The 55490-nt window shown below is 72.7% G+C and carries 53 protein-coding genes and 1 pseudogene (2 of these 54 only partly in view); 16 read left to right on the plus strand and 38 right to left on the minus strand.

Features of this window, described 5'->3' with window-relative positions; all coding sequences use genetic code 11:
* Positions 1-427 carry the 5' end (the start) of a DNA polymerase III subunit alpha gene (locus OG392_RS08420; RefSeq protein ID WP_329277185.1) on the minus strand. Its footprint begins 3113 nt before the window's first position, so only the first 427 of its 3540 coding nucleotides appear in the window; it begins with the start codon at positions 425-427; its stop codon lies beyond the left edge, outside the window.
* 171 nt (positions 428-598) lie between these two features.
* Between OG392_RS08420 and OG392_RS08425 the strand changes: the two genes are divergently transcribed.
* Positions 599-1648 carry a DUF3533 domain-containing protein gene (locus tag OG392_RS08425; protein WP_329277187.1) on the plus strand — a complete coding sequence of 350 codons (1050 nt, stop codon included), beginning with the start codon at positions 599-601 and terminating at the stop codon, positions 1646-1648.
* Between the two features lie 104 nt (positions 1649-1752).
* Entirely contained in the window at positions 1753-2694 is a 942-nt protein-coding gene (locus OG392_RS08430) for a GNAT family N-acetyltransferase (RefSeq protein WP_329277189.1), read from the plus strand.
* A 92-nt stretch (positions 2695-2786) separates the two neighbouring features.
* Here the strand turns inward: OG392_RS08430 and OG392_RS08435 are convergent, their stop codons facing one another.
* From OG392_RS08435 to OG392_RS08475, 9 genes and pseudogenes are all read right to left on the minus strand, one after another.
* Positions 2787-3686, minus strand: coding sequence for a S1 family peptidase (locus OG392_RS08435; protein WP_329277191.1), 900 nt, complete (start codon positions 3684-3686; stop codon positions 2787-2789).
* A gap of 178 nt (positions 3687-3864) precedes the next feature.
* Positions 3865-4688, minus strand: a pseudogene (locus OG392_RS08440) (DUF1684 domain-containing protein).
* A 5-nt stretch (positions 4689-4693) separates the two neighbouring features.
* On the minus strand, positions 4694-6001 hold the full coding sequence (locus tag OG392_RS08445; RefSeq protein WP_329277193.1) for an NtaA/DmoA family FMN-dependent monooxygenase: 1308 nt from the start codon (positions 5999-6001) through the stop codon (positions 4694-4696).
* A complete protein-coding gene (locus tag OG392_RS08450; RefSeq protein WP_329277195.1) occupies positions 5998-7071 on the minus strand; it encodes an LLM class flavin-dependent oxidoreductase in 1074 nt (357 codons plus the stop codon). The genes OG392_RS08445 and OG392_RS08450 overlap by 4 nt, the downstream gene beginning before the upstream one ends.
* A 40-nt stretch (positions 7072-7111) precedes the next feature.
* Positions 7112-8089: an ABC transporter substrate-binding protein gene (locus OG392_RS08455; protein ID WP_329277196.1), complete on the minus strand. Its 978-nt coding sequence runs from the start codon at positions 8087-8089 to the stop codon at positions 7112-7114.
* A gap of 32 nt (positions 8090-8121) precedes the next feature.
* Positions 8122-8928 carry an amino acid ABC transporter ATP-binding protein gene (locus tag OG392_RS08460; protein ID WP_329277198.1) on the minus strand — a complete coding sequence of 269 codons (807 nt, stop codon included), beginning with the start codon at positions 8926-8928 and terminating at the stop codon, positions 8122-8124.
* Complete coding sequence (locus OG392_RS08465) at positions 8925-9809, minus strand: amino acid ABC transporter permease (RefSeq protein WP_329277200.1); 885 nt, start codon at positions 9807-9809, stop codon at positions 8925-8927. Before OG392_RS08465 ends, OG392_RS08460 begins: the two co-directional genes overlap by 4 nt.
* A gap of 44 nt (positions 9810-9853) precedes the next feature.
* Positions 9854-11668, minus strand: coding sequence for an FAD/NAD(P)-binding protein (locus OG392_RS08470; protein WP_329277202.1), 1815 nt, complete (start codon positions 11666-11668; stop codon positions 9854-9856).
* Positions 11665-12513 carry an amino acid ABC transporter permease gene (locus tag OG392_RS08475; RefSeq protein ID WP_329277204.1) on the minus strand — a complete coding sequence of 283 codons (849 nt, stop codon included), beginning with the start codon at positions 12511-12513 and terminating at the stop codon, positions 11665-11667. The genes OG392_RS08470 and OG392_RS08475 overlap by 4 nt, the downstream gene beginning before the upstream one ends.
* A gap of 443 nt (positions 12514-12956) precedes the next feature.
* On the opposite strand from OG392_RS08475, the gene OG392_RS08480 reads away from it, so the two are divergent.
* Both OG392_RS08480 and OG392_RS08485 read left to right on the plus strand, forming a co-directional pair.
* Entirely contained in the window at positions 12957-13436 is a 480-nt protein-coding gene (locus OG392_RS08480; protein WP_329277206.1) for a GNAT family N-acetyltransferase, read from the plus strand.
* The gene (locus OG392_RS08485) at positions 13433-14410 is read left to right on the plus strand and encodes an ABC transporter substrate-binding protein (protein WP_329277208.1); all 978 of its coding nucleotides are present in this window, start codon (positions 13433-13435) and stop codon (positions 14408-14410) included. Before OG392_RS08480 ends, OG392_RS08485 begins: the two co-directional genes overlap by 4 nt.
* Positions 14411-14454: 44 nt before the next feature.
* On the opposite strand, the gene OG392_RS08490 is transcribed toward OG392_RS08485, so the two are convergent.
* A complete protein-coding gene (locus OG392_RS08490; RefSeq protein WP_329277210.1) occupies positions 14455-15732 on the minus strand; it encodes a DUF5685 family protein in 1278 nt (425 codons plus the stop codon).
* A gap of 323 nt (positions 15733-16055) precedes the next feature.
* Here OG392_RS08490 and OG392_RS08495 point away from each other — a divergent pair, with 323 nt between their 5' ends.
* The gene (locus OG392_RS08495; protein WP_329277212.1) at positions 16056-16490 is read left to right on the plus strand and encodes a cell division protein SepF; all 435 of its coding nucleotides are present in this window, start codon (positions 16056-16058) and stop codon (positions 16488-16490) included.
* Between the two features lie 36 nt (positions 16491-16526).
* On the opposite strand, the gene OG392_RS08500 is transcribed toward OG392_RS08495, so the two are convergent.
* Positions 16527-18269, minus strand: a complete 1743-nt coding sequence (locus tag OG392_RS08500) for an MFS transporter (protein WP_329277214.1) — start codon at positions 18267-18269, stop codon at positions 16527-16529.
* Positions 18270-18673: 404 nt separating this feature from the next.
* Here OG392_RS08500 and OG392_RS08505 point away from each other — a divergent pair, with 404 nt between their 5' ends.
* Complete coding sequence (locus tag OG392_RS08505; protein ID WP_319318701.1) at positions 18674-19591, plus strand: phosphatase PAP2 family protein; 918 nt, start codon at positions 18674-18676, stop codon at positions 19589-19591.
* Positions 19592-19707: 116 nt separating this feature from the next.
* On the opposite strand, the gene OG392_RS08510 is transcribed toward OG392_RS08505, so the two are convergent.
* The gene (locus OG392_RS08510; RefSeq protein WP_187622872.1) at positions 19708-19923 is read right to left on the minus strand and encodes an I78 family peptidase inhibitor; all 216 of its coding nucleotides are present in this window, start codon (positions 19921-19923) and stop codon (positions 19708-19710) included.
* Positions 19924-20233: 310 nt separating this feature from the next.
* On the opposite strand from OG392_RS08510, the gene ctaD reads away from it, so the two are divergent.
* Complete coding sequence (ctaD, locus tag OG392_RS08515) at positions 20234-21946, plus strand: aa3-type cytochrome oxidase subunit I (RefSeq protein ID WP_329277218.1); 1713 nt, start codon at positions 20234-20236, stop codon at positions 21944-21946.
* Here the strand turns inward: ctaD and OG392_RS08520 are convergent.
* The 4 genes from OG392_RS08520 to OG392_RS08535 form a co-directional block, all read right to left on the minus strand.
* Positions 21885-22871 carry a helix-turn-helix transcriptional regulator gene (locus OG392_RS08520; RefSeq protein WP_329277220.1) on the minus strand — a complete coding sequence of 329 codons (987 nt, stop codon included), beginning with the start codon at positions 22869-22871 and terminating at the stop codon, positions 21885-21887. The genes ctaD and OG392_RS08520 overlap by 62 nt on opposite strands.
* Before the next feature lie 130 nt (positions 22872-23001).
* Positions 23002-24276: a glycosyltransferase gene (locus tag OG392_RS08525; protein ID WP_329277221.1), complete on the minus strand. Its 1275-nt coding sequence runs from the start codon at positions 24274-24276 to the stop codon at positions 23002-23004.
* Between the two features lie 157 nt (positions 24277-24433).
* Positions 24434-25825 (minus strand): ABC transporter substrate-binding protein, encoded by a 1392-nt coding sequence (locus OG392_RS08530; protein ID WP_329277223.1) that lies wholly within the window; start codon positions 25823-25825, stop codon positions 24434-24436.
* Positions 25803-26327, minus strand: a complete 525-nt coding sequence (locus tag OG392_RS08535) for a hypothetical protein (RefSeq protein ID WP_329287138.1) — start codon at positions 26325-26327, stop codon at positions 25803-25805. The genes OG392_RS08530 and OG392_RS08535 overlap by 23 nt, the downstream gene beginning before the upstream one ends.
* 117 nt (positions 26328-26444) lie before the next feature.
* Between OG392_RS08535 and OG392_RS08540 the strand changes: the two genes are divergently transcribed.
* Genes OG392_RS08540 through OG392_RS08550 form a run of 3 tightly spaced genes read left to right on the plus strand, consistent with a single transcriptional unit; the run spans position 26445 to position 30150 of the window.
* Positions 26445-26936, plus strand: a complete 492-nt coding sequence (locus OG392_RS08540) for a hypothetical protein (protein WP_329277225.1) — start codon at positions 26445-26447, stop codon at positions 26934-26936.
* Positions 26936-29509 (plus strand): ABC transporter permease subunit, encoded by a 2574-nt coding sequence (locus OG392_RS08545; protein WP_329287139.1) that lies wholly within the window; start codon positions 26936-26938, stop codon positions 29507-29509. The genes OG392_RS08540 and OG392_RS08545 overlap by 1 nt, the downstream gene beginning before the upstream one ends.
* Complete coding sequence (locus tag OG392_RS08550) at positions 29506-30150, plus strand: ATP-binding cassette domain-containing protein (RefSeq protein ID WP_329277227.1); 645 nt, start codon at positions 29506-29508, stop codon at positions 30148-30150. Before OG392_RS08545 ends, OG392_RS08550 begins: the two co-directional genes overlap by 4 nt.
* 15 nt (positions 30151-30165) lie before the next feature.
* On the opposite strand, the gene OG392_RS08555 is transcribed toward OG392_RS08550, so the two are convergent.
* Positions 30166-30768 carry a LysM peptidoglycan-binding domain-containing protein gene (locus tag OG392_RS08555; RefSeq protein WP_329277229.1) on the minus strand — a complete coding sequence of 201 codons (603 nt, stop codon included), beginning with the start codon at positions 30766-30768 and terminating at the stop codon, positions 30166-30168.
* A gap of 247 nt (positions 30769-31015) precedes the next feature.
* Here OG392_RS08555 and OG392_RS08560 point away from each other — a divergent pair, with 247 nt between their 5' ends.
* Together OG392_RS08560 and OG392_RS08565 are read left to right on the plus strand one after the other, a co-directional pair.
* Positions 31016-31798, plus strand: coding sequence for a hypothetical protein (locus OG392_RS08560; protein WP_329277231.1), 783 nt, complete (start codon positions 31016-31018; stop codon positions 31796-31798).
* Positions 31799-32013: 215 nt separating this feature from the next.
* Positions 32014-32298, plus strand: coding sequence for a hypothetical protein (locus tag OG392_RS08565; RefSeq protein WP_443054717.1), 285 nt, complete (start codon positions 32014-32016; stop codon positions 32296-32298).
* Between the two features lie 88 nt (positions 32299-32386).
* On the opposite strand, the gene der is transcribed toward OG392_RS08565, so the two are convergent.
* The 6 genes from der to OG392_RS08595 form a co-directional block, all read right to left on the minus strand.
* Positions 32387-33835 (minus strand): ribosome biogenesis GTPase Der, encoded by a 1449-nt coding sequence (gene der, locus OG392_RS08570; protein WP_329277235.1) that lies wholly within the window; start codon positions 33833-33835, stop codon positions 32387-32389.
* Positions 33836-33905: 70 nt separating this feature from the next.
* Positions 33906-34493: a lysophospholipid acyltransferase family protein gene (locus OG392_RS08575; RefSeq protein WP_329287141.1), complete on the minus strand. Its 588-nt coding sequence runs from the start codon at positions 34491-34493 to the stop codon at positions 33906-33908.
* A gap of 53 nt (positions 34494-34546) precedes the next feature.
* On the minus strand, positions 34547-35221 hold the full coding sequence (gene cmk, locus OG392_RS08580; RefSeq protein WP_329277237.1) for a (d)CMP kinase: 675 nt from the start codon (positions 35219-35221) through the stop codon (positions 34547-34549).
* Positions 35222-35441: 220 nt separating this feature from the next.
* Positions 35442-36530 carry a prephenate dehydrogenase gene (locus tag OG392_RS08585; protein ID WP_329277238.1) on the minus strand — a complete coding sequence of 363 codons (1089 nt, stop codon included), beginning with the start codon at positions 36528-36530 and terminating at the stop codon, positions 35442-35444.
* Complete coding sequence (gene aroH, locus OG392_RS08590) at positions 36527-36889, minus strand: chorismate mutase (RefSeq protein WP_030315684.1); 363 nt, start codon at positions 36887-36889, stop codon at positions 36527-36529. The genes OG392_RS08585 and aroH overlap by 4 nt, the downstream gene beginning before the upstream one ends.
* A 135-nt stretch (positions 36890-37024) precedes the next feature.
* A complete protein-coding gene (locus OG392_RS08595) occupies positions 37025-37531 on the minus strand; it encodes a YidB family protein (protein WP_443054719.1) in 507 nt (168 codons plus the stop codon).
* Positions 37532-37578: 47 nt separating this feature from the next.
* Between OG392_RS08595 and OG392_RS08600 the strand changes: the two genes are divergently transcribed.
* From OG392_RS08600 to OG392_RS08610, 3 genes are all read left to right on the plus strand, one after another.
* A complete protein-coding gene (locus tag OG392_RS08600) occupies positions 37579-37914 on the plus strand; it encodes a DUF952 domain-containing protein (RefSeq protein ID WP_329277241.1) in 336 nt (111 codons plus the stop codon).
* Between the two features lie 44 nt (positions 37915-37958).
* The gene (locus OG392_RS08605; protein WP_329277243.1) at positions 37959-38423 is read left to right on the plus strand and encodes a Rieske (2Fe-2S) protein; all 465 of its coding nucleotides are present in this window, start codon (positions 37959-37961) and stop codon (positions 38421-38423) included.
* Between the two features lie 65 nt (positions 38424-38488).
* Positions 38489-39178 carry a nucleotidyltransferase domain-containing protein gene (locus OG392_RS08610; protein ID WP_329277246.1) on the plus strand — a complete coding sequence of 230 codons (690 nt, stop codon included), beginning with the start codon at positions 38489-38491 and terminating at the stop codon, positions 39176-39178.
* Between the two features lie 14 nt (positions 39179-39192).
* Here OG392_RS08610 and OG392_RS08615 read toward each other — a convergent pair whose 3' ends face one another.
* The 14 genes from OG392_RS08615 to OG392_RS08680 form a co-directional block, all read right to left on the minus strand.
* Positions 39193-39963: a nucleotidyltransferase domain-containing protein gene (locus OG392_RS08615; RefSeq protein ID WP_329277248.1), complete on the minus strand. Its 771-nt coding sequence runs from the start codon at positions 39961-39963 to the stop codon at positions 39193-39195.
* Positions 39964-39966: 3 nt separating this feature from the next.
* Entirely contained in the window at positions 39967-40989 is a 1023-nt protein-coding gene (locus OG392_RS08620) for an ADP-ribosylglycohydrolase family protein (RefSeq protein ID WP_329277249.1), read from the minus strand.
* A complete protein-coding gene (locus OG392_RS08625) occupies positions 40986-41756 on the minus strand; it encodes an NUDIX hydrolase (protein WP_329287142.1) in 771 nt (256 codons plus the stop codon). The genes OG392_RS08620 and OG392_RS08625 overlap by 4 nt, the downstream gene beginning before the upstream one ends.
* 59 nt (positions 41757-41815) lie before the next feature.
* Complete coding sequence (locus OG392_RS08630; RefSeq protein WP_329277251.1) at positions 41816-42895, minus strand: AAA family ATPase; 1080 nt, start codon at positions 42893-42895, stop codon at positions 41816-41818.
* On the minus strand, positions 42892-43545 hold the full coding sequence (pnuC, locus tag OG392_RS08635; RefSeq protein WP_329277254.1) for a nicotinamide riboside transporter PnuC: 654 nt from the start codon (positions 43543-43545) through the stop codon (positions 42892-42894). Before pnuC ends, OG392_RS08630 begins: the two co-directional genes overlap by 4 nt.
* A gap of 173 nt (positions 43546-43718) precedes the next feature.
* Complete coding sequence (locus OG392_RS08640; protein ID WP_329277256.1) at positions 43719-44969, minus strand: pseudouridine synthase; 1251 nt, start codon at positions 44967-44969, stop codon at positions 43719-43721.
* Complete coding sequence (scpB, locus tag OG392_RS08645; RefSeq protein ID WP_329277258.1) at positions 44969-45574, minus strand: SMC-Scp complex subunit ScpB; 606 nt, start codon at positions 45572-45574, stop codon at positions 44969-44971. Before scpB ends, OG392_RS08640 begins: the two co-directional genes overlap by 1 nt.
* Entirely contained in the window at positions 45571-46602 is a 1032-nt protein-coding gene (locus tag OG392_RS08650; protein WP_329277260.1) for a segregation and condensation protein A, read from the minus strand. Before OG392_RS08650 ends, scpB begins: the two co-directional genes overlap by 4 nt.
* Before the next feature lie 44 nt (positions 46603-46646).
* The gene (locus OG392_RS08655) at positions 46647-47153 is read right to left on the minus strand and encodes a hypothetical protein (RefSeq protein ID WP_329277262.1); all 507 of its coding nucleotides are present in this window, start codon (positions 47151-47153) and stop codon (positions 46647-46649) included.
* Positions 47138-48163: a ParA family protein gene (locus tag OG392_RS08660; protein WP_037637819.1), complete on the minus strand. Its 1026-nt coding sequence runs from the start codon at positions 48161-48163 to the stop codon at positions 47138-47140. Before OG392_RS08660 ends, OG392_RS08655 begins: the two co-directional genes overlap by 16 nt.
* Positions 48164-48612: 449 nt before the next feature.
* Positions 48613-49728 carry an alanine dehydrogenase gene (gene ald / locus OG392_RS08665; protein ID WP_329277265.1) on the minus strand — a complete coding sequence of 372 codons (1116 nt, stop codon included), beginning with the start codon at positions 49726-49728 and terminating at the stop codon, positions 48613-48615.
* Between the two features lie 147 nt (positions 49729-49875).
* A complete protein-coding gene (locus OG392_RS08670) occupies positions 49876-51861 on the minus strand; it encodes a tetratricopeptide repeat protein (protein ID WP_329277267.1) in 1986 nt (661 codons plus the stop codon).
* A 455-nt stretch (positions 51862-52316) separates the two neighbouring features.
* Positions 52317-52943 (minus strand): NUDIX hydrolase, encoded by a 627-nt coding sequence (locus OG392_RS08675; protein WP_329277269.1) that lies wholly within the window; start codon positions 52941-52943, stop codon positions 52317-52319.
* Positions 52944-53019: 76 nt separating this feature from the next.
* Positions 53020-54678, minus strand: a complete 1659-nt coding sequence (locus tag OG392_RS08680) for a CTP synthase (protein ID WP_329277271.1) — start codon at positions 54676-54678, stop codon at positions 53020-53022.
* A 668-nt stretch (positions 54679-55346) separates the two neighbouring features.
* On the opposite strand from OG392_RS08680, the gene OG392_RS08685 reads away from it, so the two are divergent.
* Positions 55347-55490, plus strand: the 5' portion of a protein-coding gene (locus tag OG392_RS08685) for a glycoside hydrolase family 15 protein (protein ID WP_329277273.1). 1659 nt of this gene lie beyond the right edge of the window; 144 of the gene's 1803 nt are visible here — the first part of the coding sequence; it begins with the start codon at positions 55347-55349; its stop codon lies beyond the right edge, outside the window.

Below are 55490 nucleotides of genomic sequence, written 5' to 3' on the forward strand. Positions count from 1 at the left end.
TGCGGGAGCGGGCGAGGAAGAGGGCACGGGGCGCGGACTCGTCGACGAAGGCGCCGCCGCGGACGGGGACCCGCCGGACGTCCTGCGGGCCGTCGCGGCCGGGCACCCGCCCGGCGCTCCGCGGGCCGCCACCGGACGCGGCCGTCCGCCCTGCCGCCGACGGCCGTCCCGCTTCCTGTCCGGGCCGCCCCGGCCCGGGGCCGGGTGTCGTCGCCTCATAGGCGAGGTCGACGCCGAACAGGGGGCGGACCCCCGCCTTCGCGCAGGCCTTCGCGAAGCGGATGGTGCCCGCGAGGGTGTCGCGGTCGGTCAGGGCGAGCGCGTCCATGCCGCGCTCGGCGGCACGCGAGGCCAGTCGGTCGGGGTGGGAGGCGCCGTAGCGCAGGGAGTAGCCCGACGCGGTGTGCAGATGCGTGAACCCCGGCATGGCGTGCCTCCCGGCTCCCGCATCGAAATCGTACGTATGTTCCCACCCCCTCGTTCTTCACCTTAGCTCATTTCGAACGTGCGTACGATAAGCGTGCCGGGTCGTCCCCCGGTCGACCATTCGGGCGCATCCCACCTGCGGAAACACCCCCTGCCCCGGAGCGTGGGGGGCATGAGCCTCGTCGACGAACTGAAAAGCGCCGTCACCCCCCGAGCAGCCCTCCTGGTCGTCGGCGTCCTCGCCCTCCAGCTGCTGTTCATCACCTCGTACGTCGGGGCCCTGCACCACCCCGAGCCGAGGGACGTCCCCTTCGGCGTCGTCGCCCCGCCACGGGTCTCCGCACAGCTCGTCGGACAGCTGGACCAGCTCCCCGGCGCCCCGCTCGACCCCCGCTCGGTCGCCGACGAGGCCACCGCACGGAACCAGATCCTCAACCGGGACATCGACGGCGCCCTGATCGTCGACCCCGCAGGCCGCACCGACACCCTGCTCGTCGCCTCCGGCGGCGGCACCGCACTCTCCCGCACCCTGGAAGCGCTCTTCATCACCGTGGAGAAGGCCCAGCAGCGCACCGTACGGACCGTCGACGTGGCCCCCGCCTCGCGGGAGGACTTCAACGGGCTCTCGGCCTTCTACCTCGTCGTCGGCTGGTGCGTCGGCGGCTACATCTGCGCCGCGATCCTGGCGATCAGCGCGGGCTCCCGGCCCGCGAACCGGGAACGCGCGATCATCCGCCTCGGGGTCCTCGCGCTCTACTCGGTACTCGGCGGACTCGGCGGCGCGATCGTCGTCGGCCCGATCCTGGGCGCCCTGCCGGGCAGCGTCGCCGCCCTGTGGGGGCTCGGGACGCTGGTCGTCTTCGCCGTCGGCGCCGCCACCCTCGCCCTGCAGGCGGTCTTCGGGATCGTCGGCATCGGCCTGGCGATCCTGCTCATCGTGATCGCGGGCAATCCCAGCGCGGGCGGCGCCTTCCCGCTGCCGATGCTGCCCCCGTTCTGGAACGCGATCGGCCCCGCCCTGCCACCGGGCGCCGGCACCTGGGCCGCCCGCTCGATCGCGTACTTCAAGGGCAACGACATGACCAGCTCGATGCTGGTCCTCTCGGCCTGGGCGGTCGTCGGCGTGGCCGTCACCCTGGTGATGTCCTCCCTGAAGCGCACGCCCGAGCCGGAGCCGATCGCGGACGAGGTCGACCCCGCCGGCGGCGCACCGGCCCGCTGAGGCCCGCCTCTCCGGCCCGTCGGCCCGAAATCCCCTGGCCCCGCCGCCGTTCGGCCGCTACCTTCGCGGGCATCACCGACCTTCCCCGAACGACAAGGCTCTCCGTGACCTCAGTCCGCCCCGCCCGTCCCGACGAACTCCCCACCCTGGTCGAGCATCCCGGCGACCCCGAGCGCAACGCCGCCACCCGCGCGTACCTCGTCCAGCTCCTCGACAGCACGTGCACCCGGCCCGAGTGGTGCCTGGTCGCCGAGGACGACGACGGCCGGCTCACCGGCAGCGTGGTCCTGTGGACCATGCCGGGGCACGATGTCCCGCTCGCGCTGGTGCTGTTCGAGGCCCCGGAGGACGCCCCGGGGACCGCGGCCGCACTGCTCGACGCGGCGGCCGCCACGGCCCGGGAGCTGGGCGCGACGGAGCTGGAGCACGTCGTCGACTCCCCCGCCCAGGCCCCCCAGTTCCAGCGGAACCCGGAGCACCGGGGCGAGCAGCTGCGGGCCTCCGGGTACGGCGTGATCCGCGACGGGCGCCGGTTCAGCCTCCGCACCCCCGGCACGCCGGACGAGCTGCCCGCCGACGACCCCCGGCTGACCTTCCGTTCGCTCGCCGAACTCGGCCCCGAGCCGTTCGTGGCGGTCCTCGCCGAGCTGCTCGCGGACACCGCCGACGCCCGCCTCGCCGCCGACGTACGGCAGCACGGCGCCCGGCGCGCGGCCGAGCTGCTCTTCGAGGAGACGGCCGAGCTCAAGCACGAGCCCGCGTGGTGGGAGCTCGGCTACGACGCGGACGGCACCGTCGCCGTGATCAGCCTTCCGGCCGAGAACCCCTCCGTTCCGGTCATCGGTTTCGTCGGCGTCGCCCCCGCCCACCGGGGCAAGGGGTACGCCACCTCGGTCGTGATCCGGGGCACGCGGATCCTGACCGCCAGCGGGGCCACCGAGATCCGCGGGGACTGCGACGCCTCGAACGTGGCGATGGCCAAGGCCTTCGAGCGCGCCGGATACGTGAACTTCGCCGACCGGCTGGAGTTCGCCCGCGCCCTCTGACGCGCCCCCGCGCGGGAGGCCTGCCGGGAGGGGCCGGAAGTCCCTTCGTGAGGGATTCACAAAGGGACTCCGGCCCAGATGTCCCGGGTCGGTCAGAAGACGCTGACCCCGTACGCGCTCAGCGCCTCCGTCACGGGCTGGAAGAAGGTCGTCCCGCCCGAGGAGCAGTTGCCGCTGCCGCCCGAGGTGAGGCCGACCGCGCGGCTGCCCGAGTAGAGCGGGCCGCCGGAGTCGCCGGGCTCGGCGCAGACGTTCGTGCGGATCAGGCCGGAGACGATGTCGCCGCCGCCGTAGTTCACGGTGGCGTTGAGGCCCGTCACGGAGCCGCTGTGGATGCCGGTGGTGGAACCGCGGCGGGTGACGGACATGCCGACGGTGGCGTTGACGGCGCTCGTGATGTCCACGTTGCCGACCGTGCCGGACTTGGTGACGGAGGAGTTGGTGTAGCGCACCAGGCCGTAGTCGTTGCCCGGGAAGCTGGACCCGGCGGTGGTGCCGAGGACGGTGGTCCGGGAGGAGTTGGAGTACCAGGTTCCCGCGCCGTCGGTGCAGTGCCCGGCGGTCAGGAAGTAGTAGTTGCCCGCGCCGTCCCGGACGTTGAAGCCCAGCGAGCAGCGCCAGCTGGTGGCGTAGATCGCGTCGCCGCCGGAGATCAGCTTGCTGAACTTCCCGGGGGTGCGCTCGACGCGGATGGCGTCCGCGTTCGCCCCGGCCTGCCGCTTGATCTTCGCGAGTCCGGCCTGGCTGACGGTGGAGTCGGCGGTGACCACCAGCTTGCCGGTGGCGGGGTCGGCGTACCAGGCGGTGCCGGCCACGTCCGCGGCGCGGACGGCGTCGCCGGTCGCCGAGAGGGCGGCGGCGTCGAAGGTGCGGCTGGTCCGCGCGGTGTCGGCGGTGCCCGCGCTCGCGGTGGGCGCGGCGAGCGCGGCCGCGGCGGCGAGGCCTGCCGCGACGGCGAGGAGCCGGACGGTTCTCGTGGGGGTGGTGCGCATGGTCCTCACTTCTGTTCCTCCCGAGGGGAATCGGGGGCCCGCCGTGGGGTGCCGGGCCCGTGAGGCGCGGCCTGGGGCCGGCGCTGTGGGGGAGTCTCGGGCCGTACGACTTCACGCCGCAAGGGCGCGATTCAGCCGTACGGACCTCAACTTCCCCGTGATGCACACGAGTTGACCGTCAGCGCCCGCTCAGTCGCCGCTCGCCCGCCGCGACGGCGGTGTCGAGCGTGTTCCCCGGCGGCGGGAACGGGCAGATGAAGTGGTCGGCGAAGGCGCACGGCGGCAGCAGCGCGCGGTTGAGGTCGACCGTCACCGAGCCGTCCGCCGCCGGGGCCGAAGGCCGCAGAAAGCGGAAGCGGTAGCTGTCCCGGCCGCTGGTGGCGTCCGCGAACACCGCCCACAGGGAGCCGTCGTCCTCGACGGCCACCTGGAGGGTGTGCTCGCCGCCGTGCAGTTCGAAGACCAGCTCCCCGGAGAGCCCGAGACCCCGCTCGCGGCCGTCGGCGTTCTCCACCCGTACGCTGCGCGTCCGCTCGTACGGACGGAAGACGCCGGGCACCACCCAGCGCTCGTCGTACGGGGTGGCCTCAATGCCCCGGAAGGCGGTGCGGGCCTCGGATCCGGGGTCGAAGTCCCTTACGGCCCACAGCCCTTCGCGCCGCAGCACCACGAGCCGCCGGCCCGCCGACTCGACGCGGGACTCGTGGATCGGGCCGTGGTCGGCGGTGAGCCGGACCGTCCCGGTGAAGGGCTTGCCGTCGACGGCGATCCCGTCCTCGGCGCGGGCGCTGAGCAGCACCTCGTCGCCGTCCTCCCGCCACTCCCCCGGAACGGCCGGAATTCGCCCCTCCGGGAAGTCCGAGAGCCAGTGGGTACGGTGAGGGAGAGCGGACCGTACGAGGAGGAGACCGTGGCCTCCCGCTGCTCGTGCCAGTGCTGCCACTCCTGCCGGGGGCCGGCCCCCGCGTCCGTACCCGGGGCGCCGTCGTTGTCCGTGCTCATGGTGCTCAACCTTTCCATACGGGCTCGGGAAGCCCGAGGTGCGAGCGCAGCGTCGTGCCGGAGTACTCCGTACGGAAGACCCCCCGCTCCTGGAGCAGCGGGACGACCCGGTCGACGAAGTCGTCGAGACCGCCGGGGGTGAGGTGGGGGACGAGGATGAAGCCGTCGGCGGCGTCCGTGGCGACGAACTCCTCCAGGGCCGCCGCCACCGTCGCCGGGCTGCCGACGAAGGACTGCCGGCTCGTGGACTCGACGACCGTCTGACGGATCGACAGGCCCTTGGCCTCCGAAAGCGCCCGCCACTTCCTGGCCACCCCGACCGGATCGGCGACCCGCACCCGCCCCTGGACCAGGGTCGACTCGGGATCGGGGTCGACGTCCGGCAGCGGTCCGTCGGGGTCGTAGCCGGACAGGTCGCGGCCCCAGATCTGCTCCAGGGCGAGGATCGCGTTCTGCGGGGAGACCTGCAGGCGGCGGATCTCACCGGCGCGTTCCTGTGCCTCGGCGTCGGTGTCGCCGAGGACGTACGTCACCCCGGGCATGATCTTCAGATCGCCGGGCTCCCTCCCGTACCGGGCGAGCCGGCCCTTGACGTCGGCGTAGAACTCCCGGCCCGCCTCCAGGGCCGAGTGCCGGGTGAAGATCACGTCGGCGGCCGATGCCGCGAACTCCCGGCCCTCGGCGGAGTCCCCGGCCTGGATGACGACGGGGTGTCCCTGCGGGGAGCGCGGAACGGTGAACTCCCCCTCGATCCCGAACTGCGGCCCGCTGTGGACGAAGGGCCGCTGCCGGCCCCCCGGGGTCCAGGAGTCCCACAGCTCCCGGGCCGTGGCGAGGAACTCGGCGGCCCGGGTGTACCGGTCGGCCCGGTCCAGGAAGCCGCCGCGCCGGAAGTTCTCGCCGGTGAAGGCGTCCGACGAGGTGACGACGTTCCAGGCGGCCCGGCCCGCGCTGAGGTGGTCCAGCGAGGCGAGCCGCCGGGCCAGTTCGTACGGCTCGTTGAAGGTGGCGTTGACCGTGCCGGCCAGTCCGAGCCGGTCGGTGACGGCGGCGAGCGCGTTCAGGACGGTGATCGACTCGGGCCGGCCGACGACGTCGAGGTCGTGGATGCGGCCGTTGTGCTCGCGCAGCCGCAGCCCCTCGGCCAGGAAGAAGAAGTCGAAGAGGCCGCGCTCGGCGGTCCTGGCGAGATGCTCGAAGGAGGAGAAGTCGATCTGCGAGCCCGAGCGCGGATCGGTCCAGACGGTGGTGGAGTTGACGCCGGGGAAGTGCGCGGCGAGGTGGATCTGCTTCCGGCCCCGAGTCGTGCTCATGCGCGTGCTCCCGTCGTCACCCGTGCCTCGGCGGCGTACTGGCTGACGGGGCGTTCGAGCCCCAGGTGGTCGCGGAGGGTGGTGCCCTCGTAGGCCGTACGGAAGAGCCCGCGGTCGCGCAGCCGGGCCACGGTCCCGGCGGTGAACCGCTCCAGGTCCCGCTCGGGCACGGCCGGCACCAGGTGGAAGCCGTCGATGGCGCCGCCGCCGTGCCAGCCCACGATCAGTTCGGCGAGCGCCCCGGGCCCGCCCTCGTACGTGTCGAGGCCGACGGTCGCCGAGAGCAGGACGCGCAGCTGTCCGGGGTCGCGGCCGTGGGCGCGGGCCCCCTGCCGCAGTTCGGCACGCAGGGCCGCGGCCTCCTCGGCGGAGGAGGCGCGGATCAGGGCCACGTCGGCGTGGTGGGCGGCGATGTCGCGGGCGGCGGGGCGGGTGGCGTCGACGACGGTCACCGGGTTGCCCTGCGGGGGCCGGGGGACGATCGAGGGGCCCGCGACCGAGAAGGTGGCGCCCTGGAAGTGCACGTGGTGCAGCTTGCGTCGGTCCACGAACCGCCCGGTCACCTCGTCCCGTATCTCGGCGTCGTCCTCCCAGCTGTCCCACAGTTTGCGGGAGACCTCGGCGACCTCGCCCGCCTCCTGCCAGAGCTCGGCGGTGGGCGGGACCGGGCGGCGGCCGAAGAGCCGGGCCTCGGCCCCCGTCGGGGAGACCGCGATCCGCCAGCCCGCCCGGCCCCGGCTCACCCAGTCGAGGGTGGCGACGGCGGCCTGGACGTGGAAGGGCTCGGTGTGGGTGGTGGTCACGGTCGGTACGAGGCCGACGGAGCGGGTCTCGGGGGCGACCCGGGCCAGGACGGCGAGCGCGTCGAGGCCGGGCCGGGCGAAGGAGTCGTCGTGGGTGAGGAAGTCGAGCCCGGCGGCCTCGGCGAGCCGGGCGAGCGCGACGGTACGGACGGCGGTGCCGGCGACGGCGGGTGCGGCGGTCCGGGCGGCGGAGGCGAGGGCGCCCGGGAGGTCACCGGTGCCCGGGGCGAGTTCGGCGGCGAGGTGGAGCGTTCGGGTGCTGGTCATGCGGTCTCTCTCGAAGCGACGCGGGGCGGGCGGGGCGCGGTCAGTTCTTGGTACGGGGCAGCCCGGGCGGGTTGATCTCCGACTTCGTCACGGCCTCGCTGTCGAGGCCCCACCGCTTGAGGACCTGGGCGTAGGTGCCGTTCTCGACGATGTGGTCGATCGCGGCGGCGTAGGCGGCGACGAGTCCGCTGTCCTTCTTCGTGGTGGCCGCGATCTTGCCCTGGAGTCCGGCGCCCGCGCCGGAGAACTTGCCGACGATCTCGGTCTGTCCGGCGGAGAGCACGTGGTAGGCGGCGACGGGGTTGGGCCCGAGGTAGCCGTCGATCCGGCCGGACTGGAGGGCCAGGTAGTAGTCCGAGGTGTTCTGGTAGTACTTGATGTCGACCGGCTTGCGGCCGGCCTTCTCGTTCCGCGCGGACCAGTCGACGAGGATCTTCTCCTGGTTGGTGCCGGAGCCGACGGCGATCGCCTTGCCCGCCACGTCCTCGGGGCCCTTGACCGTCCAGCCGGAGCCCTTCTTCGCCTCGAAGGCCAGGTCGTCCAGGCGGTAGGTGGCGAAGTCGTACTTGTCCTTGCGCTCCTCGGTGACGGTGACGTTGGAGAAGACGCCGTCGTACTTGCCGCTGTCGAGGCCGACGAAGAGGTTCTCCCAGGAGACCGGGTTGAACTCGGGCTTGAGTCCGAGGGCGTCGGCGACCAGGGTGGCGAGGTCGACCTCGACGCCGATCAGCGTCTTGTCGTCGGTGGCGTGGAAGGCGAGCGGCGGATTGCTCGTCGCGGAGACGCCGAGGATCAGGGTGCCTCTCTTGCGGACGGCCTCGGGCAGCTGGGCGGCGAGTGCGTCGACCTTGGGGGTGTGGACGCGGTTCTGCTCGGGGCTGAGGTTGATGCCGTCGGCGGACTTCTTCGCCTCAGGCCCGGCCGCGTCCAGGGCGGCGTCACCCGAGCCGCAGGCGGTGAGGACGCCGAGGGCGGCGAGCGAGGCGAGGGCGGTGAGGACGGTGCGACGGGTCTTCATGGCAGTGCTCCTGAGTGGGAAGGGGTGGGTGGTCAGAGGACCTTGGAGAGGAAGGCGCGGGTGCGTTCGTGACGGGGGCTGTCGAGGACCTCGGCCGGCGGTCCCTGCTCGACGATCCGGCCCTCGTCCATGAAGACCACGGTGTCGGCGACCTCGCGGGCGAAGCCGATCTCGTGGGTGACGACGATCATGGTGGTGCCGGAGGCGGCCAGGTCCTTGATGACGTCGAGGACCTCGCCGACCAGCTCGGGGTCGAGCGCGGAGGTCGGCTCGTCGAAGAGGAGCAGGCCGGGTTCGAGGGCGAGCGCGCGGGCGATGGCGACCCGCTGCTGCTGTCCGCCGGAGAGCTGCTTCGGGTACGCCTCCGCCTTGTCGGCGAGACCGACGCGTTCGAGCAGGCTCCGGGCCGCGGCCTCGGCGTCCTTGCGGGGGCGTTTCAGGGCCGAGACGGGGGCCTCGACGATGTTCTCCAGGACGGTGAGGTGCGGGAAGAGGTGGAAGTTCTGGAAGACGAAGCCGATCCGGGTGCGCTGCTTGAGGATGTCGCGCTCGCGCAGCTCGTAGAGCTTGTTGCCGGAGCGGCGGTAGCCGACGAGGGTGCCGTCGACGCTGACGGTGCCGCTGTCGACCTTCTCCAGGTGGTTGATGGTCCGCAGGAGGGTGGACTTGCCCGAGCCCGAGGGGCCGAGGACGACGGTGACCTCGCCGGCGCGGACGTCGAGATCGATGCCGCGCAGGACGTGCAGGGGGCCGAAGTTCTTGTGGACGGCGCGGATCTCGACCTTGGCGGTGGTGGCGGCCTGGCCCCCGGCGGGCGGATCGACGGTGACGGAGCTCATCGGACGCTCCCCTTCGCGTAGTGGCGTTCGACGTAGTGCTGGACGACGGAGAGCGCGGTGGTGAGCAGGACGTACCAGGCGGTGGCGACCATCAGGAGCGGGACGACCCGTCCGTTGCGGCCGTAGACGACCTGGACCTGGTAGAAGAGTTCGCCGATCGCCATCACGGAGACGATCGAGGTGCCCTTGAAGAGCGAGATGATCTCGTTGGCGGCGTTGGGCAGGATCGAGCGCATCGCCTGCGGCAGGACGATCCGCCGCACCTGCCGGAGCCGCGGGATGCCGAGCGAGGCCGCGGCCTGCACCTGGCCCTCGTCCACGGCGAGCACCCCGCCCCGGACGATCTCCGCCGCGTAGGCCGCCTGGTGCAGGGCGAGCCCGAGGACGGCGGCGCTCATCTCGCCGACCAGGCCCATCGTGTCGAAGGTGAGGAAGCTCGGCCCGAAGGGGATGCCGATGCTCAGCTCCTTGTAGAGATAGGCGAGGTTGAACCAGAAGAGCAGCTGGACGATGAGCGGGATCGAGCGGAAGGCCCAGATGTAGCCGAAGGCGACGGACCGCAGGAACGGGCTGGCCGACAGGCGCATGAAGGCCAGCACGATGCCGATCGCGAAGCCGAGCGCGGTGCCGTAGAAGGTGAGCTGGAGGGTGACCCAGACCGCCCGGAGGACCGTCTCGGTGGTGAAGAACGCGGCGAAGACGTCCCACTCCCAGCCGGGGTTGGTGACGAGCCCGTGGACGAACTGGACGAGCAGGACGGCGGTGACGGCGACGGCCGCCCAGCGCCAGGGGTGCCGCACGGGGACGACCACGAGCTCGGGGCCCGCCGCCGGTTCCTTCACGACGGCTCTGGTGGCGGGCGGATCGCTGGTGAGAGACATGGCGGTTCCTCGGAAAGGGGTCGGGCGGCGGGAGGGGAGGGAGGTCAGGCGCTCAGCGGGGCCGGGAGGCGACACGCCCGGTCGCGCAGGAACGTCAGCGCCGCCCGCGCGGTGATGTCGTTCTGCCGGAAGGCGACCCCGCCGGTACGGGGCCGGGTGAAGGCGCTGTCGGTCCGCGCCGTGGTGTGCGGTCCGAGGGCGAAACGGCGCGGGTGCGGGCGTCCGTCGTGCCCGACGACCCGGCCGTCGACGGGGTCGACGACGAGGAGTCCGCTGGCGGTGGCCCGGGCGCCCTCCTCGTGCAGGGCACGGAGGAGCGGGCTGCCGGTGAGTTCGAGGGTGGGGTCGGGCAGCCGGGCCTCGACCAGGGCGCGTGCCTCGGTCCACTCCCCCGGTACGGCGGCGGACGAGGCCCGGAAGACTCCGCGCTCCTCGTCGGCCTCGACGGTGACCTGCGGGCCGAGGAAGCGGACGACGCCGGCGCGGGAGAGGGCGAGCAGCTGGCGCAGCCGGGGTCCGGGCGGTCCTGAGGCGAGGTAGCTGAAGAAGCCGTGCCACCAGTCGCCGGTGTCGACGCGGTTCCCGAGCCGGAGGAGTTGCCCGTAGACGGAGAGCAGGCCGGCGAAGACGGCGGCGTCGGAGCTGTGGGCGGGGTCGTGACGGCGGGTCAGGTCCTCGCTGATGTAGTCGCGCAGACCGTGCTGGAGGGCCTCCGTCGAGGTGAAGCGGATGCCGTCCAGGGGGTGGTCGAGGGCGTCGAGGTCGAGCCGGTCGGCCGGGTCGGGGACGGCCGCGGCGACGACGGCGGCGAGTTCGGCGCCGCGCGGCGGCGCCGCCGCGTAGGCCCGCTCGAAGTCGCTCCACGCGAGCGTGGTCCGCTCGGGGTGGGTGGAGAAGAGCCGGTGGTAGTGGGCCCAGCCGAGCTCCTTGTCGACCAGGGGCCACACATCGCGCCGGAAGTCGAGCGGCCCGGTCCTCCGCAGCAGGGCGTCGGTCTGTTCGGGGCCGAAGAAGCGGGGCAGCGGGGGCCGTTCGCCGTCCAGGGCGTACCCGATCTTCGAGTGGTACGGGACACCCCGGCGCGATCCGACGTGCAGCACCGGTTCCCTGCCAGAGGGGAGGTAGACCAGCGCGTCGCCCTCGCCCTCGTACCGGCCGCCACGGCCCTCGGTGAGCAGCACCATCAGGTCGACGAAGGCGAGCCCGAAGCCGCGGACGAGGACGTCCTCACCGGCGGGCAGGGCGGTCAGGTCGGTGTCTGCGGTGAAGTCGGGCGGCAGGTGGACGAGACCGTGACGGGCGGCGAAGCCGGCGAGGGCCCGCTGCTCCGGGTCGGGTTCGGCGTCGAGGTGGCCGACGGTGAGGACGACGAGGTCGGCGAGGAGGGGCGTGGCGGAGTCCTCCAGCCAGACCCGCTGGCGCCCCTCGCGCGGGCCGCTGATCCGCAGGGCGGTGGTGCGGTGCTCGTGGACGGAGACGGAGGCCGGCAGCGCGGCCCTGGCCCGCTCGAACACCCAGCGGAGATAGGCGCCCTGCTGGGGACGGGTGGGGAAGCTCCGGCCCTCGATGCCGGCCCATTCGGCGACGGTGGGGCCGGGGCGGACGGGGCCCTGCAGGTCCACGGTCTCGTCGGTGAACATGGTGACGTCCTCGGCCCGCGAGTTCATCCAGAGCAGCGGGGACTGCGCGGTGCGCCAGATGCGGCCGGGGCCGGGCGGGTGCGGGTCGACGAGGTGGATGTCGAGGGGACGGTCGCCGTACAGCTCGGGCAGGTTGGCCGCGAGCCGTTCGAGGAAGCCGGTCCCCCGGGGCCCGGCGCCCACGATCACGAGCGAGACCGCCGGCGGCGGGGGGCTCATCGCGCACCCGCCGTGCCGCGGGCGTAGTGGCGCTCGACGTAGTACTGGCCGAGGCTGAGGACGGAGGTGACGGCGACGTACCAGAGGGTGGCCACGAGCAGCAGCGGGATGACCTCGTACGTGCGGTGGTAGACGAGCTGGGTCGAGTAGAGCAGGTCCTGCACGGCGATCACGGAGACGATCGAGGTGCCCTTGAGGGTGCCGATCAGCATGTTCCCGGCCGGCGGGACGATCGCCCGCATGGCCTGCGGCAGCACGATCCGGGAGAGCCGGCGCCACCGGCCCAGGCCGAGGGACTCGGCGGCCTCCAGCTGGCCGCGGTCGACGGAGAGGATGCCGCCGCGCACGACCTCGGCGGCGTAGGCGGCCTCGTGCAGGGTGAGGCCGATCACGGCGACGGACACGGGGCCGAGGAGGTTGACGGTGCTGACGCCGAGGATCTGCGGGTAGAGCGCCCCGATGTTGAACCAGAAGAGCAGCTGCACCAGGATCGGGGTGGACCGGAAGAACCAGACGTAACCCCAGCTCACCGCGCGCAGGACGGGGTTGGCGGAGAGTCTGAGCACGGCGAGCAGGGTGCCGAGGACGAAGCCGAGCGCCATGACGAGGGCGGTCAGCCACAGGGTGAGGCCCAGTCCGCGCAGGACGGACGCGGAGGTGAAGTAATCGGCGACCACGTCCCACTGGAAGGCCTTGTTGCGGACGACCGAGACCAGGCCGAGGGCGAGCAGGAGGAGGACGAGGCCGGCGGCGGTCCACTGCCCGGCGCGGCGGGCGGGGACGATACGGGGTGGTGGTTCGGCCGGCGGGGCCGTGGAGGGGGTTTTGACCAGGGTCGCGGACATACGAAGACTCCGTGGATGCCAGAGGCGGATCGAACACGGGGTGCGCCTTCACACGCGGTGAGCACGGAACCGGGCCCCTCAGCCCGATCCGCCCTTCGAGGCTATGCGGTCAACAGCCCCTACTGTCAAGGGTGTCCGCACTGTGAGCCGTACGTCTCATCGTGGTTGACGTGGGAACGGATGCCTGTTCCACTGTGGCCATGCATTCGCAGCAGCTGGTCACGCGCTCCCACATCGACTTCGGTCGCGTGTGGTCCTCTTCCTGTTGAGCCGACCCTCTGCTCGGTGAGCCGTTCTCCGGCTCCGCCCCGTCCGCGTGCTGTTCTCCGCGGCGCCTTCACATCCAGGCCCCTCGTGGTGCCTGAGTTCTCCCCTCCCCTCGCTCTGCCGCGCCGCCCTCCTCCGTTCTGAAGGGCTGCTCTCCTTCGTCCTGAAGGACCGTCATGACCTTCGCGTTGTCCGTGCACCGGACCACGACCACCGACCCCCTGGCGCGCCCGCTGCTCGACGAGCTGGCGCACGAGTACCTGACCCGGTACGGCTCCGCGCACGATCTGAGCCGCTACCCGGCGGAGGAGTTCGCCCCGCCCCATGGCGCCTTCCTGCTCCTGCTGGAGCAGGGCCGGCCCGTGGCGGGCGGCGCCTACCGCCGCTACGACGACGACACGGCCGAACTCAAGCGGATCTGGACCCACTCGGCGCACCGCAGGCGCGGTCTCGCCCGCCGGGTCCTGACCGTGCTCGAACGGGAGGCCGCCGCCCGCGGCTACTCCCGCCTCTATCTCACGACCGGACCGCGTCAGCCGGAGGCCAGGGGCCTCTACCTGGCGAGCGGCTACCGCCCGCTCTTCGACGTGTCCGCCGACCCCGAGTCGATCGGCCCGCTGCCGTTCGAGAAACTCCTGGAGAACCCGAAGCCATGACCACGCGCACGCGTCCCGGCACCGCACGCACCGCTCTCGTCTTCGCCCTGATCACCGGCGCCGCCCTCGGCCTCACCGCCTGCGCGGGCGGCGATCCCGCGACGGCCCCGGCCGGCGCCTCGGGCGTGCCGGGGGCCGCGAAGGGCACGCTCCCGACCGAGGACGTGGTGTCGGCGGTGACGAGGAACGAGGCGGCGGCGAAGCTGCTGCCCGCCGACGTACGGCAGCGGGGCAGCTTCACGATCGCCTCGTCCGTCGCGACCCCGCCCAGCTCGGCGTACCTGCCCGACGGCAGGACCGTCGTGGGGGTCGACGCCGATTTCGCCGCGGCCGTGGCGAAGGCCCTCGGCCTGGAGCTCAAGCGCGAGGTGGTCGGGTTCGAGGCGATCCTTCCGGCCCTCGGCAGCGGCAAGTACGACGTCGGCACCGGGAACTTCGGGGTGACCGAGGAGCGGCGCAAGGCCATCGACTTCGTGACCTACATCAACGACGGGCAGGGCTTCGCGAGCCGCGCGGACAGTTCGCTGAAGGCGGTCACGGACCTCACGCAGCTGTGCGGTCTGAAGGTGGCCGTGAACGCGGGCACCACCTTCGAAAGGACCCTGGAACAGAACAAGGGCCGGTGCGCGGAGGCGGGCAGGCAGCCGTACGAGGTGAACGTCTACAGCGAGACCGGCGCGATCTGGATGTCGCTCCAGCAGGGCCGCAGCGATGTCGTGATGAACACGATCAACGGGGTGCGGTACGCGGTGACGCAGCAGAAGAACGTGAAGTTCCTCAACGAGTACCGGCGGCTCGACGTCGGCTTCGCCTTCAAGAAGGGCACGCCGCTGGCGCCCGCCTTCCAGGCCGCGGTGAACGGCCTGAAGGCGGACGGGACGTACGACAGGATCCTGCGGAAGTGGGGTGTGACGGGCTCGGGCATCGCCACCTCGCAGATCTCCCCGCCGGAGCTCCCGGCGCCGAAGAAGTAGCGGGCCGGGGTCCGGCGAGGCGGGTCCGGTGGGCGGACGGCCCGTCAGCAGCCGTCGCAGGGGCAGCAGCAGTCGCAGTTGCCGCAGCCGGGGTCGCAGTCGCAGTCCCGGCAGCAGCCCTCGTGCTTCTTGCGGGACCAGGGGCCCTCGTACTCCTTGGCGCAGCAGATCTGGCAGGTGCAGAAGAGCCAGGTGAACATGGCGCACCCGGCGAGGAAGCCGCGGGGCTTGGGCGCCTGGGGGGCGCCGCCCCCGAACTGCGGCGGCAGCCCGCCGAAGCCGCCCGAGCCGCCGGATCCGCCCGGGCCGCCGCCGTACGGGTTCCCGCCACCGCCGCCGTGGGGCGGCTGGTGCGGGCCCGGGGCGCCGCCCGCGTACGGATTGCCCGGCACCGGACCCGGCCCGTACGCCGGACCCGGACCGTACCCCGGCCCCTGCCCCGCACCCGGCGCTCCGTGCGCGCAGGTCGTCGTGCCGAAGGCGCGGTCCACGGAGGTGCGGAGTTCATGGGCGAGCAGGACGTGCGCCAGCTTGTCGTCGGCGAACTCGGCGTCCCGCAGCGCGAGGCGGATGCCGTGCAGGGCGTCGTCGGCGAGCCGGCGGGCCTCCTCGCGGGAGGTGCCGGTCGCGGTGAGCGGGTTCCAGGCGCCCTTCTCCGCGTCGGCCGTCTGGTCCTCGACTGCGTCGAGCAGGTGGGCGAGGCGGCCGAAGAGCCGGCCCGCCTCGGCGAGCGGCTCCGCGTTCCCGGGCCGTCCGGCGAGGACGGCGGTGTGCGCGAAGGCGGCCGCGGTGGCCGTCTCGGTCGGTTCGGTGACGGCGAGCAGGGAGGTGCCGGGTCCGACGAGGGCCTCGATCCCGGTCTGCCGGTCGACGGCGTCGACGAGGACGGCGGTGTCGAAGCCGAGGGCCCGGCCCGTCCTGGCACCGGCCTTGTCCCAGGAGCGGGCGACGCGGCGGGCCGCGGCGGCGGCGGGCCGCCGGGCCAACAGCCCGTCCCGGTCGGCGACGTGGTCCCGGATCTTCGCCGAGGCGAGGACCAGCGAGACGGCGGCGGCGAGCCGCGCGCCCTCCCCCTTGGCCACGGGTGCGGTCCGCATGGCGCGCAGCGCACAGGGTCCGGCCGTGCGGCGGCCCGCCTCCGTGACACCGGTCTGAGCCTCCGTCAGGACCGAGACGATGAGCCCGTCGTAGTTGGTGACGACCCGGGCGAACTGGCCGTGGTCGGCGCGAAGTGCCAGGCAGAGGCCGCAGAGATGGGCCATCCACTCGGTCTTGAGGCCGTCGGTGAGACGGTGGGTGCAGGGTCTGACGATTCCGAACATGGACTCCCCCGTGAGTCGTGGATCTGGGCCGGGCTATGGACCGCCGGACGGCCTCGCGGCATCGTAGCGAGCCGGTCCGTTCACCCGTACGCGCCCATCGTCACCCTTGTGGCCCGACTTTCATATTTTCAGCTACATGGCCCTCCCCCAGGCCCTGCATACCGCAAGATTCCTGACGAATCGCCAGCAAACGGTGCTCACGTTCTGCACCAGTACCGTCACGAATCCTCTGCGCGCCGACTATCCACTTGGCGCGCGATCCGCATCATGAAGGACGATAGGGAAATGCGGAACCACAAGTGACCGCGTGAAAGGAGGCGTCCATGGGATCGGTGCGCAAGGCGAGTGCCTGGCTGGGACTCGTCGAGGACAACGACGAGCGTTACTACGACGACGAGTACGCCGACGGTGCCGAGGGCGGCGACGCCTGGGTGACGGACCCCCGGGTCCGGGTGGCCACGGACACCGCCGAGGACCGGGGCCGGCGCATCGCCACCGTCTCCCCCGACGGCTTCCGGGACGCCCGGGGCATCGGCGAGCTCTTCCGGGACGGTGTTCCGGTGATCGTGAACCTGACCGCGATGGAGCCGGACGACGCGAAGCGCGTGGTCGACTTCGCCGCCGGTCTCGCCTTCGGTCTGCGCGGTTCGATCGAGCGCGTGGCGACGCGGGTCTTCCTGCTGACCCCCGCCGACACCCAGATCGTCACCGGTGAGACGGGCCGGCGCCGACAGGACGGCTTCTTCAACCAGAGCTGACGGGTCCGCCGGCCGGGCACCCCCCGAGGGATCGGGTCAGTGCGCCGGACGCCCCGAGCCGGCGGGCTCGATCGCTTCCCGGGTCGCGGGCACCCGCGGCTCGGACGGGCCGACCGTCCTGGACCGGGACATCCCGGCCCCTTCCGCCTCGGCCGGATCCGCATGCGACGGATCCGGCTTCGACAGCACCGGCGGCTCCGCCTCCGGGACACCGGCGGACGTCGTCTCCTCCGGATCCACCGGGCACTCCATCACCCGGGGCAGGCGCCGGGCCATCGCCGCGCCGAGCAGCAGCAGCCCCGCGCTCACGAAGAGCGTGATGTGCAGCCCGTTCACGAAGGCGTGCCGGGCGGCCTGGTGCAGCGCGCCGCCCGCCGCGCCGCCGAGCTGGTCGGCGACCTGGTAGGCCTCGCCGAGCGAGTTCGCGGCGGCCCGGCCCGCCTCCGCGGGCACCCCGGGGACCGCGGCGAGCCCGGGGGCGTACGCCGCGTTCATCACACTGCCGAGCAGGGCCGTGCCCATGCCCGCGCCGAGCTGGTACGAGGTCTCGCCGATCGAGGCCGCGGCGCCCGCGCTCCGCTGCGGGGCCTCGCTGAGCATCGACTCGTACGCCGAGAAGAGCGTGGTCTGCAGGCCGAAGCCGAGCAGGACGAAGCCCACCGTGAGCAGCAGCGGCCGGTCGTGCTGCCCCATGAAGGTGAGCAGCAGCACGGCGGCGGCCGTGAGGACGAAGCCCCAGCCGACCATCCGGCGCGGCCCGATCCTGCGCAGGGTGTACGAGCCGGTGGCGCCGGCGGCCATCGCGGCGAAGGTGAGCGGCAGGAGCCGCAGCCCGGTCTCCAGCGGGCTGAGGCCGAGCACCAGCTGGAGGTACTGGACGGCGATGAGCTGCAGGCCGACCAGGGCCAGCATCGCCAGCACGATGCAGCCGACCGAGGTGGTGAAGGCGGCCCGGGAGAAGAGCCGCATGTCGATCAGCGGATGGGCCCGTCGCCTCTGGCGTCGCACGAAGAGCACGAGGAGCACGGCGCCGAGCAGCAGCGGCCCGGCGGTCGGGAGCGCCAGGAGCGGCTCGCCGGCGCCGGCGCGCTTGACCCCGAGGACGCAGCCGAGCACACCGGCGGCGGCCATGAGCGCGCCGAGCACGTCCCAGGGCCCGTCGGCGGCGCCCCGGGACTCGGGGAGGAGGCGGCGGCCGAGCGGCAGGATCAGCGCCATCAGCGGAATGTTGATGAGGAAGACGGAACCCCACCAGTAGTGCTCGACGAGGAAGCCGCCGAGCACGGGTCCGGTGGCGGCGCCTATCGCGGCGACCGCCGTCCAGACCCCGATGGCGGTGGCGCGCTCCCGCCGGTCGGGGAAGACCGCCCGGAGGATGGAGAGCGTGGCGGGCATGATCATGGCGCCGCCGACGCCGAGGAGCACCCGGGCCCCGATGAGGACCGAGGGTTCGGTGGCGAGCGCGGCGACCGCCGAGGCGATGCCGAACAGCGCGTATCCGAGGAGCAGGATTCTGCGCCGTCCGACCCGGTCCCCGAGGGTGCCGAAGAGGATCAGGAGCGACGCGCAGATCAGGGGGTAGGCGTCGACGATCCAGAGCAGCGAGGTGGAGCTGGGGCGCAGGTCCTCGGTGAGCGAGGGGATCGCGACATGGAGGATGGTCGCGTCGAGGGCGACCACGAGAAGGCTGACGCAGAGGACGACGAGGACGACCCAGCGGTTGGCTCCGCCGTCGGCTGCGGCACGCGGTGGTGCTGGGGCCGTGTGCGTCCGCGACATGTACGTACCTCCCAGTGAAGCTCTCGCGCTCGGCGGGCCCGACCAGGGCTTATGCCGCTGGAGCGGCCCGGCATCGACGGGCGAGTGAGCCGTCAGCGTACGCGAGTTCAAGGCCCGAGCGCGTGGTGCAGCTCTCACCCCGGCGGGCCGCGCGGTGTGGCGTACGCCACTCGGGGCGGGCCGCGCGTCGCATGGAATTCCGTACGGACACCTGTTTGAAGCAATTTCCTGACGTTCAAACACACTTCCGGAAACGGCTTCGCGACAATAGGGCGGAAGGTCATCTGATTTCCTGACGGACGCCCGGAATAGGTCACCGACTGAGACCTACTCCACATCACATCAACATCACGAACAGACCGGAACGACCGGGTCTGCTACTCACTCCCTGTAACGTCGATTGGGTGCGTACCGACATCTTTGCCCGGCTGGACCGGGAGCCGGAACCGCCGAAGATAGAGGTCCCGCGGATGACCCGCACGCGTCTCGCCCTCTTCGGCGGGACGTCGGCGTTCTATCTCGCCATGGTCGTCGCCGTGCTGCTCTCGACGTGGCTGGTGACCCTCGACTGGAAGATCATGCTCTTCCGGCCCTATCAGCAGTGGCCGGAGATCCACGGCTTCCTCGACTACTACGTCGTCCTCGGCCAGCGTGGCCCCACGGCCGTCATGGTGGCCGCCTGGCTGGGCTGGCGCTCCTGGCGCCAGCACACCCTGCGGCCCCTGCTCTGCCTGGGCGCCGCCCTCCTGCTGCTCAACGTCACGGTCGGCGCGGTCAAGCTCGGACTCGGCCGTCTCGGACCCCACTACGCGACCGAGGTCGGCTCCGCCGAGCTCTTCGCGGGCGGCGACATATTCCCCTCGGGTCACACCGCCAACGCGGTCGTGACCTGGGGCATCCTCGCCTACCTGGCGACCACCCCGAGGGCCAGGCGCTATCTGTCGGCGCTCTCCGCCGTGGTCGCGCTCGGCGTCGGACTCACCACGGTCTATCTGGGCACGCACTGGCTGAGCGACGTCCTCCTGGGCTGGGCCGCCGGACTGCTGATCCTGCTCGCCCTGCCCTGGTGCGAGCCGGTCCTCGCGGTGGCGGAGTCCTGGATCCTCGCCCTGCGCGACCGGGTACGGGACCGGCTGCGGGACCGTCGCCGTCTGGTTCCCTCGCTGCCCGTGGCCTCCGGCGGCCCCCGCCCGGGGTACTTCCCGCAGCGCCCGCCCGGTTCCGAGGAGCCGGTCCGGGGACCGGCCGGAGTGGCCGGCGGCCGTGCTCCGGCGACCCGCGCGGGAGTGGCCGGCGGCCGTGCTCCGGCGACTCGCGGCTGACCGCGAGCACCCGCCCCCACACATGCGGAAGGGCCCCGGCCGATGGATCGGCCGGGGCCCTTCCGCATGCCCGGGTGCGGGGCGCCCGGGCTCGCCCGCCGGGTCGGCGCAGGTCCTCAGCCGAGCCAGCAGCGGGTGACCGTGCCGCCCTCGACCTCGAAGTTGATGCGTCCGGCGAGGTACTCCATCGTGATGATCGAGCCGGGCGGGAGCGACCTGACGGTGCTCCAGCCCCGCGTCCTGGCGAGCCGTGCGGCGCCTTCCGCGTCGAGCCCCACATAGGACTCGGGGGCGTCGCGAGGCGGTTCGGGAGTGCGCGATGTGGGTGCCATGACCCTCACGTTAGTCCCTTGCCGGTCACGCTTGTGTCACAGGTTCTCGACATTGCCCGGCATGATCCCGGTCACTCCGCGACGCGCATTCCAGCCGTTTCTCCAGTAATTCCGAAGGGCCTCCAGCAGTTCGCACCAAGGCGCCGGAAGTGCCGACGGAACGCGCGTAATTCGGCTCTTCCCGCTCCGCCCGTCCCGAATTGTCTCGGCGACGCGCACGCGAGCCGCTCACTCTTCCCTTACACAATGCTTACGCTGTCCGAACGCCCGGAGACGCGGAGCCGGGCCGACCGCGAAGCGGAGGCAGCGGATGGGCAACGGGACAGTGACCGCGACCGTCGAATCCCGCCGCGAGCGGCACGGCCGGATCCTGATCGACTGGCTCACCACCACCGACCACAAGAAGATCGGCCACCTCTATCTGGTGACCGCGTTCCTCTTCTTCCTCGTCGCCGGGCTGATGGCGATGCTCATGCGGGCCGAGCTGGCCCGCCCGGGACTCCAGCTGCTCACGAACCAGGAGTTCAACCAGGCCTTCACCCTGCACGGCACGATCATGCTGCTGCTCTTCGCCACGCCGACCTTCGCCGGCTTCGCCAACGAGCTGGTGCCGCTGCAGATCGGCTCGCCCGACGTCGCCTTCCCGCGGCTGAACATGTTCTCGTACTGGCTGTTCCTCTTCGGCGGCCTGATGGTGGTCGGCTCGCTGCTCACCCCGACCGGCCCGGCCGCCTTCGGCTGGACCGCCTACGCCCCGCTCAACAGCCTGGAGCGGTCCCCCGGCGCCGGCGTCGACCTGTGGATCACGGGCCTCGCGCTCTCCGGTTTCGGCACCATCCTGACCTCGGTGAACTTCCTCGCGACCATCATCGGGATGCGGGCACCCGGCATGACCATGTTCCGGATGCCGATCTTCACCTGGAACGTGCTCTTCACGGCGGTCCTGGTGATCGTCGCCTTCCCCGTGCTCGCCGCGGCCCTGCTCGTCCTGGAGGCGGACCGGCGCCTCGGCTCGGTGGTCTTCCAGCCCGAGAACGGCGGCGCGCTGCTCTGGCAGCACCTCTTCTGGTTCTTCGGCCACCCCGAGGTCTACATCATCGCGTTGCCGTTCTTCGGGATCGTCAGCGAGATCATCCCGGTCTTCGCCCGCAAGCCGATCTTCGGCTACACCACGCTGGTCGCCGCCACCATGGCGATCACCGGCCTGTCGGTGGTCGTCTGGGCCCACCACATGTTCGCGACGGGCGCGGTGCTGCTGCCCTTCTTCTCGCTGCTCTCGTTCCTCATCGCGGTGCCCACCGGGGTGAAGTTCTTCAACTGGACCGGGACGATGCTGCGCGGCTCGCTCTCCTTCGAGACCCCGATGCTGTGGTGCGTCGGCTTCCTGGTGTCGTTCCTCTTCGGCGGCCTCACCGGGGTGATCCTCGCCTCGCCGCCGATGGACTTCCAGGTCACCGACTCGTACTTCGTGGTCGCCCATTTCCACTACACGGTGTTCGGCACGGTCGTCTTCGCGACCTTCGCCGGCTTCACCTTCTGGTGGCCGAAGTTCACCGGCCGGATGCTCGACGAACGGCTCGGGAAGGTCCACTTCTGGACCCTCTTCACCGGCTTCCACCTCACCTTCCTGGTCCAGCACTGGCTGGGCGCGGAGGGCATGCCCCGGCGGTACGCCGACTATCTGCAGGCGGACGGATTCACCGCCCTCAACACCGTGTCCGCCATCGGCGCCTTCCTGCTCGGCGCCTCCACCCTGCCGTTCCTCTACAACGTGTGGCGGACCACGCTGTACGCGCCGAAGGTCGAGGTCGACGACCCCTGGGGCTTCGGCCGCTCCCTCGAGTGGGCGACCTCCTGTCCGCCGCCCCGCCACAACTTCACCGCCGTCCCCCGGATCCGCTCCGAGTCGCCGGCCTTCGACCTGCACCATCCCGAGTTCGCGGCCTACGAGCGGATGCGGATCACGAGCCCACCGCCGGAGCGGAGGCCGACCGGTCGAGGGACCGGGACAACAGGTCCCTGAGCGCCCGCACCCGGTCGACCAGCTCCGGCGGGTCGAGCACCTCGAACTCGAAGCCGATCAGCGACACATGGATCACCATCACATCGAGGCTGTGCGCTCCGGTCCGGAGCACACAGGCGTCCTCCCCGTCCGCCGTCAGGACACCGTCGGCCGCGCCGACGGCCGCGGCGGCCTCGGCGAGCGGGACATGCAGCCGGATCGTCGCCTCGGTCGCGTACGCGGCGGTCGACACGCCCTTCGCCACATAGGCGGCCAGATCCTCGGCGGGCGGCTCGCGGGGCGGGAAGCGGGGCCCGTGCGGCGGCGTCGGCACGATCCGGTCGGCGCGGAAGGTGCGCCAGTCGGCCCGGTCCACGTCCCAGGCGACCAGGTACCAGCGCCGCTCGCTGCAGACGAGCCGGTGCGGCTCCACGTTCCTGCGGGTGGTGGACCCGCCGTGGTCCCGGTACTCGAACCGCAGCCGCTCGGTGTCCCTGCAGGCGTTGGCGAGTTCGGTGAGCACGGCGGGGTCGATCCGCTCGCGCGGGGTGCGCAGCATCGGGACGGTGAAGGCGTTCAGGGCGCTCACCCGGCGCCGCAGCCGCCCCGGAAGCACCTGCTCCAGCTTGGCCAGGGCGCGTACCGAACTCTCGCCGATGCCCTCGACCCCCTGCCCGGCGGCGGCGCGCAGACCGACGGCGACCGCCACGGCCTCCTCGTCGTCGAGGAGCAGCGGCGGCAGCTCGGCCCCGGCGCCGAGCTGGTATCCGCCGCCGGTCCCGGGGCTCGCGTTGACCGGGTAGCCGAGCTCACGGAGCCGGTCGACGTCCCTCCGTACGGTGCGGGGCGTGACGCCGAGCCGGTCGGCGAGGGCGGCACCGGACCACTCGCGGTGGGCCTGGAGCAACGAGAGCAGACGCAAGAGCCGTGCTGAGGTCTCCAACATGGCCCCGAGTCTGCCAGCCCTCGCGGACGACTTCTGTCCTCGATGAACGGAGGCGCGGAAGGACGGGAGGGCCGGGGGCCGCGGCGAGGCCCGGTGAGGGGAGGGCCGGGGGCCGCGGCGAGGCCCGGCGTCAGCGGAAGCGGCGGACGAGCCGGCCGGCCCTCGCCTTCAGGGCGTAGACCCCGTCGATCACTCGGCCGGTCCCGGCGTGCAGCGCCGCCCGGCCCCGCGGGTGGGTGCGCAGGCTCGCGCCCCGCTCGACGAGTTCCGTCCACAGCGCCTCGTGCCGGGCGGCGATCCGGACCGGGTCGAACCGCTCGGACGCGTCGAGCGCCGCCCGTGCCGACGCGGCCCGCAGCTCGTCGTCCTCGACGAGCCGGCGCAGCGACCGGGCGAACGCCGCCACGTCGTCGACCGGTACCAGGAACCCGTCGACGCCGTCCTCGATGATCTCGCCCGGGCCGTGCGGGCAGTCGGTGGAGACCACCGGGAGCCCGCAGCGCATCGCCTCGACGATGGTCATCCCGAAGGACTCGCGCTGCGAGGTCACCGCGGCGATCGAGCCCTTGGCCAGCTCCGGCTCCAGCGGGGTCGCCGAGCCCATGAGGAACACCTGTCCGCCGAGGCCCCGGTCCTTGATCTGACGGGTCAGCGGCCCCTTGAGGTCCTGGACGGCGTCGCCACTGCCGTAGATCCGCAGCTTCCAGTCGGGGTGGTCGGCGGCCACCTCGGCGAAGGCGTCGATCAGCAGGTCGTACCGCTTGACGCCGGTGAGGCGGCCCGCCGCGACGACGGTCTTCGCCGCGGGGTCGGCGGGCGGCACGGGGGGCGCGGGCACGCTGTTGGGCACGGACTCGACGCGTACGCCGGGCAGCCCGAGCCTCCGGTAGGCGCGGGCGTCCGCCTCGGTGACGGTGGTGACGGCGTCGAGGAGCGCGTACGCGTGGCCGATGTCCCGGCGCAGCCGGAAGGTGTGCCCGTCGAGGATCAGGTGCTCCTGTCCGACGAGGACCGGCCCCCGCCGGGCCTGTCGGACGAGTTGCACGTTGAGCCCGGGGCGGGTGCCGACGAGGACGTCGGCCTCGACACCGCGCAGATGCTCCCCGATCCGGGCGTCGGTGAGCGCGCTGTACTGCTTCCAGCGTCCGTCGCTGCGCGGGAAGACCTCGGCGGGCCGTGCGAAGTCGGGGTGGTCGCCGTCGTATCCGGGGCTGTCCTCGCGCAGGTCGACGAGGTGGCGGAGGGTCACCCCGGAGGGGAGACCGAGGAGGGGGCGGTCGCGGTGGCGGAACACCGAGACGATCTCGACCTCATGACGTTTCGCCAGTTCCTCGGCGAGGGTGAACGTCGTCCGGATCGTGCCGCCGTAGTGGTAGCCGTTGTGGAGCAGAAAGGAAATACGCATCGCGCTGCCGGTTCCCCCCGGTCAGTTGATCGGTCGCCCGACTGTACTGCCGGTGAAGGGGAGCCGTTCACGGCGCGTAGCCGAGGGGGGCCGGCGGCGGTGGCCGGGGAGGGCCGGGAGCCGTGGCCGAGGGGGTCAGGGGCGGTAGCCGAGGGGGTCAGGGGCGGTAGCCGAGCTGGGGCACGGTGGCACAGTTCTCCGTCATCTCACCCTGGCTCACCCAGCCCCGGCCGTCCTGCCAACGGGCCACGGACAGACAGGTGTTCCGGGTCTCGGGCGGCCGCGCGAGACGCTCGTAGCGGACCGGGAGCAGCAGCCCGCGCGCGGTGTACGGCTCCGGGCGGTTCAGGTACGCCTCCACGCACGCGCGGGTGAGCCCGCCACCGGCACCGGCGCTCCCCGCCCCGCTCCCCGGGCCGCCGGAACCCCCGCTCCCCGCGCCACCGGCCTTCCCGTTCCCTCCCCCGCCGTCGGCTCCGCCCCCGGTGAGGCAGGAGCGGGCCGCGTCGGTGAACCACATCGCGGCCGCCCATCCCTCCAACTGCCACTGCGACAGCGGCCGGTCCCCCATCGCCGCCCGGAACTCGCGAACCGCCGGATGCCCGGTGTCCTGGTGGTTGCGGCTCGCGCCGGTCACCCAGAGGGCGTCCCGGCAGCCGGGAGCGCGGGCGTAGTCGCGGGCGACGGACGACGACCAGTTCTGCACGTTGGTGACCTTCGCGTCGACGTGTACGCCGAGGGTCTCCATCGCCTCGCACAGGCGCACGTTGCCATGGCCGTCCAGGGCGTCGAAGAGGACGTCGACGTGCTGGGCCCGCAGATCGGCCGCGACGGCGCGGAAGTTGGGCAGGGCGAAGTCCACCTGCTCCTCGACGACCCGGTAGCCCTCGGCGCGCAGCCCCCGGGTGACCAGCCGGGCGTACGCGGCGGAAGCGGCCTGGTTGTAGGAGACGACGGCGGCGGTCCGTGCTCCGGTCCTCTCCTCGAACCAGCGGTAGACCTCGGTCCCGCCGTACAGGAGCCCGCCCCAGCCGGGTTCCTTCCCGGTGCGCGGGGCGGAGCTGCCGTAGATCCCGTACAGATGCGGATAGGTGTCGTACGCGGGGGTGAGGGGCTGGCCGCCGATGTCGGGCACCCCGGCACGGGAGACGAGGGGCGCGCCCGCGTAGTTCAGGGCGGTGGTGGCGACGAGGGCGAAGACCCCGCGCTCGTCGATCAGCCGGTGCACGCACGCGTTGTTGCCGACACCGCTGCCGCCGTCGTCGCAGGTCTCGACCTCGACCCGGCGCCCGCCCAGGCCACCGCGCGCGTTGAGGGCGTCGAAGTAGGCGCGGGCGCCGTCGCGGGTGCCCGTGAAGGCCTGGCCGCCGACGGGGCTGGTGACGCTGGTGATGATGCCGACCCGGAGCGGCTCACCGCCGGAGGGGTGGGCGGTGGGCCGCGTCTCGAAGGCGCGCTCCGGGAGCCGGCTGCCGCAGGCGGTGAGGAGTAGGAGCAGCAGGGCCAGGAGCGCCGCCGCTCCCGCCTCAGCAGCCCGGAACGCTCGCACCGCTCAGCTGGACCAGGCCGCACAGCGTCTTCACGGTGACCTTCCAGGTGTCGTCCTGGAGGACGGACGTGCCCTGCGCGCCGGGCAGCGCGGGGGCTCCGCCGACCAGCAGGTCGTACGTCACATCGGCCTCGGTGGCGGAGGTGAACTCGACGCCGGTGACCTTCGCGGAGGTCATGGCGGCGTTCTTGTCACCGCCGAAGGCGCCGAGGACCGCCTGCATCCGCTCCCCGTTCTCCAGGAGCCTCACCCGCTCGGCCGTGGGGGTCCCGGGGTCGAAGAACGCCGTCCAGTTCCTGGTGATCTCCGCCCTGGCGGCGGCGGGGTCGTCGGGTTCACCGGCGCCGGTGGTCACGATGGAGGTCTCGGTGCCATCGGCCCGGCCCTCGCCGCCGCCGGCCCCGTCGTCGGAGCAGCCCGCGACCACGGGGGTGAGAGCGAGCACGGCGGCGGCCGCGAGGGCGGCGAGCCGGGGGCGTCGGCCGCGTCGTGCGAAAACCATCTGGCTCACCACCGGGTGTCCTTCCGGGCCGTACGGCCCGATGCTTCCAGGGTGGAACGTATCGAGACATAGTGCAAGATCAGGGCATAGCGTGAGGAAGAGCCGAGGGAGGTCGCCGTGCCGGCATCCCGGATCCTGCTGTGGAGCGGCCTCGTGGCGGCCGCAGGGGGCGCGGTGCTGTGCGTGCTCGGCTGGTACGGGATCTCCGGCGAGCGGTTCGCCGAGCGTCAGCTGCCCTATCTGGCCTCGTGCACGGTGCCGGGCGCGGCCCTGATCGTGGCGGGCGCGATCCTCACGGTGGCGGCGTGCACCCTTCCCGTACGCCCTCCGGAACCGCGCGGCCCGGGGACGGCTGAGGACGGCCACCGGGCGCAGGACGGCCTCGCGGCGGACCACGGCCCGACGGCGGGGGACGGCCGCGCTCAGGAGGACGGCCCCACGACCGAGGAGGCTCCCCCGCCCTCCTCCGACGGCCCGCCGCTCCGTGTCCCGGGCGGAACGCTCGCGCACCGCCCGGACTGCCCGCTGGTCGCGGGCAAGCCGGAGGCGACGGAGGCGGGGGGCGCCGCTCTGGCCCCCTGCCCGGTGTGTGAGCCGTGGCCGCCCTGATGGCCTCCCTGACGTACGAGTTGACGCTCGCCGGCCTCGCGGTCGGCAGCGCCGCCGCGCTCACCGGCATCGGACTGATCGTCACCTACCGGGCGACCGGCGTCCTGAATCTGGCGCACGGCGCGGTGGCCATGATCTGCGCGTACGTGCTCCGCCAGCTGGTGGTCGTCTGGGGCTGGCCGCTGCCGGCCGGCGCCCTCGTCACCCTTCTCGCCGTCGCCCCCGGCATCGGGCTCGTCCTGGAGCTCGGGGTGTTCCGGCCGCTGGCCCGCCGGGAGGCGAACCCCGCGCAGTCCCTGGTGGCCTCCATCGGCGTCTTCGTGCTGCTCGTGGGCGCGGCGGTGCTGCTCTGGGGCCCGGGGGCCCAGGACGACGTGCCCGTGCTCCTCGGCGACGACCCCTGGGCCCAGCTCGGCGCGGTGGTGGCGCTCGCCTGCCTGGTGGGGGCGGTGACCCGGTGGACCCGGTTCGGCCGGGAGCTGCGGGCCGTGATCGACAACCGGCCGCTCGCGGTCCTCTCGGGGATCGACGCGGACCGGGTCGCGGCGGCCGGCTGGGCCTTCGGCTCCTTCACCGCCGGGCTCACCGGTGTGCTCCTCGCCCCCTACGTACGGCTCGACCCGTACGGGATGCCGCTGCTCGTCGTCGAGGTGATCGCGGTCGCCGTCATCGCCCGGATGCGGTCCCTGCCGGTCGCGGTCGTGGCCGCGCTCGCCCTCGGCGTCGCCCAGGCCCAGCTCACCCGGCTGCACCCGGAGGGCTGGGCGGGACCGCTGGTCCAGGCCGTCGGGGCGAACCTGTTCGTGGTGGCCCTCCTGGTCGCCGCGCTCGTCCTGCCGGGGATCGGCGGCAAGGGCAGGGACGCGCTGCCGCCGCCGGTGCGCCCGGGGCGGGTGCCGGGGGCCGTGTGGCTCGTCGTGGGCGTGCTGTTCCTGCTCCCGCTCGGCTTCGCGGGCTCGGACCTGCACACCGCGATCCAGGTCCCGGCCCTCGCGGTGATCCTGCTGTCCCTGGTCGTGGTGGCGGGGCGGGGCGGCCAGATCGCGCTCGGACAGGCGGCGTACGCGGGCCTGGGCGCCCTGTTCACGGCGCTGCTCGCGGCGGGCGGGGTACCCGGCCTCCTGGCCCTGTGCCTCGCGGTGCCGCTGGTCGGGGCGGTGGGGCTGCTCACGGGCCGGCCGGCGATCCGCCGGCACGGTCTGGCGCTGGCGCTCGTGACGCTGGCGACGGGCCTGGCGGTGAGCCGCTTCGTCCTCACCCAGCCGTACGCGACGGCGGGCCTGTCCCTCGGACGCCCGGCGGGCTTCTCCGACGACCGTGCCTTCTACGCGCTCGAACTCGTCGTCCTCGCGGGATGCCTGGCCCTGGTGGCGGCGCTCCGGCGGGGCCGCACGGGCCGGGCGCTCGCGGCGCTGCGGGACCACGAGCCCGGCGCGGAGGCGGCGGGCGTCGCGGTCGCCGGCCTGAAACTCCTCGCCTTCGTCCTCGGCGCGGCCCTGGCGGCCCTGGGCGGCGGCCTGCTCGGGATGGGCCTGCGCGCCTTCGACCCGGAGGCGTACGACCCCGTCCGCGGCCTGCTGTGGTTCGCCGCGGTCCTGGTCCTGGGCGCGGACAGCCTCCTGACCCCGCTGGTGGCGGCGGCCCTCCTCACGACCCTGGACGCGGGCGCGTACGCGGGCACGGCGGCGGTGACCCTGGGCCTCCTGGCCACCCTGACGGCCAGAATCCCGCCGCTGACCACGCTGCTCCCGCGGCGAAGGCGCCCGGACACGGCGGGCCCGACACCGACACCGACACCGGCGCCGACGCCGACGGGAGCAGCAGTGGCAGCGGCGGGAGCGACGGCGGGAACGGCTCTCGCAGCGGCTCGGCCCCGCCCACTCGCACCCGCACCCGCACCCACACCGGCTCTCACCCCCGTCGTCCCCCGTCTCCACGCCCATGGCCTCACCCTCATCCGCCCCGGAGGGGTCACCGCCCTCGACCACGTCACCCTCGACCTCGCCCCCTCCCGCATCACCGCCCTCGTCGGCCCCAACGGCGCCGGAAAGAGCACCCTCTTCGACTGCCTCGCCGGCACCCTCCGCCCCCACGAGGGCCGGATCACCCTCGACGGCACCGACATCACCCACCACTCGGCCCACGCCCGCACCCGCCTCGGCATCGCCCGCACCTTCCAGCGCCTCGCCGTCTTCCCGTCCCTCACCGTCGAGGAGAACGTCCGCCTCGGCGAGGAGCGGGGCCACGTCCGGAACGACCCCGCCGCGGTCGAGCGGAGCCTCCGTCTCCTCGGCCTCGCCGGATCCGTGCGGCACGCGCCGGCGGCGGACCTGCCCACCGGGACCCTGCGCCGGGTCGAGCTGGCCCGCGCGCTCGCGGGTCAGCCGCACACGCTGCTCCTCGACGAGCCCGCCGCCGGTCTCGACGCCACCGAGACGGCCGCGCTCGCCCGGATCCTCGCCGCGCTCGCCGCGGACGGCCTGACCGTCCTGGTCGTCGAACACGACCCGGATCTCGTCGCGGACATCGCCCACACCGTGCACACCATGGAAGGCGGCCGGATCGTGTCATGAGCGTCGAGATCGCCCTGCGCGCCGCGAGGGTCCGCTACGGCCCCCTGGAGGCCCTGCACGGCCTGGACCTGCCCGTCCCCGCCGGCACGGTCACCGTCCTCCTGGGCCGCAACGGCTCCGGACGGACGACGGCCCTGCGGGCCCTCGCCGGCACCGTACGGCTCTCCGCCGGCCGGGTCCTGTGGCGGGGGGCCGACGTGACCCGACTCCCGGCGCACGAACGGGCCCGCCGCGGGCTCTGTCTCGTACCGGACCTGCAGGCCGTGTACGCGGGCCTCACCGTCGCCGAGAACCTCGCGCTCGCCCGTCCCGGGGCCCGGCCCCCGTACCCCGCGCTCCTGCCCCTCCTGGAGCGCACCGCCGGAACCCTCTCCGGCGGCGAGCGCCGCATGCTGGCCCTCTCCCGCGCTCTGCTCCCGCCCCACGCGCGCGTGGTGCTGGTCGACGAGCCGTCGCTCGGCCTGGCCCCGCCGGTCGCGGCGCGTACGTACCGGGAGCTGGCCGCGCTCGCGGTGGAGGGCGGCGCCGCCGTGGTCCTCGCGGAGCAGCGGGTCCCGGACGGGCTGCCGCCCGGGACCCTCGTGCACGAGCTGCGGCGCGGCTCCCTCGCGTTCAGCGGGGAGCGGGCCGAGCTCGGGTGACGGCCCCGGGACCCGTCACAGCGGGCCGATCCGCAGCATCGTCCCGACGACGACCCGGTTCGGGTTGGGCCCGATGAGGCTCCGGTTCGCCGTGTACAGCGCCTGCCAGCCGCCCTTGATCCCGAAGCGGCGGGCGATGGAGCTGAGGGTGTCGCCGGGCTGGACGGTGTGGGCGCGCCCGCTCAGCCCGTACCGCTTGGAGCAGACCGGCCAGGCCTCCCATCCCTGGGTGCGGAGCACCTCCTCCGCGACGGCGATCTGCTGGGGGCGGGTCGCCAGGTCGGCGCGGGGCGCGTACCGCAGTCCACCGTGCTCGACCCAGGTCGGGTGCCAGAACTGGAGCCCGCCGTAGAAGCCGTTCCCGGTGTTGATGTGCCAGTTCCCGCTGCTCTCGCAGGCGGCGACGCAGCCCCAGGGCCACTGGTCCTTGGCGCAGGGGTAGGCGGGCACGGCGGCGGCCGCCCGCAGCCCTTCGGCCACGTCCCGGAGGACGGCGGACGCGTTCCGGGGCCCGGCCGGCACATCCCGGGCCAGAGCGGGTGCCGGGGCCAGGGTCAGCAGCGCGGCGGCGGACGCCGCCACGAGCGAACCCGTCGTCCAAAATCGGATCTTCGACATCGGGGAAGGCTAGGCAGCCCCCGCCGCCCGCGGCCCGTGCCGCGCGGAACACTGTTCACACCCCACCCGGTCGGAGGCACCCGCGCTCCGGGCCTCCCCGAGCCCCCGCTCACCGGCTTCCGCACGAGCCGGTGGCAAGTTGCCTCGCTTCCGCGCGTGACCCCGGCCGAGCCTGACCCGTTGAACTCGGCATGAGACGACCGGGAACGGCCCGGCGTCCCCCCGTACCGAGTCCAGGGAGCCCCCCGTGCCGCGCATGCTCGACGTCAGCGAGGACGTACGCGCCGAGATCGGCGACGAAGAAGCGGACCGGCTGCTCGCCGGCGACAACGCCCCGGGCAGCTACGACTGCACCTCCTGCCGCACGCCGGGGGACTCCGAGCAGGAGCGCACCAGCACGGTGCTGTTCGTCGGCGACGAGACCGCGGTCCTCGCGTTCGCCCACGCCAGCTGCATTCCGTCGCAGGTCGTCCGGGTCGCCGAGGAGCAGCTCCAGGGCGCTGTCGCCTCCATCACCGCCTCGGACACCGCCGACGCGCTGTCCGCCGCCCACCCCGAGCAGGCCGTGCTCGGCGTCACCAGCGGTCTCGTCCTGATCCAGAGCGAGCTGCACCCGGCCCTGGTCGTGGAGCCGACCGCGCCGGTGGCCCGTCCCGGTTCGGACGGTCTCACCGACGAGTTCCTGCCGCTCCTGGCCGACCAGGGCTTCCACCAGGTCATGAACCTCGACGAGCGGCCGGCGGCGCTGCCGGGCTGGTCGGTCCTGGTCGCCATGGGCCAGCTGCACTCCGTCCTCCAGCCGGGCCCCGGCGGCGCCGGTCAGGCCGCCTGGTGGCAGGCGCACCAGCCGCTCCAGGTCACCGAGGGCTGGCGCGCGGCGGCCAACAAGTCGCACACGGTGCTGGTCTTCGCCGCGCCCGTCGGCTCGATCGGCCAGCAGCCGCGCGAGGACCTGCTGCGCGACGCGCTGGAGAAGGCCGCGGCGAACGGGCGTCTGGTCGCCGCCGCGATGCCGCTGGCCGGTACCTGATGGAGGACGGCCGGCCGGGCATAGGGTGGACGCGGGTCCATGGCGTACCGACGGGGTCCGCGGGCTCCGCCGGTCCGGCGGCCCCGACCGTGCCACGTCCCCGGCGGGCGCCCCTTTCGGAGAGCCGCCCGCATCCGACGGGCGGCGGGGTCGTTGGCACCTACGTGCACGCATACGACCCTTTCCTCCAGCCGTATCCGAGTCAGATCCCTTCGATGCGCCCCGCGCAGGACGTCACGTCGGGGCCCTCGCCCACGCCGATCTACGACGCCCTGTACTCGGAGTACCGCAGGTCGTTCCGCACGCTGCCGGGTGACCGCAGCGGCGAGGAGGAGCTGACGTTCCGGGCGTTCGGTACGGCGGTGAGCACGGGCGTGTACGGAAACGGCCAGGGCCACCGGCACACGTCGGCGTATCCCACGGCGTGGTCGGCCCCGTACCCGCCGACGCACACCCACACCCAGGCGGCGCTGCCGCCGGGGCCCCGCAGGGGCCTCTAGGCACGGCACACCGGGGGAACGGCGGAGGGCCGGGGCGATCCGCCCCGGCCCTCCGCCGTGTCATCCCTCCGTGCGTGGCACGGCAGGACTACTTCTTGCGGCCGCGCTTCTCGCGCACGCGCACCGAGATGTGGATCGGGGTGCCCTCGAAGCCGAACTCCTCGCGGAGACGACGCTCGATGAAGCGGCGGTAGCCGGCCTCCAGGAACCCGGAGGCGAAGAGCACGAAGCGCGGCGGCTTGGTGCCCGCCTGCGTGCCGAAGAGGATGCGGGGCTGCTTGCCGCCGCGGATCGGGTGCGGGTGAGCCGCGACGATCTCACCGAGGAAGGCGTTGAGCCGGCCGGTGGGGACACGGGTCTCCCAGCCGGCGAGGGCGGTCTCGATGGCCGGGACCAGCTTCTCCATGTGGCGGCCGGTCTTGGCGGAGACGTTGACGCGGGGCGCCCAGGCGACCTGCTGCATCTCGGTCTCGATCTCGCGCTCGAGGTAGTAGCGGCGCTCCTCGTCGAGCTCGTCCCACTTGTTGTAGGCGATGACGATGGCGCGGCCGGACTCGACCGCCATCGTGATGATGCGCTGGTCCTGGACCGAGATGTTGTCGGTGGTGTCGATCAGGATGACGGCCACCTCGGCCTTCTCTACGGCGGCGGCCGTCCGCAGGGAGGCGTAGTAGTCCGCGCCCTCCTGGAGGTGGACCTTCTTGCGGATGCCCGCGGTGTCGACGAACTTCCACGTCACGCCGCCGAGCTCGATCAGCTCGTCGACCGGGTCGCGGGTGGTGCCGGCCAGCTCGTTGACGACGACGCGGTCCTCGTTCGCCACCTTGTTGAGCAGCGAGGACTTGCCGACGTTCGGGCGGCCGATGAGGGCGATGCGGCGCGGTCCGCCGACGGCGTTGCCGAAGCGCTGCTCGGGGGCCTCGGGCAGCTTCCTCAGGACCTCGTCGAGGAGGTCGCCGGTGCCGCGCCCGTGCAGCGAGGAGACGGGGAACGGCTCGCCGAGGCCCAGGGACCACAGCGTGGCCGCGTCGGCCTCGCCGGACTGGCCGTCGACCTTGTTGGCGGCCAGGACGACCGGCTTGCCGGCGCGGCGCAGCAGCTTGACGACGGCCTCGTCGGTGTCGGTGGCACCGACGGTGGCGTCCACGACGAAGAGACAGGCGTCGGCGGCCTCGATGGCGAACTCGGCCTGGGCGGCGACGGAGGCGTCGATGCCGAGGACGTCCTGCTCCCAGCCGCCGGTGTCGACGATCTTGAAGCGGCGCCCGGCCCATTCGGCCTCGTAGGTGACGCGGTCGCGGGTGACGCCCGGCTTGTCCTCGACGACGGCCTCACGGCGGCCGATGATGCGGTTCACCAGGGTCGACTTGCCGACGTTCGGACGGCCGACGACGGCGAGGACGGGGAGGGGGCCATGGCCCGCCTCCTCGATCGCGCCCTCGACCTCTTCGGCGTCGAAGCCTTCTTCGGAGGCGAGCTCCATGAACTCCGCGTACTCGGCGTCGCCAAGTGCCCCGTGGTCGTGCTGGTCGTTCATGAAGTCCGTTCCTTGATCATTCGTGGTCGGTGGGTCCCCGGGCCGCGGGGCCCACTACTGAAAGTCTCGCTCAGCGCCCGGTGAGGCGCCTGGCGTTTTCCAGGTGGTCGGTGAGCTTCCCCTGGATCCGTACGGTGGCCTCGTCGAGCGCCTTGCGCGTCCGGCGGCCGGAGCCGTCGCCCGCGTCGAAGGCGTCACCGAAGACGACGTCGACGCGGCCGCGCAGCGGAGGCAGTGCCTTGACCAACCGTCCGCGGCGCTCGGTGCTTCCCAGGACGGCCACCGGGACGATCGGCGCGCCGCTGCGGACGGCGAAGTACGCCAGACCGGAGCGGAGCGAGGCGAAGTCGCCGTCGCCCCTCGTGCCCTCGGGGAAGATCCCGAGGACGCCGCCCTGCTCCAGGACGCCCAGGGCGTTGCCTATCGCCGCGCGGTCGGTGCCGTGCCGGTCCACCTTGAGCTGCCCGATGCCCTCCAGGAAGCTGCCGAGCGGGCCGACGAACGCCTCCTTCTTGATGAGGAAGTGCACGGGGCGCGGCGCGGTGCCCATGAGCATGGGGCCGTCGATGTTGTGCGCGTGGTTCACGGCGAGGATGGCGGGGCCGGATGCCGGCACCCGCCAGGCACCGAGGACGCGCGGCTTCCAGAAGCCGTACATCAGTCCGATGCCGATGCGTCTGCCGACGGCGGCGCCCCTCTCGGAGGGCACGGTCACTTGGCGGCTCCGCGCTTCTCGTCCACCAGGGTGACGACGCACTCGATGACCTGGTCGAGGGTGAGCTCGGTGGTGTCGACCTCGACGGCGTCGTCCGCCTTGGCGAGCGGCGAGGTCTTACGGCTGGAGTCGGCCGCGTCCCGCTTGACCAGGGCCTCCTTCGTCGCCTGCACGTCGACGCCCTTGAGCTCGCCGGAGCGGCGGGCGGCACGGGCCTCGGGCGAGGCGGTGAGGAAGATCTTGAGGTCGGCGTCGGGCAGGACGGTGGTGCCGATGTCCCGGCCCTCGACGACGATGCCGTGCTCGGTCCCGCGGGCGATGGACCGCTGGAGCTCCGTGATCAGGCGCCGCACCTCGGGGACGGCGCTGACGGCGCTGACCTTGGAGGTGACCTCTTCGGTACGGATGGGGCCGGCGGCGTCGGCGCCGTCGACGGTGATGGTGGGCCGCGCCGGGTCGGTGCCGGAGACGATGACCGGCTTGGCGGCGGCGTTGGCGACGGCCTCGGCGTCGTGGACGTCCACGCCGTTGCTGATCATCCACCAGGTGATCGCCCGGTACTGGGCGCCCGTGTCCAGGTAGCTCAGACCCAGCTTGGCGGCGACCGCCTTCGAGGTGCTGGACTTGCCCGTGCCGGAGGGCCCGTCGATGGCGACGATCACGGATTCCACGGTGGGAACACCTTCCTGGGGTGAGTGGCGGGCCCGGCGGAGATGCAAGGGGCCTCCCCAAGGTTACCGAGTCCCACGCACCCGTTCGGCCCAGCCCGTGCCGGGACCGGGCGGGAAGGCGTCCAGGGCCGCTCTCCCGCCCCCGCCGGGGCCCGGGTCCTGTCGCCGGACTCCCGCCTGCCCGGGGCGACGACGGGAGTGCGGCGACGGGACCCGGCCGTCAGCTCGTCCGCAGGGCCCAGCCGCGTTCCTGGAGTGCCGCGCCGAGGACCTGCACCGCCGACGGGTCCACCATCAGCTGGACCAGACCCGCCTGCTGCCCCGTCGCGTGCTCGATGCGGACGTCCTCGATGTTGACCCCCGCCCGTCCCGCGTCGGCGAAGATCCGGGCCAGCTCGCCCGGCTGGTCGCTGATGAGGACGGCGACCGTCTCGTACGTCGTGGGCGCGGCGCCGTGCTTGCCGGGGACGCGGGAACGGCCGGCGTTGCCGCGGCGCAGCACGTCCTCGACGCCGGAGGCGCCGTCCCGGCGCTTGTCCTCGTCGGCGGACTGCAGCGAGCGCAGCGCGCGGACGGTCTCGTCGAGGTCGGCGGCGACGCCGGAGAGGACGTCGGCCACGGGGCCCGGGTTCGCGGAGAGGATCTCGACCCACATGCGGGGGTCCGAGGCCGCGATCCGGGTGACGTCGCGGATGCCCTGCCCGCAGAGGCGCACGGCCGACTCGTCGGCCTCCTCCAGGCGTGCGGCGACCATCGACGACACCAGCTGCGGGGTGTGGGAGACCAGGGCGACCGCGCGGTCGTGGGCGTCGGCGTCCATGACGACGGGGACGGCCCGGCACAGCGCGACGAGCTCCAGGGCGAGGTTGAGCACCTCGGTGTCGGTGTCCCGGGTCGGGGTGAGCACCCAGGGGCGTCCCTCGAAGAGGTCGGCGGTCGCGGCGAGCGGCCCCGAGCGTTCCTTGCCGGACATGGGGTGCGTACCGATGTACGCGGTGAGGTCGAGGCCCAGTGCCTCCAGCTCGCGCTTGGGGCCGCCCTTGACGCTCGCCACGTCGAGGTAGCCGCGGCCGAGCCCGGCGGTCATGGCCTCGGCGAGGGTGGCGGCCACGTGGGCCGGGGGTACGGCGACGACGACGAGGTCCACGGGGCCGTCGGGCGCCTCGTCGGTGCCGGCGCCGAGCGCGGCGGCCGTGCTGGCCCGCGCCGGGTCGTGGTCGCGCAGGTGGACGGTGACGCCCCGGCCCGCGAGGGCGATCGCGGCGGAGGTGCCGATCAGTCCGGTGCCGATGACGAGCGCTGTTCTCACTGGGCGATGTCCTTGCGCAGAGCGGCCGCGGCGCCGAGGTAGACGTGCGCGATCCGGGACTTGGGGAGCTCGGTCTCGACGTGGGCGAGGAGCCGGACGACTCTCGGCATCGCGCCCTCGATGTCGAGCTCCTGCGCACAGATCAGGGGCACGTCGACGATGCCGATGCGGCGGGCCGCGGCGGCGGGGAAGTCGCTGTGGAGGTCGGGGGTGGCCGTGAACCAGATGCTGATGAGGTCGTCGGCGTCGAGTCCGTTGCGCTCGAGGACGGCGGTGAGCAGCTCTTCGACCTGCTCGCTCATGTGTCCGGCCTCGTCCCGCTCCAGCTGGACGGCTCCTCGGACCGCTCGTACCGCCACGTCGTGCTCCTTCGCCTGCGCCAGTGCTCCGTTCAGCCTAGTCAGGGGCCGGAGGGCGTGCCGGGGCGCCCGCCCTCCGAGACGGAGGACGGGCGCCCGCGAGGACCTTCGCGGCCTCGGGGGCCGGGAGTCCGGTCAGAGCCGCTGCTCGCGGATGATGTCCTCGAGGGATCCCTGGGGCAGCGAGCCGGTCGGGGTCAGCTTGTCGACGGCCTGCGGCAGCGACTGCGCGATCTGGTCGGCGGCCTCCTGCGGGCTGACGCCGGCGTCCTGGGCGACCTGCCGCAGGGTCTCGTCCGGAAGCGCCTCGGCGATCTGGGCGCCGCTGACGGACTGGTTCTCACCGGTGCCGACCCACGACCGGGTCTGGTCGGTGAGGCCCGACCTGGTGAGCATGTCGAGGAGTCCGCCGAGCGGGTTCGACGCACCGCCCGATCCGCTCGCGCCGCCCGCGCCCTGGCCGCCCGCGAGCGCGCCGATCAGAGAGCCGAGGACGCCGCCGGCGCCGCTGCCGCCGCCTTGTCCGCCGGCACCGCCGAGAAGACTCCCGAGGAGACTGCCGAGGTCGTTTCCCGCCATGGTCCTGCCTTTCGTCCGGTTCGGAACAGGCTCAATGTCACCCGAACCGGGGTGTTCCGCCACTCGGGGTAAGGGCCGGTACCGCGGACCGACGCGATAGAACTGTCGACATGTTGCTGCACGTCGTACCGCTGGCCGACTGGTCCGCCGCCCCCGATGCCCCGTACGCCCCGGCGTCCCTCGCCACCGAGGGTTTCGTCCACTGCTCGCCGGACGAGGCCGCGGCCCTCCTGATCGCCGACGCCCGCTACCGGGACGTGCCGGGTCCGCTCCTGGTGCTGGTGATCGACGAGGCGCGGCTGGCCGGAGAGGTCCGCTGGGAAGGCTCGGGAGGCACGCTCTTCCCGCATGTGTACGGGCCGATCGAGCGGGACGCGGTCACCTCGGTCCTGGAGGTACGGCGTGACACGGACGGCCGTGCGAGGGAGCTGAGCCCCCGGGTGTAGGCGTGTTGCGGGACCCGGTGGCCGGGCGGCGCCAAGGTGGCCGTATGACTTCACGCGTCACGAACCTGACCTCAAGCGCCACGACCCGCCGCACCGTCCTGGTCGCCGCGGCGGCCCTGACGGCGGGCTGCGGCTCGGACGACGGAGGCGACGGCGGGACGACCAGTGCCCCGGCCACCCCGAGTGCCCCCGCGACGAGCGGCTCTCCCAGCGCGCACGCCGGCAAGGCCCTGGCCAAGACCGCCGACATCCCGGTCGGCGGCGGCACGATCTTCGACGCGGAGAAGGTGGTCGTCACCCAGCCCACGGCCGGTGAGTTCAAGGCGTTCTCCGCCGTCTGCACCCACCAGGGCTGTCTGGTGAACAAGGTCGCGGACGGCACCATCGACTGTCCCTGCCACGGCTCCAAGTTCCGTGTCACCGACGCCGCGGTGGTGGCGGGACCGGCGCCCCGCCCGCTGCCGGCCGAGCAGATCACCGTCTCGGGGGACTCGATCATCCTCGGCTAGCCCCGTCAGCACCCTGTCAGAGCCCTGTCAGAGCCCTGTCAGAGCCCTGCCGTAGCCTGACCGCCATGACTCCGGACGAGCTGGTGCGCGACCACACGATCTACTCCTGTGTGATGGGCTCCCGCGCCTTCGGTCTCGCGACCGAGGGCAGCGATACGGACGTCCGGGGCGTGTACCTCGCCCCGACGCCGTTGTTCTGGCACTTCGACAAGCCCCCCGCGCATGTCGAAGGGCCGGGCGAGGAGCAGTTCAGCTGGGAGCTGGAACGCTTCTGCGAACTGGCCCTGCGCAACAACCCGAACGTCCTGGAGTGCCTCCACTCCCCCGTGGTCGAGCACGTCGACGACCTCGGCCGCGAACTGCTCTCGCTGCGCGGCGCCTTCCTCTCCCGGCAGGCCCACCAGACCTTCGTCCGTTACGCGGGCGGGCAGCGCCGCAAGCTCGACGCGGACGTGCGCCAGTACGGCCACCCGCGCTGGAAGCACGCCATGCACCTGCTGCGGCTGCTGACCAGCTGCCGGGACCTGCTGCGTTCGGGCGAGCTGCGGATCGACGTCGGCGAGGACCGCGAGCGCTTCCTCTCGGTCAAGCGCGGCGAGGTCGCCTGGCCGGAGGTCGAGTCCTGGATGAACCGGCTCCAGGAGGAGGCCGACCACGCCCTGGACGCGACCCCGCTCCCGGCGGCACCGGACCACGCGCGCGTGCAGGACTTCCTGATCCGCGCGCGCCGCGCGTCGGCGACGGACGTGCTCTAGGAGCCGGCCAGGCCCTACAGGGTCGCCGACCGCGCCCGTACGACCAGATCGTGCAGCAGGTCATGGGCGCGCACCTGCACCTCGCCCAGCCCGGACGCGGCCTGCGCCCCGTCCAGGACTCCGTGCAGTGCCTCCGTCTCCGCCCGTACGTCCTCGATCGCCACCTGCGCGAGCCCGTGCTCCGCCGCCGCCTTCGCCGCGACGAGGTCGGGCAGCCGGGCGGGCGCCTCGGCGACCTCCTCGACCAAGGTCGGCAGATGGGCCTGCACCTCGCCCGCCCGCATCAGATGGATACCGGTGAGCAGCGCCCGGTAGGTGTAGAGCAGCGGCTTGAGTTCACCGGTGCGCTCGAAGAGCCGCCACTGCGTGCCGGCGAAGCCGCGGTAGTGGTGGGCGTGGTGGGAGGTGAGCACCTCGGGCACGAGCGCGACCAGCTCCGCGTGGATCTCCGTGGTGTGCGCGACGAGCGGAGAGGTGAGCTGCTCCAGTACGTAGCCGTTGCGGCGCAGCATCAGCCGGACGAACTTCCGCAGGTCGTGCGTGACCAGGTCCATCTCGACCCCGTCCCGGTCCCACATCCGGCTCCGGGTCTCCTCGGGCTCGCGCAGCCCGATCAGCGCGTCCACCGGCAGCAGGTGCGCCCCGCGCAGGTCCACGTCCGAGTCACGGGAGGGGAACCCGTAGAGGTGAGCGCCGGAGACGGTGGCGAAGAGCAGCGGGTCGGGCTGTTCGGCCACGACGGCGGCGAGGTCGGTGTCCAGGGCCGACTCCAGGGAGAGCGTCATCGGTCAAGCATCCCAGAGCGCGCCGAAGGTCAGGAGGTCGCTCCGGTACTCGACGCGCTCCTCCCATTCCTTCGGCCAGGCGTCCGCGCCGAGGTGGGCCCCGGCGAAGGCGCCCGCGAGGGCGGCGATCGAGTCGGAGTCGCCCCGGGTGCAGGCGGCCCGGCGCAGCACGGTGAGGGGCTCCTCGGGGAAGAGGAGGAAGCTGAGGAGGCCGGTCGCGAGGGCCTCCTCGGCGATCCAGCCGTCTCCCGTGTACGTACAGGGGTCGAGTTCCGGGTCGGCGGTGCGCTGCACGGCGTCGAGGCGTTCCAGGACGGCCAGGCACTCGTCCCAGCCGCGCTCGGCGAAGTGCCGGGCGGAGGGGTCCTGGGAGCGGGTCCAGAGGTCGCCGAGCCAGTGGTCGTGGTAGCGGGAGCGGTTCTCGTACGCGTACGAGCGGAGCTGGCCGACGAGTCCGGCCGGGTCGACGCCCTGGGCGAGGAGGTGCACGGCGCGGGCGGTGAGGTCGGAGGCGGCGAGCGCGGTCGGGTGACCGTGGGTCAGGGCCGCCTGGAGCTGGGCGGCGCCGGCCCGCTGCTCCTCGCTGAGCCCGGGGACGAGTCCGATGGGCGTGACCCGCATGTTGGCGCCGCAGCCCTTGGAGCCGAGCTGGCTGGCGTCCTGCCAGGGCGTGTCCAGCATCAGGAGCCGGCAGGCCTGGAGGCAGGTGTTGCCGGGGGCCCGGTTGTTCTCCGGGGAGCGGTACCAGTCGACGAACTCCTCCCGGACGGGCCCGGCGAGCCGTTCGGGGGCGAGCACTCCGTGGTCCATGGCGGTCCGAACGCCCCGGGCGAAGGCGAGGGCCATCTGGGTGTCGTCGGTGACGAGGGCCGGGTCGGGAAGCTGCATGTCCCGCCACGGGCCGTACCAGCTGATGGCGCGCGGTACGTCGATGAACTCCGTCGGGCGGCCCAGCGCGTCTCCGAGCGCCAGCCCGACCAGGGAACCGGTCGCGGCCTGCTTGGTCGCGGTGCGGGTCAGGTTCACGTGGATCGTCCTTCCGGTCGCAGGAGGGGCGGATGGAGGGTGGTGGCCTCGCCCGCCCGGTAGAGAGCGGCCGGTTTCCCCCGTCCGCCGGTGAGGCGCGGCGGCCCTTCCACGGCCTGGACGAAGCCGGGCGTGGCGAGGACCTTGCGCCGGAAGTTGGGGCGGTCGAGCTCGACGCCCCAGACCGTCTCGTAGACCTGCCGCAGCTCGCCGAGGGTGAACTCGGGCGGACAGAAGGCGGTCGCGAGGCAGGTGTACTCCAGCTTGGCGCCGACCCGTTCGTGGGCGTCGGCGAGGATGCGGTCGTGGTCGAAGGCGAGCGGCCCGTGCGTCCCGTACGGCATCCACCGGGCCTGCGCCGCGTCGCCGCCGCCGCGCGGTTCGGGCGCGTCGGGCACGAGCGCGGCGAAGGCGACGGAGACGACCCGCATCCTCGGGTCGCGGTCCGGCTCGCTGTAGGTGCGGAGCTGTTCGAGGTGGAGTCCGGCGACGGTGGCCTCGGAGAGTCCGGTCTCCTCGGCGAGTTCGCGGCGGGCGGCCCGCTCGGCGGACTCGCGGGGCAGGACGAAGCCGCCGGGGAGGGCCCAGTGTCCGGCGTACGGCTGCTGGCCGCGCTCGACGAGCAGGACGTGGAGGTGTTCCTCGCGGAGGGTGAGGACGGCCAGATCCACGGTGACGGCGAACGGCTCGAAGGCGTACGGATCGTAGCCCTCGGGCACGCCGACCGGCCCCGAGGCGGGCACGCCGACCGGCCCCGCCCCGGGCATCCCCGTCGGCCCCGCCCCGGACCCGCTCCCCGGTTCTCCGCCCGGTACCCGGTCGCCGTTCATCGGCGCTCCGGCAGCGGGTCGGCGAGGTCCCAGCCCTCGGCGAGGAGTCCGTCGACGGCGGCGACCGCGGCCGCGAGGCGTTCCTCGTGCGGGCCGCTGAGGACGGCCGTGCGGCGGCCGCTGTGGGCGAGCTGGGTGAGGAAGCGGGCGGTCATCCAGGGCCGCAGGTGCTCCCCGTCGCGCAGTCCGTCGTCCTCGAAGTCGACGCCCCGGTGGTCGGTGAGCAGCCAGAGGTGCTGTCGGCCGAGGGCGGCGATCTCGCCGGTGGCAGGGCTGGTGGTGCCCATGTAGCGCTCGTGCCAGATGGTGGTGGCGAAGGCGTCGGTGTCGCAGAAGAGGACGGGTGAGCCGTCGCGGGCTGCCTCCTCCTCCAGTTCGGCCTGGCGCTGGGCGATGACGGGGAAGTCGGAGGAGTGGAAGGCGACGTCGGACCATGCGGCGCCGGGGCGCTCGGCGCGGAGTTCGGCGAGTTTGAGTTCGCTGTACTCGCGTCCGTACTCCGGGACGTACCGGGTCCGGGCCCAGACGCCGCCGCGCCGCCGGTAGTGGTCGGCGAGGGCGAGGGCCATGGTGGTGGTGCCGGTGGACTCGGCGCCGAGGACGACGACGCGCCGGGTGAGCGCGGCGCGCACGGGCGGCTCCAGGAAGTCCCAGCAGCCGGCGGGGTCCGCGCGGACGGCGGTGCCGGAGACGGGGAAGCGGTCGCGCCCGGGGTCGACGCAGACGGACTCGGCGCCGAAGCGGCGGGCGAGCTCCTCCCCGTACGGCTCCGAGGTGAAGACCGCGTCGACGCGCTCGGGCACGGCGGCCCGGAAGACGGCCATGTGGGCGTCCCAGATGTCGGGGTCGTGGAGGTCGACGGGGATGTCGTCGACGGCTCCGACGACGAGGGCGTCGGGGTGGACCTCGCGCATCCAGGCGACCCGGTCCTCCAGGGAGAGGGTCTCCACGGAGGAGGCGCAGACGAGGACGGTGAGGCGCTCGCAGCGGTCGAGGGCCGTGTCGACGAGATGGTGGTGGCCGGCGTGCGGCGGATAGAACTTGCCGAGGACCAGGCCGTGTCCGTAGCGCCTCATGCCGCCGCCTCCACCCGGAGGGCGCGGCGTGCGGTGAGGTCCTTGGTCCAGCCGCGCAGGCCGAGGACGCAGAGCGTCATGAAGCCGACGTAGAGCAGGGAGGTCAGGTACAGCTCCTTGTACGCGTACAGCGGTACGTAGACCACGTCGGCGGCGATCCACAGCCACCAGGACTCCAGCCTCTTCCGGCACTGGCCGTAGGTCGCCATGAGGGAGAGCGCGGTCGTCAGGGCGTCCCAGAAGGGGACGGTCGAGTCGGTGACGCGGTCGAGGAGCACGGTGAGGGCGAGGGTCCCCACCACCCCCGCCGAGAGCAGCCACGTCCACTCGGTGCGCGTGGTGCGGCGCACCGGGAGGACGTCGGAGCCTGGTCCACCCCCGTGGGTCCAGGTCCACCAGCCGTACGCGGCGAGGGTGATGAAGACGATCTGGAGGCCGGCGTCGGCGTACAACCCGGCCTGTGTGAAGAGCAGGACGAAGAACAGGTTGTTCGCGATGCCGATGGGCCAGTTCGCGAGGTGCTGACGGGCGACGAGCCACACACAGAGCGCACCGCTGCCGAATCCCAGGACCTCGGTCCAGCTGACCGGAGTGTCGAGGATCGTGAAGAGCGGCCGCTGCAGCGGTTCGAGAATGCTTGCGAGGCTCACGCCCGCCTCCTTAAGAGTCATGTTGACTATAAAGGCCGACGGGCTTCGGCCACAAGCCCGGGAACACGGCGCCGACGGCACCACCGCCCGCCGCGCCGCCCCGGGAACGCCGAAGCCCGTGACCGCCGGGTGGCGGTCACGGGCTTCTCACGTACTGCGGAGGCCGGAAGGCCTTACATGCCGACTTCCTTCATCAGCATGCCGACCTCGGTGTTGGTGAGCCGGCGCAGCCAGCCCGACTTCTGGTCGCCCAGACCGATCGGGCCGAAGGCCGTACGGACCAGCTTCTCGACCGGGAAGCCCGCCTCGGCGAGCATGCGGCGCACGATGTGCTTGCGGCCCTCGTGCAGCGTCACCTCGACGAGGTAGTTCTTGCCGGTCTGCTCGACCACGCGGAAGTGGTCGGCCTTGGCGTAGCCGTCCTCCAGCTGGATGCCGTCCTTGAGCCGCTTGCCGACCTCACGGGGCAGCGGGCCGGTGATGGCGGCCAGGTAGGTCTTCTTCACGCCGTACTTCGGGTGCGTGAGGCGGTGGGCCAGCTCACCGTGGTTGGTGAGGAGGATGATGCCCTCGGTCTCCGTGTCGAGCCGGCCGACGTGGAAGAGACGCGTCTCACGGTTGTTGACGTAGTCGCCGAGGCACTGGCGGCCGTCCGGGTCCTCCATGGTGGAGACGACGCCGGCCGGCTTGTTGAGCGCGAAGAACAGGTACGACTGGGTGGCGACGGTCAGGCCGTCCACCTTGATCTCGTCCTTCTCCGGGTCGACGCGCTTGCCCTGCTCCAGCACGATCTCGCCGTTGACCTCGACACGGGCCTGCTCGATGAGCTCCTCGCAGGCACGCCGCGAGCCCATGCCGGCACGGGCGAGGACCTTCTGCAGCCGCTCGCCCTCCTGCTCGGCGCCGGGGAAGGTCTTCGGGGTCTTGATCTCGGGCCGGTTCTCGTACCGCTCGCGGTTGCGCTGCTCGATCTTGGCGTCGAGCTCGCGCGAGCGGGCCGGGGCCTGGCGCTGGCCGTGCGGGCCGCGACGGGGCGGCATGCCGCCCTGCGGGGCCTTGGGGCCGCCCTTGGCGCCGCCGCGGGCCGCGGCGCCGCGACCCTTCTTCGGGGCCTCCGAGGGGGGGCTCACGTCGTAGGAGCGCTCCTCGGGGCGAGGCCGGCGCGGGTTGCTCGGGCTCTTCTGGCCGTCACGGCCGCCGCCCTGGTAGCCGCCGCCGCTGCCGCCCCGGCCACCGCCGGAGCCGCCCTGGTAGCCACCGCCACCGGAGCCGCTGCCGCCGGAGCCACCGGAGCCCCGGTAGCCGCCACCGCCGGCGCCGCTGCCACCACGGCCGCCACCGCTGCTGCCGCCGCGGCCGCCGCTGTTGCCACCACGGCTCCCGCCGTTGTTTCCGCTGCTGTTCCTGCCGCTGCTGCTTCGCATCAAACTTCCGTCTTGTCGTCGTCGTCCTCACGATCCGGTGCATCCGGATCGAACGACGGGACCCCTTCCAGTGAGTCCGGCTCGACCGCCTCCGCCTCGGGGAGGAAGGGCGCGAGCTCGGGGAGCTCGTCCAGGCCACGCAGGCCCATCCGCTCCAGGAAGTAGTTCGTCGTCCTGTACAGGATCGCACCTGTTTCGGGTTCCGCGCCCGCCTCCTCCACCAGACCCCGCTGGAGGAGGGTCCGCATCACGCCGTCGCAGTTGACTCCGCGGACCGCGGAGACCCGGGAACGGCTGACCGGCTGGCGGTACGCGACGACCGCGAGGGTCTCCAGGGCCGCCTGGGTGAGCCGGGCCTGCTGGCCCTCCAGGACGAAGGCCTCGACGGCCGCGGCGTGGGCGGCGCGGGTGTAGTAGCGCCAGCCGCCGGCGACCTGGCGGAGCTCGAAACCGCGGCCCTGGACGGTGTACTCGTCGGCCAGCTCGCGCAGGGCGTCGGCCACCTCACGGGGGGTGCGCTCCAGGACCTTGGCGAGGTGCGCCTCGGTGGCGGGCTCGTCGACGACCATGAGGACGGCTTCGAGAGAGGGCTTGAGGTCGCTCATGCGGTGGTCTCCTGGTCGAACTCGTCGGTCACGGCCCCCGTGGGATCCGCCTCCCCGCCGGTCCAGGAGACCGTGAGGTCCCCCAGGGCGGTCTCCTGGTCGAGGGCGACGGCCCTCTCGCGGTAGAGCTCCAGAAGGGCCAGGAAGCGGGCGACGACGGTGAGGGTGTCGTCGCCGACGTCCTCGATGAGCTCCCGGAAGAGCGCCGTCCCGCGCTCCCGCAGCAGCGAGACGACCACGGCGGCCTGCTCGCGGACGCTGACGAGCGGGGCGTGGATGTGGTCGACGTACACCTGAGGCTCGGCCTTGGGCTGCATGGCCTTGACGGCCAGCCTGGCGAAGCCCTCGGCGCCGATGGAGATGACGACCTCGGGAAGCAGCTCGGCGTGGTGGGGTTCGAGTCCGACGGTACGGGGGTGGCGGCGGCCCTCGGTCTCCCAGCGCTCCTCGAAGATCGCCGCGATGCGCTTGTACGCGCGGTACTGGAGGAGCCGGGCGAAGAGCAGGTCCCGGGCCTCCAGGAGCGCGAGGTCGGCCTCGTCCTCGACCTCTGCGGCGGGCAGCAGCCGGGCGGCCTTGAGGTCGAGCAGGGTGGCGGCGACGACGAGGAACTCGGTGGTCTGGTCGAGGTCCCCGTCGGGCCCGAGGGCGCGCAGGTGCGCCATGAACTCGTCGGTGACCCGGGAGAGGGCGACCTCGGTGACGTCGAGCTTGTGCTTGGTGATCAGCTGGAGCAGCAGATCGAAGGGCCCCTCGAAGTTGGCCAGCCGCACGGTGAACCGCCCGTCCCCCTCGGGCACGTCGGCGGCCGGTGCCCGGGTTACGTCGGCCGGCGGTCCTTCGGGTACGTCGGCGGCCGCTTCCCCGGCCCCGGATCCGGCCTGGGGCGCGGCCTCGGAGACCTCCGCGGCCCCGGCGGAAGCCCGCCCCCCGGCCTCGGCGGCCGTGGGGCCCTCCGGCTCGCCCGGACCGCGGCCCAGGGCGCGACGGCGGGGTGGGCGGGACGTTTCGTCAGAGGCGTGGTGCATGGAGGTCCAGGGGAGCGGGGAGCGCGGCAGCCCGCAGGCTACCGTCAGCGGCCGCGCAGGCGGCGCACGAGGATGCTCGCGTCGCCGCGTGACTCCAGGTCCGCCAGGACGACCGCGACGGCCTCCCGGACGATCCGGCCCCGGTCCACGGCGAGACCGTGCTCGCCCCGGAGGACGAGCCGGGCGTGCTCCAGGTCCATCAGCTCCTCGGCGGAGACGTAGACCGTGATCTTCTCGTCGTGGCGCTCACGGCCGCTGGGCCGCCGGTTCGGGGCCCGGCCGCCGCGCCGCCGCGCCGCCGGGGCGGGCACCGCGGCGTTGGGCGTCGCGGGCTTCGGAGCGGCGGCACCCTCGGGCTCCGCCGTCCGGGCGCGCGGCTCCGATGTCTCGGAGTCCGCCGCCGCGTGCTCCGCGGAGCCCTCGGCCGCCGTCGTGTCGCTCTCGCCCGCGGGGGCCGGGACGGCCCGGCGGGGTGCGGACGCCTGGAGCGCCGTCCCCCCGGTCGTACGGAAGAGTTCGTCGGCGCCGGGCAGACTCACTCGGCGTGACACCGGGCGAGCACCTCCCTGGCGAGCTGACGATAGGCGGCGGCGCCCACGGAGTTGGAGGCGTACGTGGTGATGGGCTCGCCGGCGACCGTGGTCTCCGGGAAGCGCACCGTCCGCCCGATGACCGTGTGGTACACGTGGTCGTCGAAGGCCTCGACGACGCGCGCGAGGACCTCACGGCTGTGCACGGTACGGGAGTCGTACATCGTGGCGAGGATGCCGTCGAGCTCCAGCTCGGGGTTGAGCCGCTCCTGGACCTTCTCAATGGTCTCGGTGAGCAGCGCCACTCCGCGGAGCGCGAAGAACTCGCATTCCAGCGGCACGATGACCTTGTGAGCCGCCGTCAGGGCGTTCACGGTCAGCAGGCCGAGCGAGGGCTGACAGTCGATCACGATGTAGTCGTAGTCGTTCATCAGCGGCTTCAGGGCGCGCTGGAGCGTCGACTCGCGCGCGACCTCGCTGACGAGCTGGACTTCGGCGGCCGAGAGGTCGATGTTGCTCGGCAGCAGGTCCATGTTGGGTACGGCGGTCTTGAGGAGGACCTCGTCCGCCGACATGCCCCGCTCCATGAGCAGGTTGTAGACGGTGAGGTCGAGCTCCATCGGGTTCACGCCGAGGCCGACCGACAGGGCTCCCTGCGGGTCGAAGTCGACGAGCAGCACCCGCCGTCCGTACTCCGCGAGCGCGGCACCCAGGTTGATGGTCGACGTGGTCTTGCCGACGCCGCCCTTCTGGTTGCACATCGCGATGATCTTCGCGGGTCCGTGGTCCGTGAGCGGACCGGGGATCGGGAAGTACGGCAGGGGCCGTCCCGTCGGGCCGATCCGCTCGCGGCGCTGACGGGCAGCGTCGGGTGCGAGGGTGGCCGCGTACTCGGGGTCGGGCTCGTACTCGGCGTCGGGGTCGTAGAAGTGCCCCTCGGGCACCTCGTCAAAGGCGGCGAAGTGGGTGGACTCTCGGCCCATCTCGTTGCCGGCCGTGGCGTTCACGTGTAGGCCGTCCATCGTCTTCATCGTGTGGGCTGTCGTCATGGGCTGGTGCGTCGCGAAGGTCCGCACCGCGACGGAGCCGATCGGAGCACCTGGCGCACCGCTCCCGGGAGTAATTGTCGACTCATTCACAAGTCGTCTTACCTCCTTGGATGTCACCAGGAACATTTATCGATAGGTCAGCGTGGCACCATGCCGACGGTTGGCGACTCTATGGCGTGTCACCGCTCCGCAGCAACACAATCCGCCGGACCCGGCCCGATGTGTCGGCAACCGAACACCTCTCTGTCAAGGGTGCGCAGGCATGCATCCACACGTTTCAGGGGTGTGCGAAACGGTTAAAGGGTTACGTTCGAGGCGAGTTGGCCGAACGTTCCGCCGGGTCCGGACAGACGTCCGGCCGGACCTTGTCGAACAAGGTCCGGCCGGGCGTGTGGCATTGACGGCACGCGTTGACGGCGATGCCGCGAGGGTCAGCCCAGAAGGGTGCCCAGCTCGACGTGCTCGAGGCCGTGCGCCTCGGCGACCTCCTTGTAAACCACCTTGCCGTCATGGGTGTTGAGGCCCAGAGCGAGCGCGGCGTCGCGGCGCAGCGCCTCGGCCCAGCCGTTGTTCGCCAGCGACACGATGTAGGGCAGCGTGGCGTTGGTGAGGGCGTAGGTGGAGGTGTTCGGGACCGCGCCCGGCATGTTCGCGACGCAGTAGAAGACCGAGTTGTGGACCTGGAAGGTCGGCTCGGCGTGGGTGGTCGCGTGCGAGTCCTCGAAGCAGCCGCCCTGGTCGATCGCAATGTCGACAAGGACACTTCCGGGCTTCATCTTGGCGACGAGCTCGTTGGTGACCAGCTTCGGGGCCTTGGCGCCCGGGATGAGGACGGCACCGATGACGAGGTCGGCCTCGACGACGGCCTTCTCCAGCTCGTAGGCGTTGGAGACGATCGTCTTCACCTTGGTGCCGAAGATCTTGTCGGCCTCGCGGAGCTTGTTGATGTCACGGTCGAGCAGGGTCACGTGGAAGCCCATGCCGACGGCGATCTGGGTGGCGTTCCAGCCGGAGACGCCGCCGCCGATGACGACGCACTCGCCGGCGTGGGTGCCGGGGACGCCGCCGGGGAGCACGCCGCGGCCGCCGACCGAGCGCATCAGGTGGTAGGCACCGACCTGCGGGGCCAGGCGGCCCGCGACCTCGGACATCGGGGCGAGCAGCGGGAGGGCGCGGTTCGCGGTCTCCACGGTCTCGTACGCGATGGCGGTGGTGCCGGACTCCAGGAGCGCGTCCGTGCACTCGCGGGAGGCGGCGAGGTGCAGGTAGGTGAAGAGCGTCTGGTCCTTGCGGAGGCGGTGGTACTCCTCCGCGATCGGCTCCTTGACCTTGAGCAGCAGGTCGGCGGTGGCCCAGACCTCGTCGGCGGTGGGGAGGATCTCGGCGCCCGCGGCGACGTACTCCTCGTCCGTGATCGAGGAGCCGACACCGGCGTTCTGCTCGACGAAGACCTGGTGGCCGTGGCGGACGAGCTCGTGGACACCCGCAGGGGTGATGGCCACGCGGAACTCGTTGTTCTTGACCTCGCGGGGGATGCCGACCTTCATCGTCGATCACGGTCCTTGAATCAGGGGGGATACATGGGGCACTGCGATACATACCCGGATGCACTGCGGCGCACCGGGGCAGACCACGTTCGAACGCGGCGCACCCAGTCTAATGAAGGAGTTCCTGCTGTCTAGCCTTTCAAAGTACTAATCTTTGATCAACCCACTGCGGATTTCGTAGGCAGATGATTCCGATTCCAGCAGTCTCTCGGCTGCGGCCCGGTGCAGGCGGGCCGCAGCCGGGTCACCGAGCCGGTCGAGGGTGTCGGCGAGCCGCAGCTGGAGCGCGGCCTGCAGCCGGGTGTCCTGGGCGCGCCGGGCCCACTCGACGGCCTCCTCGCAGGTCCGGAGCGATTCCTCGGGTCGTCCCGCGTACTCCTGGACCCGGGCGGCCTCGCTCAACGCCCGTGCGTGGCCCGGGAGATCGTCGAGCCGCCGGTAGCCCGCAGCGGCGGCCCGCCAGTTCCGCAGGGCCTCGCCGTACCGGCCCGCGTAGGTCTGTACGGCGCCGAGGCGGGCGTACAGCCTGGCCTGATCCGCCCGCTCGTCCCGGGCGAGGCGCTGGGCGAGCGCTCGCCCGTACCAGTCGCCGGCCCGCTGCCAGTCCCCCAGCTCCTGATACGAGCCACCTACGGATTCCATCGCGCGACCGGTCGCGTACGGGTCATTTGCTGCGCGTCCGGCATCCAAAGCCGACCGATATCGCAGCAGAGCCTCCTTCGTCCTGCCGGTGCGGGCATCGAGATCGGCCAGGTTCAGCAGGGCCGCCGCCCGCTCCCGGTGCAGCCCGCGCCGCTCGGCCACGTCCAGGACCAGCTGGTGCAGCCCGTACAGCTGCGGTGCGGCCGCCTCGGCACCCCGGTGCGCGGCCAGTGCCCTGACCAGCGAGGCGACCAGCCGGCGGGCGAGGGTGTCGAGCTCCCCGTCGGCGACGGCCAGCCGGGCGGAGGCGAGCAGGAAGGACTGCCGGGAACGCAGCCAGTCGGCGCCCGCCTCGGCGGTGGGGAACCTCAGGGCGCGCGGCAGACCGGCCAGCTTCCGGCGGGCCGGCGAGCCCTCGGGTTCGGTGACCGCACGGCAGGACTGGAGGAGCCGTACGGTCCGCTCCAGCATCCGGGCCCGGGCGAGCTGCACCTCGGCGGGCCGGTCGCGCTCCTCCAGCTGAGCGCGCAGCAGAGGGACGAGATGGCCGGGGACCTGGTACTGCCCGTCCTCGCCGTCCTCCAGCAGCCCCAGGGCGGCGAAGTCGGCGAGGGTGGTCGCCGCGGCCGAGACCGAGCAGCCGGCCAGGGCGGAGGCCGTGTGGGCGTCGGCCCGGCCGACGGGCGCGAGGGAGAGGAATCGCAGTATCCGGGCGGCGGTCGCGGGCAGCGCCTCGTGGGCGAGCGCGAAGGCGCGGCTCAGCGGATCACCGCTGAGCGCGCGCAGCCGCTTCGCGAGATCGGCGACGGATGCCTTGGGGCGGGTGGAGAGCCAGCCGCCGGCGAGCACGACCGCGGCGGGCAGCCCGCCGCACTCCTCGACGAGCGTCTCGGCGGCCTGCGGATCGACGGTGATGCGTACGGAGCCGGTGAAGGCGGTGAGCAGTTCGATGGCCGACTTGGGGTCCAGCCCGCCCAGGGTGCAGGGCCGCACGTCGGGGATGCCGGTGAGGGGCCCGCGGGCGACGCCGATCACCAGGGAGTCGGGGTTGTCGGGGATGAGCGGATCGGCGTGCTCGGCGTCGACGGCGTCGTCGAGGACGAGGACGGCACGGCGCTCGCCGAGCGCCGTGCGGACCAGCTCGGTCAGCTCGTCCTCGGCGGCGCCGGGGGGCTCGGGGACCCCGAGCGCGGCGAGGAGCTCCTGGGCGACGCGGGCGGTGGGGACGGGGTCGCCCCCGGGCTCGGTGAGCCGTGCGCGGAAGACCCCGTCGGGGTACTGGCCGGAGAGTCCGGCGGCGAGTTCCTCGGCGAGCGCGGTACGTCCGGAGCCGGGCTTGCCCGCGACGAGGAGGACCCGGGCGCGGGGTGCCTTACGGCCGGTCAGGGTGTCGAGGCCGGTCCGCTCGATGTCGGCGCGCAGGGCTTTCAACTCCCGCTGCCGGCCGAAGAACTGCCGGCTGCCGGCCGCCGCCACCGCCTGATCCGTCACGGGCCACGCTCCCGTCCACCTGCGCACGAGCCGATCCCGCACGGGGGCTCCGCACGGGCGATCCCGAGCGTAGTTCAGGGCGCACACCGGACCTGGCGGAGCACGACGAACACGTCCCCCGATCGGATCAACAGATCGTCACACCACGCGCACCTGACTCCCACGCACCCGACGCGGACCACGCCCGCCCTCCCGGGTCACCCGCCCCGGGAGGAGCCCCGGGCCGACGCCAGGCGGCGACAGCGGGCCCGGCGGCCCCAGGCCCAGCGGGCCGCGGCCGCCAGGCCGAGCAGGGCCCGGCCCGGGTCAGGCCGCGGGCCCGGGTCAGGCCGCGACAGCGGGCCCCACAGGGCCAGGCCCGGACGGGCCGCGGCTCCCGGGTCCTACGCCTCGAACGGACGGGCCGCGGCTCCCGGGTCCTACGCCTCGAACGGACGGGCCGCGGCTCCCGGGTCCTACGCCTCGAACGGACGGGCCGGCCATTCCGCGTCGGCCGGGCGGAGTTCCCCCACACCCCCGCCCGCGCGCGCGGCCGCCAGCGACAGCACCCCCACCACCAGGCAGTTGTTGTGCAGCTCCCCCGCCAGGACCCCCCGCACCAGCTCCCCCAGCGGCACGCGGGCCAGCTCCATGTCCGCCTCTTCCTCGGAGACCTCGTACCGCTCCCCCTCCGCCTCGGAGAGCCCCCGCGCGAGGAAGATCCGAACGGCCTCGTCACAGCCGCCCGGAGTCGTGTAGACGTCGCTCAGGACCCGCCAGTCCTCGGCCTTGACGTGCGCCTCCTCGTACAGCTCGCGCTGGGCCGCGTGCAGCGGGTTCTCGCCGGGCACGTCGAGCAGTCCCGCCGGGATCTCCCAGAGCTTCTGCCGTACGGGGTGCCGGTACTGCTTGAGCAGCAGGACCCGGTCCTGGTCGTCGAGGGCCAGGACGGCCACCGAGCCGGGGTGGACCTGGTAGTCGCGGCGTGCGACCGTGCCGTCCGGCATGAGCACGTCGTCCGTGCGGACACTCGTCTTCTTTCCCTGGAAGGGGGTCGTCGTCGCGACGACCCGCCACTCCTCCGGGGTGTCCTGCAAGTCCATCTGCGTCCTCCCACACACGAAAACCGGGGTACGGATCCGTCAGGACCCGTACCCCGGCAACGTTAACGCGCGGCGACTACTCGGCCGGCTTGCCCGTCTTGCGCTCCACGGCCGCCTTCACCAGACCGGCGAAGAGCGGGTGCGGACGCGTCGGACGCGAACGCAGCTCCGGGTGCGCCTGCGTGGCGACCAGGTAGGGGTGGATCTCGCGCGGGTACTCGACGTACTCGACGAGCTTGTTGTCGGGGGAGGTGCCGGAGAAGACCAGACCGGCCTTCTTCTCCAGCTCCGCGCGGTAGGCGTTGTTGACCTCGTAGCGGTGACGGTGGCGCTCGTCGACGTACGGCTGGTCGTCGTAGACCTCACGGACGATCGAGCCCTCGGCGAGCTTCGCCGGGTACAGGCCCAGACGCATCGTTCCGCCCAGGTCGCCCGCGCCCTCGACGAACGCGAGCTGCTCCTCCATCGTCGAGACGACGGGGTGCGCGGTGGCCGGGTCGAACTCGGTGGAGTTGGCGTCGGGGATGTCGGCCAGGTTCCGGGCCGCCTCGATGACGATGCACTGCAGGCCGAGGCAGATGCCGAGCAGCGGCACCTTGTTCTCGCGGGCGTACTGGATCGCGCCGACCTTGCCGCTCACACCGCGGTCGCCGAAGCCACCGGGGATGAGGATCGCGTCGACGTCGCCGAGCTGCTTCCTGGCATCGGCCGGGGTCTTGCAGTCGTCGGAGGTGACCCACTTGACCTTGACGCGGGCCTTGTTGGCGAAGCCGCCGGCGCGCATGGCCTCGGTGACCGAGAGGTAGGCGTCGGGCAGGTCGATGTACTTGCCGACGAGCGCGACGGTGACCTCGTGGTCGGGGTTGTGGACGCGGTCGAGCAGGTCGTCCCACGTGGACCAGTCCACGTCGCGGAACGGCAGGTCGAGCTTGCGGACGACATAGGCGTCCAGGCCCTCGGTGTGGAGGACCTTCGGGATGTCGTAGATCGACTTGGCGTCGATGGCCGCGACCACCGCGGCCTCGTCGACGTCGCACATCAGCGAGATCTTGCGCTTGATGGCGGTCGGGACGTCGCGGTCGGCACGCAGCACGATGGCGTCGGGCTGGATGCCGATGTTGCGGAGCGCGGCGACGGAGTGCTGGGTCGGCTTGGTCTTCAGCTCGCCGGAGGGGCCGATGTAGGGCAGCAGCGAGATGTGCACGACGAAGACGTTGTCGCGACCGACCTCGTGGCGGACCTGGCGGACGGTCTCCAGGAAGGGCAGCGACTCGATGTCGCCGACCGTGCCGCCGACCTCGGTGATGACGACGTCGACGTCGTCGGTCGCCATGCGACGGATCCGGGACTTGATCTCGTTGGTGATGTGCGGGATGACCTGCACGGTGTCACCGAGGTACTCGCCGCGCCGCTCCTTGGCGATGACCTGCGAGTAGACCTGGCCGGTGGTGACGTTGGCCGAGCCGTCGAGGTCGACGTCGAGGAAGCGCTCGTAGTGGCCGATGTCCAGGTCGGTCTCGGCGCCGTCGTTGGTGACGAACACCTCGCCGTGCTGGAAGGGGTTCATCGTGCCCGGGTCGACGTTCAGGTACGGGTCGAGCTTCTGCATCGTGACCCGCAGGCCCCGGGCCTTGAGGAGCGCACCCAGGCTGGAGGCGGTCAGGCCCTTGCCGAGGCTGGAGGCGACACCCCCGGTGACGAAGATGTGCTTGGTCGTCGTGGTTTTGGGCGGCATCGCCAAGAGGGGGCTCCCGTGGTCGCGTTCTGGAGGTGCGTACCGGCGTCCCCTCCGGAAGAATCGGGGGGTGCCGTCGCTGCGGTTTCGGGGTTCTCGGCTGTCGCCGTTTCCCACCGGTCCACGGGGTACCAGGGTATCAGCGACATCGGGAGACCGCTTCCGGCCACACGCGGCAGTCGGGTGTTCACGGACGGCGACGCGCGGACGGACGGAAGCTCCCGGCAGGCGGGGGAGGCACCCCCACCGGGCGGGGGGACCGGTCTCCCACCGGGCTGAGGGAGGAGGCGTCACTGTCTTTCATCGGGTTTCTCATCAGGTCTCTCACCTGCGAAGCGCAGGCCGTCCGCCGGGCCCTCCGGCAGATGCCCCGACGGAGCCTGCCCGCACAGCGGGCGGACCTTCCGCCGGCGAACCGGACCCGTTCACCTGATCGGAGCAACGCCGTCACCGGCGTGATCACCGGGTCACCAGGGTCCGAAGTATCCTGCTCGGACATCGCCCGCCGAGCCGGCCGGCCAGCGGCACCACCCCGCCCGTCACCCGGACCACGAGCTCGTCGAAGATCCCTTGACCGCTGACACACACAGACCCGGCTGCCGGACAGCCGGCGCATCTGAGCAAGCGCCCCGCGGGGCGGACGTGGCCGTTCGACTGGAGTGAAGCACGTGGCCGGGCGCATCGAGGATTACGCACTCATCGGAGACATGCAGACCGCTGCCCTGGTCTGTCGCGACGGCAGCGTCGACTGGCTGTGTCTCCCCCGATTCGACTCCCACGCGATCTTCGCCGGGCTGCTCGGCACCGAGGAA

This window comes from Streptomyces sp. NBC_00691 (assembly GCF_036226665.1).
Taxonomy (GTDB): domain Bacteria; phylum Actinomycetota; class Actinomycetes; order Streptomycetales; family Streptomycetaceae; genus Streptomyces.

Excerpts from the sequence above, each read along its gene's own strand:
- OG392_RS08425 (WP_329277187.1), top strand. The coding sequence starts at position 599 with ATGAGCCTCGTCGACGAACTGAAAAGCGCCGTCACCCCCCGAGCAGCC.
- OG392_RS08435 (WP_329277191.1), bottom strand. The coding sequence starts at position 3,686 with ATGCGCACCACCCCCACGAGAACCGTCCGGCTCCTCGCCGTCGCGGCA.
- OG392_RS08445 (WP_329277193.1), bottom strand. The coding sequence starts at position 6,001 with ATGAGCACGACTCGGGGCCGGAAGCAGATCCACCTCGCCGCGCACTTC.
- OG392_RS08450 (WP_329277195.1), bottom strand. The coding sequence starts at position 7,071 with ATGACCAGCACCCGAACGCTCCACCTCGCCGCCGAACTCGCCCCGGGC.
- OG392_RS08455 (WP_329277196.1), bottom strand. The coding sequence starts at position 8,089 with ATGAAGACCCGTCGCACCGTCCTCACCGCCCTCGCCTCGCTCGCCGCC.
- OG392_RS08460 (WP_329277198.1), bottom strand. The coding sequence starts at position 8,928 with ATGAGCTCCGTCACCGTCGATCCGCCCGCCGGGGGCCAGGCCGCCACC.
- OG392_RS08465 (WP_329277200.1), bottom strand. The coding sequence starts at position 9,809 with ATGTCTCTCACCAGCGATCCGCCCGCCACCAGAGCCGTCGTGAAGGAA.
- OG392_RS08470 (WP_329277202.1), bottom strand. The coding sequence starts at position 11,668 with ATGAGCCCCCCGCCGCCGGCGGTCTCGCTCGTGATCGTGGGCGCCGGG.
- OG392_RS08475 (WP_329277204.1), bottom strand. The coding sequence starts at position 12,513 with ATGTCCGCGACCCTGGTCAAAACCCCCTCCACGGCCCCGCCGGCCGAA.
- OG392_RS08480 (WP_329277206.1), top strand. The coding sequence starts at position 12,957 with ATGACCTTCGCGTTGTCCGTGCACCGGACCACGACCACCGACCCCCTG.
- OG392_RS08485 (WP_329277208.1), top strand. The coding sequence starts at position 13,433 with ATGACCACGCGCACGCGTCCCGGCACCGCACGCACCGCTCTCGTCTTC.
- OG392_RS08490 (WP_329277210.1), bottom strand. The coding sequence starts at position 15,732 with ATGTTCGGAATCGTCAGACCCTGCACCCACCGTCTCACCGACGGCCTC.
- OG392_RS08495 (WP_329277212.1), top strand. The coding sequence starts at position 16,056 with ATGGGATCGGTGCGCAAGGCGAGTGCCTGGCTGGGACTCGTCGAGGAC.
- OG392_RS08500 (WP_329277214.1), bottom strand. The coding sequence starts at position 18,269 with ATGTCGCGGACGCACACGGCCCCAGCACCACCGCGTGCCGCAGCCGAC.
- OG392_RS08510 (WP_187622872.1), bottom strand. The coding sequence starts at position 19,923 with ATGGCACCCACATCGCGCACTCCCGAACCGCCTCGCGACGCCCCCGAG.
- ctaD (WP_329277218.1), top strand. The coding sequence starts at position 20,234 with ATGGGCAACGGGACAGTGACCGCGACCGTCGAATCCCGCCGCGAGCGG.
- OG392_RS08520 (WP_329277220.1), bottom strand. The coding sequence starts at position 22,871 with ATGTTGGAGACCTCAGCACGGCTCTTGCGTCTGCTCTCGTTGCTCCAG.
- OG392_RS08525 (WP_329277221.1), bottom strand. The coding sequence starts at position 24,276 with ATGCGTATTTCCTTTCTGCTCCACAACGGCTACCACTACGGCGGCACG.
- OG392_RS08535 (WP_329287138.1), bottom strand. The coding sequence starts at position 26,327 with ATGGTTTTCGCACGACGCGGCCGACGCCCCCGGCTCGCCGCCCTCGCG.
- OG392_RS08545 (WP_329287139.1), top strand. The coding sequence starts at position 26,936 with ATGGCCTCCCTGACGTACGAGTTGACGCTCGCCGGCCTCGCGGTCGGC.
- OG392_RS08550 (WP_329277227.1), top strand. The coding sequence starts at position 29,506 with ATGAGCGTCGAGATCGCCCTGCGCGCCGCGAGGGTCCGCTACGGCCCC.
- OG392_RS08555 (WP_329277229.1), bottom strand. The coding sequence starts at position 30,768 with ATGTCGAAGATCCGATTTTGGACGACGGGTTCGCTCGTGGCGGCGTCC.
- OG392_RS08565 (WP_443054717.1), top strand. The coding sequence starts at position 32,014 with ATGCGCCCCGCGCAGGACGTCACGTCGGGGCCCTCGCCCACGCCGATC.
- der (WP_329277235.1), bottom strand. The coding sequence starts at position 33,835 with ATGAACGACCAGCACGACCACGGGGCACTTGGCGACGCCGAGTACGCG.
- OG392_RS08575 (WP_329287141.1), bottom strand. The coding sequence starts at position 34,493 with ATGTACGGCTTCTGGAAGCCGCGCGTCCTCGGTGCCTGGCGGGTGCCG.
- OG392_RS08600 (WP_329277241.1), top strand. The coding sequence starts at position 37,579 with ATGTTGCTGCACGTCGTACCGCTGGCCGACTGGTCCGCCGCCCCCGAT.
- OG392_RS08605 (WP_329277243.1), top strand. The coding sequence starts at position 37,959 with ATGACTTCACGCGTCACGAACCTGACCTCAAGCGCCACGACCCGCCGC.
- OG392_RS08610 (WP_329277246.1), top strand. The coding sequence starts at position 38,489 with ATGACTCCGGACGAGCTGGTGCGCGACCACACGATCTACTCCTGTGTG.
- OG392_RS08615 (WP_329277248.1), bottom strand. The coding sequence starts at position 39,963 with ATGACGCTCTCCCTGGAGTCGGCCCTGGACACCGACCTCGCCGCCGTC.
- OG392_RS08625 (WP_329287142.1), bottom strand. The coding sequence starts at position 41,756 with ATGCCCGGGGCGGGGCCGGTCGGCGTGCCCGCCTCGGGGCCGGTCGGC.
- OG392_RS08630 (WP_329277251.1), bottom strand. The coding sequence starts at position 42,895 with ATGAGGCGCTACGGACACGGCCTGGTCCTCGGCAAGTTCTATCCGCCG.
- OG392_RS08640 (WP_329277256.1), bottom strand. The coding sequence starts at position 44,969 with ATGCGAAGCAGCAGCGGCAGGAACAGCAGCGGAAACAACGGCGGGAGC.
- scpB (WP_329277258.1), bottom strand. The coding sequence starts at position 45,574 with ATGAGCGACCTCAAGCCCTCTCTCGAAGCCGTCCTCATGGTCGTCGAC.
- OG392_RS08650 (WP_329277260.1), bottom strand. The coding sequence starts at position 46,602 with ATGCACCACGCCTCTGACGAAACGTCCCGCCCACCCCGCCGTCGCGCC.
- OG392_RS08660 (WP_037637819.1), bottom strand. The coding sequence starts at position 48,163 with ATGAAGACGATGGACGGCCTACACGTGAACGCCACGGCCGGCAACGAG.
- ald (WP_329277265.1), bottom strand. The coding sequence starts at position 49,728 with ATGAAGGTCGGCATCCCCCGCGAGGTCAAGAACAACGAGTTCCGCGTG.
- OG392_RS08675 (WP_329277269.1), bottom strand. The coding sequence starts at position 52,943 with ATGGACTTGCAGGACACCCCGGAGGAGTGGCGGGTCGTCGCGACGACG.
- OG392_RS08680 (WP_329277271.1), bottom strand. The coding sequence starts at position 54,678 with ATGCCGCCCAAAACCACGACGACCAAGCACATCTTCGTCACCGGGGGT.